48 protein-coding genes (1 of these 48 cut by a window edge) are annotated in these 56,520 nt (G+C 72.4%); 22 read left to right on the top strand and 26 right to left on the bottom strand.

Translation table 11 applies throughout. The annotated features are described in order from the left end of the window. Nucleotides 1-486: the start of a glycosyltransferase family 4 protein gene (locus tag AB0F62_RS17250; RefSeq protein ID WP_361798817.1), read on the bottom strand. It extends 771 nt beyond the left edge of the window; only the first 486 of its 1,257 coding nucleotides appear in the window; its start codon is at nt 484-486; the stop codon falls past the left edge of the window. A 165-nt stretch (nt 487-651) separates the two neighbouring features. On the opposite strand from AB0F62_RS17250, the gene AB0F62_RS17245 reads away from it, so the two are divergent. Next, nucleotides 652-1,098, top strand: a complete 447-nt coding sequence (locus tag AB0F62_RS17245) for an adenylyltransferase/cytidyltransferase family protein (protein WP_361798802.1) — start codon at nt 652-654, stop codon at nt 1,096-1,098. A 29-nt stretch (nt 1,099-1,127) separates the two neighbouring features. Here the strand turns inward: AB0F62_RS17245 and AB0F62_RS17240 are convergent, their stop codons facing one another. Further along, complete coding sequence (locus tag AB0F62_RS17240; RefSeq protein WP_361798799.1) at nt 1,128-2,651, bottom strand: hypothetical protein; 1,524 nt, start codon at nt 2,649-2,651, stop codon at nt 1,128-1,130. Between the two features lie 129 nt (nt 2,652-2,780). Between AB0F62_RS17240 and AB0F62_RS17235 the strand changes: the two genes are divergently transcribed. Together AB0F62_RS17235 and AB0F62_RS17230 are read left to right on the top strand one after the other, a co-directional pair. Further along, a complete protein-coding gene (locus tag AB0F62_RS17235; RefSeq protein ID WP_361798796.1) occupies nt 2,781-3,323 on the top strand; it encodes a WcaF family extracellular polysaccharide biosynthesis acetyltransferase in 543 nt (180 codons plus the stop codon). After that, a complete protein-coding gene (locus AB0F62_RS17230; protein WP_361798793.1) occupies nt 3,320-4,483 on the top strand; it encodes a glycosyltransferase in 1,164 nt (387 codons plus the stop codon). The genes AB0F62_RS17235 and AB0F62_RS17230 overlap by 4 nt, the downstream gene beginning before the upstream one ends. Here AB0F62_RS17230 and AB0F62_RS17225 read toward each other — a convergent pair. From AB0F62_RS17225 to gmd, 6 genes are all read right to left on the bottom strand, one after another. Beyond that, the gene (locus tag AB0F62_RS17225) at nt 4,428-5,267 is read right to left on the bottom strand and encodes a glycosyltransferase family 2 protein (RefSeq protein WP_361798790.1); all 840 of its coding nucleotides are present in this window, start codon (nt 5,265-5,267) and stop codon (nt 4,428-4,430) included. The genes AB0F62_RS17230 and AB0F62_RS17225 overlap by 56 nt on opposite strands. Continuing rightward, complete coding sequence (locus AB0F62_RS17220; protein ID WP_361798787.1) at nt 5,264-5,938, bottom strand: hypothetical protein; 675 nt, start codon at nt 5,936-5,938, stop codon at nt 5,264-5,266. The genes AB0F62_RS17225 and AB0F62_RS17220 overlap by 4 nt, the downstream gene beginning before the upstream one ends. Beyond that, nucleotides 5,935-8,163 carry a LamG-like jellyroll fold domain-containing protein gene (locus AB0F62_RS17215; protein WP_361798784.1) on the bottom strand — a complete coding sequence of 743 codons (2,229 nt, stop codon included), beginning with the start codon at nt 8,161-8,163 and terminating at the stop codon, nt 5,935-5,937. The genes AB0F62_RS17220 and AB0F62_RS17215 overlap by 4 nt, the downstream gene beginning before the upstream one ends. Before the next feature lie 109 nt (nt 8,164-8,272). Then, nucleotides 8,273-11,008 carry a LamG-like jellyroll fold domain-containing protein gene (locus tag AB0F62_RS17210; RefSeq protein ID WP_361798781.1) on the bottom strand — a complete coding sequence of 912 codons (2,736 nt, stop codon included), beginning with the start codon at nt 11,006-11,008 and terminating at the stop codon, nt 8,273-8,275. Between the two features lie 128 nt (nt 11,009-11,136). Further along, nucleotides 11,137-13,845, bottom strand: a complete 2,709-nt coding sequence (locus tag AB0F62_RS17205) for a LamG-like jellyroll fold domain-containing protein (RefSeq protein WP_361798778.1) — start codon at nt 13,843-13,845, stop codon at nt 11,137-11,139. 183 nt (nt 13,846-14,028) lie between these two features. Next, nucleotides 14,029-15,042: a GDP-mannose 4,6-dehydratase gene (gene gmd / locus AB0F62_RS17200; RefSeq protein WP_361798775.1), complete on the bottom strand. Its 1,014-nt coding sequence runs from the start codon at nt 15,040-15,042 to the stop codon at nt 14,029-14,031. 95 nt (nt 15,043-15,137) lie between these two features. On the opposite strand from gmd, the gene AB0F62_RS17195 reads away from it, so the two are divergent. After that, entirely contained in the window at nt 15,138-16,088 is a 951-nt protein-coding gene (locus AB0F62_RS17195) for a GDP-L-fucose synthase (RefSeq protein WP_361798772.1), read from the top strand. Nucleotides 16,089-16,091: 3 nt separating this feature from the next. Here AB0F62_RS17195 and AB0F62_RS17190 read toward each other — a convergent pair whose 3' ends face one another. Further along, the gene (locus AB0F62_RS17190; protein WP_361798769.1) at nt 16,092-17,573 is read right to left on the bottom strand and encodes a sugar transferase; all 1,482 of its coding nucleotides are present in this window, start codon (nt 17,571-17,573) and stop codon (nt 16,092-16,094) included. A gap of 1,297 nt (nt 17,574-18,870) precedes the next feature. On the opposite strand from AB0F62_RS17190, the gene AB0F62_RS17185 reads away from it, so the two are divergent. Beyond that, entirely contained in the window at nt 18,871-19,860 is a 990-nt protein-coding gene (locus AB0F62_RS17185) for a small ribosomal subunit Rsm22 family protein (RefSeq protein WP_361798766.1), read from the top strand. 11 nt (nt 19,861-19,871) lie between these two features. Here AB0F62_RS17185 and AB0F62_RS17180 read toward each other — a convergent pair whose 3' ends face one another. Together AB0F62_RS17180 and ddaH are read right to left on the bottom strand one after the other, a co-directional pair. Continuing rightward, a complete protein-coding gene (locus AB0F62_RS17180; protein WP_361798814.1) occupies nt 19,872-21,401 on the bottom strand; it encodes an NAD(P)/FAD-dependent oxidoreductase in 1,530 nt (509 codons plus the stop codon). 31 nt (nt 21,402-21,432) lie between these two features. Continuing rightward, complete coding sequence (gene ddaH / locus AB0F62_RS17175) at nt 21,433-22,248, bottom strand: dimethylargininase (protein WP_361798763.1); 816 nt, start codon at nt 22,246-22,248, stop codon at nt 21,433-21,435. A 171-nt stretch (nt 22,249-22,419) separates the two neighbouring features. Between ddaH and AB0F62_RS17170 the strand changes: the two genes are divergently transcribed. From AB0F62_RS17170 to AB0F62_RS17155, 4 genes are all read left to right on the top strand, one after another. Continuing rightward, nucleotides 22,420-23,325: a LysR family transcriptional regulator gene (locus tag AB0F62_RS17170; protein ID WP_361798760.1), complete on the top strand. Its 906-nt coding sequence runs from the start codon at nt 22,420-22,422 to the stop codon at nt 23,323-23,325. An 87-nt stretch (nt 23,326-23,412) separates the two neighbouring features. Further along, nucleotides 23,413-23,976, top strand: a complete 564-nt coding sequence (locus AB0F62_RS17165; protein WP_361798757.1) for a cysteine dioxygenase family protein — start codon at nt 23,413-23,415, stop codon at nt 23,974-23,976. 65 nt (nt 23,977-24,041) lie between these two features. Further along, complete coding sequence (locus tag AB0F62_RS17160) at nt 24,042-25,094, top strand: putative sulfate exporter family transporter (RefSeq protein ID WP_361798755.1); 1,053 nt, start codon at nt 24,042-24,044, stop codon at nt 25,092-25,094. Between the two features lie 87 nt (nt 25,095-25,181). Continuing rightward, the gene (locus AB0F62_RS17155) at nt 25,182-26,564 is read left to right on the top strand and encodes a serine hydrolase domain-containing protein (RefSeq protein WP_361798752.1); all 1,383 of its coding nucleotides are present in this window, start codon (nt 25,182-25,184) and stop codon (nt 26,562-26,564) included. A 52-nt stretch (nt 26,565-26,616) separates the two neighbouring features. On the opposite strand, the gene AB0F62_RS17150 is transcribed toward AB0F62_RS17155, so the two are convergent. Then, nucleotides 26,617-27,288, bottom strand: a complete 672-nt coding sequence (locus AB0F62_RS17150) for a biliverdin-producing heme oxygenase (RefSeq protein ID WP_361798749.1) — start codon at nt 27,286-27,288, stop codon at nt 26,617-26,619. A 432-nt stretch (nt 27,289-27,720) separates the two neighbouring features. On the opposite strand from AB0F62_RS17150, the gene AB0F62_RS17145 reads away from it, so the two are divergent. Next, the gene (locus AB0F62_RS17145) at nt 27,721-28,470 is read left to right on the top strand and encodes a bifunctional DNA primase/polymerase (RefSeq protein WP_361798747.1); all 750 of its coding nucleotides are present in this window, start codon (nt 27,721-27,723) and stop codon (nt 28,468-28,470) included. A 39-nt stretch (nt 28,471-28,509) separates the two neighbouring features. Here the strand turns inward: AB0F62_RS17145 and AB0F62_RS17140 are convergent, their stop codons facing one another. From AB0F62_RS17140 to map, 5 genes are all read right to left on the bottom strand, one after another. Beyond that, complete coding sequence (locus AB0F62_RS17140) at nt 28,510-29,400, bottom strand: hypothetical protein (RefSeq protein WP_361798811.1); 891 nt, start codon at nt 29,398-29,400, stop codon at nt 28,510-28,512. Next, nucleotides 29,387-30,358 carry an iron uptake transporter permease EfeU gene (gene efeU / locus AB0F62_RS17135; RefSeq protein WP_361798744.1) on the bottom strand — a complete coding sequence of 324 codons (972 nt, stop codon included), beginning with the start codon at nt 30,356-30,358 and terminating at the stop codon, nt 29,387-29,389. The genes AB0F62_RS17140 and efeU overlap by 14 nt, the downstream gene beginning before the upstream one ends. Nucleotides 30,359-30,374: 16 nt before the next feature. Continuing rightward, entirely contained in the window at nt 30,375-31,628 is a 1,254-nt protein-coding gene (gene efeB, locus AB0F62_RS17130; RefSeq protein ID WP_361798741.1) for an iron uptake transporter deferrochelatase/peroxidase subunit, read from the bottom strand. A 20-nt stretch (nt 31,629-31,648) separates the two neighbouring features. Beyond that, nucleotides 31,649-32,788 carry an iron uptake system protein EfeO gene (efeO, locus tag AB0F62_RS17125; protein WP_361798738.1) on the bottom strand — a complete coding sequence of 380 codons (1,140 nt, stop codon included), beginning with the start codon at nt 32,786-32,788 and terminating at the stop codon, nt 31,649-31,651. A gap of 125 nt (nt 32,789-32,913) precedes the next feature. Continuing rightward, on the bottom strand, nt 32,914-33,762 hold the full coding sequence (gene map, locus AB0F62_RS17120; RefSeq protein WP_361798735.1) for a type I methionyl aminopeptidase: 849 nt from the start codon (nt 33,760-33,762) through the stop codon (nt 32,914-32,916). A gap of 64 nt (nt 33,763-33,826) precedes the next feature. Here map and AB0F62_RS17115 point away from each other — a divergent pair, with 64 nt between their 5' ends. From AB0F62_RS17115 to AB0F62_RS17100, 4 genes are all read left to right on the top strand, one after another. Continuing rightward, nucleotides 33,827-34,063, top strand: a complete 237-nt coding sequence (locus AB0F62_RS17115) for a hypothetical protein (protein ID WP_361798732.1) — start codon at nt 33,827-33,829, stop codon at nt 34,061-34,063. 34 nt (nt 34,064-34,097) lie between these two features. After that, nucleotides 34,098-35,090 carry a CapA family protein gene (locus tag AB0F62_RS17110; protein WP_361798729.1) on the top strand — a complete coding sequence of 331 codons (993 nt, stop codon included), beginning with the start codon at nt 34,098-34,100 and terminating at the stop codon, nt 35,088-35,090. Between the two features lie 120 nt (nt 35,091-35,210). Next, nucleotides 35,211-35,891 (top strand): hypothetical protein, encoded by a 681-nt coding sequence (locus AB0F62_RS17105; protein ID WP_361798726.1) that lies wholly within the window; start codon nt 35,211-35,213, stop codon nt 35,889-35,891. Nucleotides 35,892-36,056: 165 nt separating this feature from the next. Then, entirely contained in the window at nt 36,057-37,754 is a 1,698-nt protein-coding gene (locus AB0F62_RS17100) for a carbohydrate binding domain-containing protein (protein ID WP_361798723.1), read from the top strand. Nucleotides 37,755-37,776: 22 nt separating this feature from the next. Here the strand turns inward: AB0F62_RS17100 and AB0F62_RS17095 are convergent, their stop codons facing one another. From AB0F62_RS17095 to AB0F62_RS17080, 4 genes are all read right to left on the bottom strand, one after another. After that, on the bottom strand, nt 37,777-39,051 hold the full coding sequence (locus tag AB0F62_RS17095; protein WP_361798720.1) for an MFS transporter: 1,275 nt from the start codon (nt 39,049-39,051) through the stop codon (nt 37,777-37,779). A gap of 276 nt (nt 39,052-39,327) precedes the next feature. Beyond that, the gene (locus AB0F62_RS17090; protein WP_361798717.1) at nt 39,328-40,287 is read right to left on the bottom strand and encodes a dihydrodipicolinate synthase family protein; all 960 of its coding nucleotides are present in this window, start codon (nt 40,285-40,287) and stop codon (nt 39,328-39,330) included. A gap of 10 nt (nt 40,288-40,297) precedes the next feature. Next, nucleotides 40,298-40,891 (bottom strand): hypothetical protein, encoded by a 594-nt coding sequence (locus AB0F62_RS17085; protein ID WP_361798714.1) that lies wholly within the window; start codon nt 40,889-40,891, stop codon nt 40,298-40,300. A gap of 66 nt (nt 40,892-40,957) precedes the next feature. Then, complete coding sequence (locus AB0F62_RS17080) at nt 40,958-41,641, bottom strand: FCD domain-containing protein (protein ID WP_361798711.1); 684 nt, start codon at nt 41,639-41,641, stop codon at nt 40,958-40,960. Nucleotides 41,642-41,910: 269 nt separating this feature from the next. Between AB0F62_RS17080 and npdG the strand changes: the two genes are divergently transcribed. Together npdG and AB0F62_RS17070 are read left to right on the top strand one after the other, a co-directional pair. Continuing rightward, nucleotides 41,911-42,627 (top strand): NADPH-dependent F420 reductase, encoded by a 717-nt coding sequence (gene npdG / locus AB0F62_RS17075; RefSeq protein WP_361798708.1) that lies wholly within the window; start codon nt 41,911-41,913, stop codon nt 42,625-42,627. A 62-nt stretch (nt 42,628-42,689) separates the two neighbouring features. After that, nucleotides 42,690-42,884 (top strand): hypothetical protein, encoded by a 195-nt coding sequence (locus tag AB0F62_RS17070; protein ID WP_361798705.1) that lies wholly within the window; start codon nt 42,690-42,692, stop codon nt 42,882-42,884. On the opposite strand, the gene AB0F62_RS17065 is transcribed toward AB0F62_RS17070, so the two are convergent. Continuing rightward, a complete protein-coding gene (locus AB0F62_RS17065) occupies nt 42,874-43,665 on the bottom strand; it encodes a site-2 protease family protein (RefSeq protein ID WP_361798702.1) in 792 nt (263 codons plus the stop codon). The two genes, AB0F62_RS17070 and AB0F62_RS17065, sit on opposite strands and share 11 nt — an antisense overlap. Nucleotides 43,666-44,112: 447 nt before the next feature. Between AB0F62_RS17065 and AB0F62_RS17060 the strand changes: the two genes are divergently transcribed. From AB0F62_RS17060 to AB0F62_RS17050, 3 genes are all read left to right on the top strand, one after another. Further along, nucleotides 44,113-44,628 (top strand): hypothetical protein, encoded by a 516-nt coding sequence (locus AB0F62_RS17060; protein WP_361798699.1) that lies wholly within the window; start codon nt 44,113-44,115, stop codon nt 44,626-44,628. A gap of 606 nt (nt 44,629-45,234) precedes the next feature. Next, on the top strand, nt 45,235-45,747 hold the full coding sequence (locus AB0F62_RS17055) for a hypothetical protein (protein ID WP_361798696.1): 513 nt from the start codon (nt 45,235-45,237) through the stop codon (nt 45,745-45,747). 68 nt (nt 45,748-45,815) lie between these two features. After that, nucleotides 45,816-49,148, top strand: coding sequence for a BTAD domain-containing putative transcriptional regulator (locus AB0F62_RS17050; RefSeq protein WP_361798693.1), 3,333 nt, complete (start codon nt 45,816-45,818; stop codon nt 49,146-49,148). Nucleotides 49,149-49,170: 22 nt separating this feature from the next. On the opposite strand, the gene AB0F62_RS17045 is transcribed toward AB0F62_RS17050, so the two are convergent. Beyond that, entirely contained in the window at nt 49,171-50,070 is a 900-nt protein-coding gene (locus AB0F62_RS17045) for a Ku protein (protein ID WP_361798690.1), read from the bottom strand. Nucleotides 50,071-50,111: 41 nt separating this feature from the next. Between AB0F62_RS17045 and ligD the strand changes: the two genes are divergently transcribed. The 3 genes from ligD to AB0F62_RS17030 all read left to right on the top strand — a co-directional run bounded on the left by ligD (nt 50,112) and on the right by AB0F62_RS17030 (nt 53,582). Beyond that, entirely contained in the window at nt 50,112-51,011 is a 900-nt protein-coding gene (ligD, locus tag AB0F62_RS17040) for a non-homologous end-joining DNA ligase (protein ID WP_361798687.1), read from the top strand. A gap of 13 nt (nt 51,012-51,024) precedes the next feature. Continuing rightward, a complete protein-coding gene (locus tag AB0F62_RS17035) occupies nt 51,025-51,900 on the top strand; it encodes an ATP-dependent DNA ligase (protein ID WP_361798684.1) in 876 nt (291 codons plus the stop codon). Between the two features lie 131 nt (nt 51,901-52,031). Beyond that, on the top strand, nt 52,032-53,582 hold the full coding sequence (locus AB0F62_RS17030; RefSeq protein WP_361798681.1) for a M48 family metallopeptidase: 1,551 nt from the start codon (nt 52,032-52,034) through the stop codon (nt 53,580-53,582). On the opposite strand, the gene AB0F62_RS17025 is transcribed toward AB0F62_RS17030, so the two are convergent. Genes AB0F62_RS17025 through AB0F62_RS17015 form a run of 3 tightly spaced genes read right to left on the bottom strand, consistent with a single transcriptional unit; the run spans nt 53,573 to nt 56,434 of the window. Continuing rightward, nucleotides 53,573-54,625 carry a PHP domain-containing protein gene (locus AB0F62_RS17025; protein ID WP_361798678.1) on the bottom strand — a complete coding sequence of 351 codons (1,053 nt, stop codon included), beginning with the start codon at nt 54,623-54,625 and terminating at the stop codon, nt 53,573-53,575. The genes AB0F62_RS17030 and AB0F62_RS17025 overlap by 10 nt on opposite strands. A 10-nt stretch (nt 54,626-54,635) precedes the next feature. After that, entirely contained in the window at nt 54,636-55,457 is an 822-nt protein-coding gene (locus AB0F62_RS17020) for an ABC transporter permease (protein ID WP_361798675.1), read from the bottom strand. Then, a complete protein-coding gene (locus tag AB0F62_RS17015; protein ID WP_361798672.1) occupies nt 55,454-56,434 on the bottom strand; it encodes an ATP-binding cassette domain-containing protein in 981 nt (326 codons plus the stop codon). The genes AB0F62_RS17020 and AB0F62_RS17015 overlap by 4 nt, the downstream gene beginning before the upstream one ends. Nucleotides 56,435-56,520 lie beyond the last annotated feature (86 nt).

The raw sequence follows: 56,520 nt of genomic DNA, 5'->3' as shown, positions 1-56,520 counted from the left end.
CGCCTCGACGGCCCCGGCGGCGGCCGCCGCCCGGTCACCGCCGCGGATGCCGCTCTGCGCGGCGGCGGCGCCCATCAGATCCTGCACGATCGGTATGTACGGCACCTTGTGCCGGGCGGCGATGCGCGCGCCGATCACGCCGCCGGCCAGGCTCGGCATCTGCGCGACCACGGCGTCCGGCCGGATGCGCGGAGCCGACACCAGCCCGTGGGCCAGGATCGACGCCTCGAACAGGGCGCGCTTCAGGGCCGTCTGGCGCGGCGGCACCGTGTGCCTGCGGCGGTGCACACGCACCCCGGCACGCCGCTCCTCGATCCGCCACACGCCCCGGTACGCCGGATCGAGCCGCCACGACGGGTAGTGCGGCATGCCGGCGAGCACATGGACCTCGGCGCCGCCGCCGTCCGCGGCCGCCCAGTGCTCGGCGATCTGCGTGGCGTACGGGCCGATGCCCGCGTGCTCGGGTGCGTAATTGGTGGAAACCAGCAGCAATGTGCGGCCCTTGAACTCGGGCACGGAAGGACCCCTTCCCCCCAGAAGTGACCAGATGCTCACCTTATCCGTTCACCGGAGAAACACACTGGCTTCACGCTAATGTCTGAGACTCCGCAACTCGCGGAACGGTTGTATTCCTGTGGGGGGATTCGCAACATGGCGCACCGTGTGGGGTACGCACCTGGTGTCTACGACCTTTTCCACGTCGGCCACCTGAACATCCTGCGGCACGCCCGCAGTCAGTGCGACTACCTGGTCGCCGGGGTCGTCTCCGACGAGATGGCCGCTCTGGCCAAGGGCCGCAAGCCGGTCGTCCCACTGGTCGAGCGGCTGGAGATCGTACGCAGCGTGCGCTTCGTCGACGCGGCGTTCGTCGAGACCGTCCCGGACAAGCTGGAGACCTGGGAACAGGTCCGCTTCGACGTCATCTTCAAGGGCGACGACTGGCGCGGCACCGAGAAGGGCGCCAAGCTCGAGCGCGACTTCGCCACCGTCGGGGTCGAGGTCGTCTACTTCCCGTACACGGTCCACACCTCCAGCACGCAGCTGCGCCGCGCGCTCGACGCGCTGACCGCCCCCTCGGCGGAGGCCGCCGGGCGGTAGCGTGCCCTGTTCGCTCCGGCGGGCGCGCGTCAGCGCAGCAGCTTGCGCCCGTCGGAGCGCAGGGTCGTGACGAGGGCGAAGCAGATCAGCGCGACCCCGATGCGGCCGGAGGCCTGGAGGAGCGGGCCGCGCAGGAGGATGAAGGAGTATCCCGCGATGAGCGGGATGACGATCGCCATCACATTGCCCGGGCGCGGGTCCACCGACGTGCGCAGGGCGTAGACGCGGTCGCCGCGGGCGGCGAGATACCCCAGGGCCACGAAGCCGGCGATGACGCCCCCGGCCCCGAAGTCGATCCAGATCTCGGCCCACATGGGGGAGGAGAGGTTGACGTTCTTCATCCCCATCCACTGGCCGATCATGACGCCGGTGTCACGGGGCTTGCCCGGCCAGACCGAGCGCGGCACGAAGAAGAACGTGGAGCCGGCCATCTGACGGCCGTAGAAGTGGCCGGGGCCGGTGTCCGAGAAGGTGATGGTGTTGGCGAACATGCCGATCTGGTCGTAGTCCTTGACGGCCAGCGGCTGGAAGACCGACGTGGTCTCCACGGGCTTGTAGCCGCTGTCGTCGTAGCGGAAGCGGTCGGCGAACGGGAACACCACCAGCGCCCCGATGACCCCGAGGGCCAGGGCCGCCCGGTACATCGCCGGACTCTTCGGGAAGGCCGTGAACAGGAACGAGAACAGTACCGTCAGGAACCAGTAACGCGGGTTGCTGATCGGGTTGTTGACCACGCCGTTGAGCAGCAGCAGTGCGGCCCACGTGGCGATCACCAGCGGCCGGCGGCGGGCCCGCCGCGAGGTCACCAGCCAGCGGGTGAAGATCAGCAGCGCCAGGAGCGCGGGGACGGTGCCGAAGCCGCGCAGGAAGGCGGAGCCGACGTTGGACTCCGCGGAGGCGGCTCCGTCGGCCCTGATCGTGTCGGTGATGGCCTGGCGGCTGCTGAAGAAGACCGCGGGACCGCCCAGTTTGGCGACCAGCAGCGCGCTGCCGACGAACGCGACGGCCGCCAGCAGGAACACCCGCCTGCGGTGGAAGGAGGCGGAGCGGTCCCGCCGCCGCGCCCGGCGGATCGGGCGGTGCCGCGAGAGCAGGGTGCCCACGTCGAAGGCGGCGCAGCCGATGAGCACCAGCGCGACCGCGACCAGCAGGTCGGCCCGGGTGCCGACGACCGGCGTCGGCGTCTGGTCGAGGACGTCCTGGGCGAGCGGCGCCACACCCATCGCCACGTACACGAAGAGCCAGAAGGAGCCCTGGATCAGCTTGCGGTGCGCGGTCAGCGCCATCACCGAGAGCCGGATCCCCGAGTAGCAGGTCAGCACCATCTGCAGCCAGAAGACGGTGTCGCGCACACCCGGACCGGGCTGCACGGCGACCAGCGCGGGCAGGAAGAGCCCCAGTCCCAGGATCAGCGGTACGGCCAGCGCGCGGGAGAGCAGCGCCCGCGGCGAGACCGCCGGGACCTCCACACCCCCCGTCGGCGGACCGGCCGGGCCCCCGGGCCCTCGCGCCGGGATTCCGCGCGGCTGGATTTCGTGTGCCTGAACGGCCATGCAACAGCCCCCCAACGATTCCCCTCGCGCAGTCTATAGATCCTGCCTCCCCGGAAGCGTGTCCACGGATAATCTGTGCGAACGGTGCCGGGGAGGGCACGTGGGGCGGGGGTTCTTGGGGGTGCGTCCGTGACGGCACGCGATCTGTCGGCCTTCACACTGGCCGGGTACGACAAGGGACGGGGCAAGGCCGTCCAGGCGCTGTGGTTCGCGGTGATGAACACCGTGTTCTCCGCCTGGTTCTGCCCTGCCCGGCTGCGGGTGGCCATCCTGCGGGCCTTCGGGGCGACCATCGGCGACGGGGTGCTCATCAGGCACCGCGTACGGGTGCTGTGGCCCTGGAAGCTGACCGTCGGCGACCGCGCGTGGATCGGCGAGGGCGCCTGGCTGCTCAACCTGGAGCCCATCACCATCGGCGCCGATGTCTGCGTCTCGCAGGAGGCGCTGCTGTGCACCGGCAGCCACGACCACCGCGCCGTCGACTTCCGCTACCGCAACGCGCCGATCACCGTGGAGGACGGCGCCTGGGTCGCCGCCCGCGCCATCGTGCTCGCCGGAGTCACCGTCGGCCGCCACGCCGTCGTCGGCGCCGGGACGGTCCTGTCGCGGGACCTGCCCGAGCTCACCCTGCACGCCGCCGACGGCACGCGAACGCTCAAGGAGCCCCAGTGAAGGTGCTGCACGTCGTCACCCTGCACACGCCCACCAACGCCTTCGGCGGTCCGACCCGGGTCGCCCTCAACCTGGCCCGGGGGCTGCGCGGGCGCGGCGTCGACGCCGAACTGGTCACCCTGGGGGACGGTTTCCCGGAGGGAAGGCTGCCCGAGGAGGTGGAGGGCGTGCCCGCGCGGATCTTCCGGGCCCGGCACGTGCTGCCGCGCTTCGAGGTCTCCGGGATCACCTCGCCGTCCCTGCTCGCGGGCGCGCGGAGGCTGGTGCGCTCGGCCGACGTCGTCCACGTGCACCTGATGCGCGACCTCATCACCCTGCCGGTCGCCGTGGCGGCGCTGCAGTGCGGCCGGCCGCTGGTGCTGCAGACCCACGGGATGATCGACCCCAGCGACAAACCACTGGCCAAGGTGCTGGACGCGCTGGCCACCAAGCGGCTGCTGCGCCGGGCGGACGCCGTGCTGCACCTGACCGAGTGGGAGCGCGGCGATCTGGAGGCCGTCGTCGGAGCGGGCGAACTGGCCCGTCCCGTAAGGCTGCCCAACGGCACCGCGCTGCACCAGCCGAGGGTCCGCAGCGGCCCGCCCACGGTGCTCTACCTGGCCCGCTTCCAGACCCGCAAGCGTCCCAAGGTGTTCGCCGAGGCGATCCCCGAGGTGCTGAAGCAGTACCCGGACGCGCGTTTCGTCCTCGCCGGGCCCGACTCCGGCGAGCTGGCGGGCACGCTGGAGACCGTTCGCGCGCTGGGCGTCGAGAACGCGGTCAGGCACATCGGCCCGCTCAGCCACGCCGAGGCGCTGGAGGCGTTCCGCGCCGCCGACGTCTACGTCCTGCCCTCGGTGGACGAACCCTTCGCGATGTCCCTGCTGGAGTCGATGTCGGTCGGCACGCCCGTGGTCGTACGGGAGTCCAACGGCCTTGCCCCCGACATCGAGCGGGCGGGCGCCGGCCGGGTCGTGCGGCGCCCCGAGGACGTCGGGAAGGCGGTCCTGGAACTCCTCGGCGCCGAGGCGAACCAGGCGGCCTCGCAGGCCGCCTGGCGCCTCATCCGGGACGAGCTGTCGCTCGACGCCGTGCTCGACATCCTCCAGGGGGTGTACGAGACGGCTACGAAGGACCGTTCTCCCGCGTCTTCAGCCCGATCTGCCAGCGGTAGAAGCTGAGCGCGAGGGCGTAGTCGAAGCCCGCGCGGCCGTCGAGGAAGCCGCGGCGGGCGACGTAGGTGTAGCCGAAGAAGAGCAGCGGCTTGAACGGCACCTTCTGGAAGAGCCGCCCCTGCCGGGTCTTCAGCCCGCGCACCTGCTCCTTGGCGTCCTGGTGGTGCTCCAGCCACGCCTCCCAGTCCGAGTAGCGGTTGTGCCGCTCGAACCATGTGCGCACCGGGTCCAGGTCGCGGTGCTCGATCCGGCCCCTGAGCCGCCCCACCGGGCCGTCCGCGCGCGGCTGGTAGTGGCCCTCCTGCTCGCCCATGCCGGGTGCGTCCAGGTCGTCGACCTCCGGGTACGACACCCGGGTGCGGTCCAGCAGGGAGCGCTTCACCACGGTGTAGCCGCGCCGCAACGGCCGCCCGGCGAACCAGTACAGCAGCGGGATGTCGTAGGCCGCGGGCAGCACGGGCTGCCGCGCGAAGACCTCGCGGAGCTCGTCGATCAGCTCCGGGGTGGGCACCTCGTCGCCGTCGAGGAAGAGCAGCCAGGGGATGTCCGGGTGGACGTTGTCCAGGCACCACTGCTTCTTCTTGGGGTACTTGCCGTCCCAGGTGTACGGGACGACCTGGGCGCCCAGCGACTCGGCGATGGCACGGGTGTCGTCGGTGCTGTCGGAGTCGACGACGACCACCGCCTCGAAGTGGTCGACGACCGAGCCGACCGTGGTGGCGATGTTCTCCGCCTCGTTCTTGGTCGGGATGGCGACCACGATGGGGAGCCTGCTCACGAGTCCGGTCATCGGCCCACCCTCGCCCAGGCGAAGCAGCCGCGCGAGTCGAAGGTCCTCGTGCCCGTGGTGACGGTGACCTTGTGGGCGGTGCCGGTCTTGGTCCCGGCCGTCCACGTGCAGTCCTTGGTGGGGGTCAGCGCGCGGTAGGTGCCGGGCGTGATGACGCTGCCCGCCTTCGCCTTGGCGCCCACGGAGTAGGAGCCGTCGGCGAAGCCGGTCTCGGCGGCCGTCAGGATGTCCTCCTGGTCGGGGCAGAGGTGGGTGACGGCGCCCTTGGCGCCGCCGATCTGGCCGGTGACGATGCCGCCGATCGCGGCGTCCTTGTCGACCTCGGCGACCCGGGCGATGCGGTCGCAGGTCTCCTGCCCGAGCTGGAGGACGGCCGCCGGGTCGGTGCCCTTGGGCACCCGGCCCGACAGATACGACTTCTCCTTCTTGGTGAAGGAGCCCGTGGCCGGGGTCAGTTCGCCCTTGGGGACCTTGGGCCCGCTGGGGATCGCGTCGGAGGCGGGGTCGGTGGGCCTGGTCGGTTCGGCGGAGACGGCGGCGGTGGGCGCGGGTGTGTCCTGGGCCGCGGTGTCCTTGCCGTCCGAACCGCTGGAGCAGCCGGTGAGCAGCACCGCCGCCGCCGTCACGAGGACGGCGGCGGCGGTGGCGACCCGGCGGGGCCGATGGGTCATCCGTTCTTCCCCAGGTTGTAGTGCTGGGCGATCTGAGCGGCGGAGAGCACGTTCGGGTAGACCGCGGTCTCGTCGATGGAGCCGGCGAAGTAGTTGCTCGTCGGGCGGCTGGTCCAGCCGGACAGGTTGTCGCCGCCGACGTGCCAGTAGCCCACGTAGTCGTTGCCACCGGTGATCAGGAAGTTCGACGCCTGCAGGGAGCCGTCGACGTACAGCCGCATCCCGCTGGAGCCCTGGGTGGCGACGACGTGGTGCCACTCGCCGTCGTTGTAGGCACCGGGGGTGGTGATGGTGCGGTTGCTGCCGCTGCGCACGCCGAAGATCAGCCGGCCGGCGTTGGTCATGTAGACGTGCTTGTCGGTGGTGGCGCTCGCCTCGGTGGTCCGGTCGCCGAAGCCGATGATCTTGCCGCCGGTGGTGGTGGTCGTCTTGAACCAGGTCTCGATGCTGTACGAGGACGGCCGGTTGCGCTTGGCGTCGCTGTACGACCACTGCGTCGTGCCGTTGTAGGTGACGGCGGTGCTGTTCGAGCCCGCGATCGCGCCCGGGCTGACGCCGCGGGTCGGGCCGCCGACGTGGTTGCCGCCGTCGTCGGCCGGGGAGCTGTCGGCGACGAAGGTGTTGGCGGTCTCGTTGTAGCGCCAGTACAGCGAGGCGCCGTCGGCGAGGACCTGGGTCGGGTACGCCTCGGGCACGGTCGCCGCCGTGACCGTCTGGGTGGGCGACTTGACGGTGGTGTTCGTGCCGTCGCTCGCGGTGACCCGGTAGGTGTAGGTGGCGCCGGCCGTCACGTCGGTGTCGGTCCAGGTCAGCTGCGGCCGCACCCACGGCAGCGAGGAGGCCGTCGTGGTGTACACGGGCGTGGCGCCGCCGTTCTTGTACACGCGGTACGTCAGGTTGCTGTCGTCCAGGTCCAGGCTGGTCTGGATGCGCACCTTGACCGAGCCCGGGGTGACGCTGGAGGCGTTGACGTTCGGGGTGGTGGGGACACCGGTGTCCGGACCCGAGGAGAAGCGGGTCAGGCCCTGCTGGGCCACGCCGTTGACGGTGGTGAACTCGCCGCCGACCCACATGTAGTCGGTGCCGCCGGAGGAGGAGACGGACATGACGCGCGGGCCGATGCCCTCGCCCAGGCCGTCGTTGGTGTCGGGGAACCAGCCCAGCTTCGCCGGGTTGTCGACGGCCTGCGCGAGCAGGTGCTTGCGCCGCTGGTTCGGGTACTCGTTCATGGTGCTGCAGTCGTGCGCGTGCGAGCCGCTGTACAGCACGGACTTGTACACCTCGACGGACTGGGTCGCGCCGAGGCAGGTGTCACGCCAGCGCTGGTTGAAGTCGCTGAGGTTGAGCGCGATGCGGCCGTCGAAGACACCGCCGCCGGTGCCCTCGTTGCCGGTGTAGACGCCGGTGGCGTCGGTCGTGATGTCCTTGACGACCGAGGTCGACGGGATGAAGGAGGACCCGTAGCCCTTCACCACGGCGCCGGTCGTCGCGTTGACCACGGCCAGGGCGTGCGAGGCCGTGCCGTTGACGCGGTCGAAGTCGCCGCCGAGGACGACGTTCGCGCCGTCCGGCGTGAGCTCCAGGGCCCGGCCCGGCGCGTCGCCGTTGGCCGTGAAGGCGGTGACGTCGCCCGAGGTGGTGACGGCGGCGAAGTTGTCGCGCGCCTGGCCGTCGACGGAGCCGAAGTCGCCGCCGAGGTAGACGGTGTCGGCGGTGGCGGCAAGCGCCCGCACGGTCGCGTTGACCGCGACGGCGAAGTCCGTCTTCACGGTGCAGGTGGCGATGTCGATCGCGGCGAGGCTGCTGACCGGGGTGCCGTTGACGGCGCCGAAGAAGCCGCCCGCGTACAGGGTCGTCCCGTCCGGCGACACGGCGAGCGCGCGCACGGTCGCCGTGCCGGAGCCGACGGTGAAGGACAGCCGGCAGTCGGTGGGCGCACCGGTGGCGGCGTCGAAGGCGGCGAAGTTGACCGCCTCCCGCTCGTTCGGTCCGCCCGCCGCCTCACCGGACGGACGGACCGACGAGAAGGTGCCGCCGGTGAAGACGGTGCCGTTCGCCTGTGCCATCGCGAAGACGATGCCGTTGGTCTGCCAGGTCGGCAGGCTGTCGGCCGTCATGGCCACCGGCGGTGTCAGCGCCACCGCCGGCTGCGGCGCCATCGCTCCGGCCGCCAAGGAGCCCGCTGCCATGGTCAAGGCAGCGGAAATGGATCTGAGCTTGCGCATGTGCCCCCCAAGGCCCCAATGCCCCCGGGCGTCCCACTTGGCCGCCCGTGCACCGCAGGGTATGGGTTGACATACGACCGATGGACGGTGTTTGAAGAAAATGTGAGCACTAAGGTGCGCCGAATGTCAGAACGAGCTCGGGATGGTTGCTCGCCCCCGCCGCCTCGCTCGACCAGAGCCACAGCGCGTCGGTGCCCGTGCTGGTGAGCGCGAGCGCGTAGGAGCCGCCGAGCGCCCCGGCGAGCGGACCGGCCTGCAGAGCCGCCTCGTAGGTGCTCTGGGCGGCCGAGGCGCCCGTCAGGGTGCCGAGCGGCGTGGCGGAGAGCGCGGGCCGGTTGGTGTACGTCACGCCGGTCTCGGTCCAGCTCCCGGTGACGGGCACGACGCTCTGGCTGTCGGCCGATCCGGCGCTGGGGTCGGAGCTGGTGTGCACGCGCAGCCGTGCGCTCTTGAGCACCGTTCCGGCGGGCGCGGAGGGCAGGGTGAAGCGGAGGTAGGAGAGGTACGCCGAGCTGCCGCGCACGGCGAGCGAGCCGGAGGTGCCGTAGTTGGCCGACGGCGCGCCGGCGTTGACGTACGAGTCCTCGGCCGCCTCGACCGTGACCTCGGTCTCCGAGGGCGTGCCGCCGCCGCCCGTGCCCAGGGAGTGGTGGTCGGCGACCTGGGAGGCGGTCAGTACCGACGGGTAGACCGCCGTCTCGTCCAGTTGCCCGGCGAAGTAGTTGCTGGTGGGGCGGTTGGGCCAGCTGTTGAGGTTGTCGCCGCCGATCCGCCAGAAGCCGGAGAAGTTCTGGCTGGTGGTGGTGGGGTCGGTCCCGACCAGGGTGCCGTCCACGTACAGCCGCATGCCGCCGGTGCCCTGGGTGGCGACGACGTGGTGCCAGCCGCCGTCGTTGTAGGTGCCCGTGGTGGTGATGGTGCGGTTGCCGCCGCTGCGCACCCCGAAGGCCAGGCGTCCGTTGTTGGTCATGTAGATGTGCTTGTCGAAGTTGCTGCTCAGGTTGTCGTCGACGTTGCGGTCGCCGAAGCCGATCAGCTTGCCGCCGGCCGTGGTGGTGGTCCGGAACCAGGTCTCGATGCTGTACGCGGCCGGGCGGGCGTGCCGGGCGTCGCTGTAGGCGTAGTCGTTGGTGCCGTTGAAGCCCAGGGCCGTGCTGCCGGCCACGGCCCCCGGGCTCTGCCGGTACAGCGGCCCGTTGAGATAGACCGCGTTGTCGTTGCCCGGGGAGGCGTCGGCGCCGAACTGGCCGGAGGCCTCGTCGAAGCGCCAGTACAGGTTCGCGCCGTCGGCGAGCACCCGTGCCGGGTACGCCTGGGTGGCCGACGCGGCGGTCACCGACTGGGCCGGGGACAGGGCGCTGGTGTTGGTGCCGTCGCTCGCGGTCACCCGGTACGAGTACGTGGAGCCGGCCGTGACCGAGGTGTCGGTGAAGGCCAGCTGCGGGCGCGACCACGGCAGCGAGGATCCGGTGGTGGTGTGGATCGGCGTGGTGGAGCCGTTGCGGTAGACGCGGTAGGTCAGCGGGCCGTCGTCCAGGTCGAGGCTGGACCGCCAGCGCACGGTGACCTGGCCCGGCCGGATGCTCGCCACGTTCACCTCGGGCACGCTCGGCGCGCCGGTGTCCGGGCCGGAGGCGAAGCGGGTCAGGCCCTGCTGGGCCGCCCCGGCGACGGTGGTGAACTCGCCGCCGACCCAGAGGTAGTCCGTGCCGCCGGAGGAGCCCACGGTCATGACGCGCGGGCCCAGCCCCTCGCCGATGCCGTCGTTGGTGTCCGGGAACCACGGCAGCAGGGACGGGTTGTCGACCGACTGCGCCAGCAGGTGCTTGCGCCGCTGGTTGGGGAAGCCGCCCATGCTGCTGCAGTCGTGCGCGTGCGAGCCGCTGTAGAGGACGGTTCTGTAGACCTCGACCGACTGTGTCGCGCCGAGGCAGTTGTCCCGCCAGCGCTGCCCGAAGTCACTGGTGTTGAGCGCGATCCGGCCGTCGAAGACGCCGCCGCCGGTGCCCTCGTTGGCGGTGAACACCGCCGTGGCGTCCGCGGTCAGGTCCTTGATCACCGAGGTGGCCGGGATGAAGCCCACCGGGTAGGCCCGGGTCAGGGCGCCGGTGGCGGTGTCGACCACGGCCAGGGCGTGCGAGCCGGTGCCGCCGACGGTGTCGAAGTCGCCGCCGAGCACGGCATGGGCGCCGTCCGCGGTCAGCTGGACCGCCCGTCCCGGCTTGTCGGCGCCCGGGTTCCAGGCACGCAGCGCGCCGGCCGTGGACAGCGCGGCGAACCGGGACCGGGACTGCCCCGCCACCGAGGTGAAGTCGCCGCCCACGTAGACGGTGTCGTCGCTGACGTCGATGGCCCGCACCGTCGCCGAGAAGGACGGCCGGAAGGAGGCGCTGGGTGTGCACGTCGCGATGTCGATGGCGGCGAGGCTGCCGACCGCCACGCCGTTGACGGCGTTGAACCACCCGCCCGCGTAGAGCGTCCGCCCGTCCGGGGACACCTCCAGGGCCCGTACGGTCGCGGTGCCCGAGCCGATGGTGAAGGAGAGCCGGCAACTGGTGGGAGCGCCGGTGGCGGCGTTGAACGCGGCGAAGTTGACGGCGGACTGGGTGCTGCCGCCGGATCCGGAGGACCGGATGGTGGAGAAGGTACCGCCCGCGAAGACCGTGCCCCCCTGGTGCGCCATCGCCCACACCACGCCGTTGGTCTGCCAGGTCGGCAGCGGGTCCGCGGTGATGGCCACGGGCGCGGTGAGCGCCCCGGCGGTCGGTGCCGCCACCAACCCCGCGCCGGCCGTCGAGGCCGCCGTCAGAACCAGTGCAGCGGACAGTCTTCCCCAAGTGCGCATGAGCCCCCCAGCCCTCGCCGCCCCCGGCGGTGCGGAAACGAACCGCCTGCCACGGCAGGGTACGCCGTGACAGGCGGCCCGGTGGAGACCCCGGCGGGCACTTTCGGCCGGGGTCTCCGGATTGCCTGTTACGAACCGAAGGTGAGCACCAGCCGCGGCCCGTTCGCGGAGGACGCCGCCTGCCGCGACCACAGCCACATCGCGTCGGTGCCGGTGCTGGTCAGCGCCAGGCTGTACGCGCCGCCCAGCGAGTCCGTGAGCTGGGAGACGTCGAGCGGCACGGTGTACGACGTCGAGATCGTCGTCGCACCGCTCAGCGTGCCCAGCACGGTCGGGGACAGTGCCGGACGGCTGTTGTACGCGACCCCGGTCTCCGTCCACGCGCCCGTGACGGGCACGATGGAGACGGTGTCGTTGCTGCCCGCGGCCGGGTCGCTGCTGGTCATGACCCGCAGCACCGCGCTCTTCAGGGTCTGGCCGGCCGGGGCCGACGGCAGGCTGAAGCGCAGGTAGGACAGGTACGCCGAGCTGCCGCGTACGGCGAGCGAGCCCGAGGTGCCGTAGTTCGCCGACGGGGCACCGGCGTTGACGTAGGAGTCCTCGCCCGGAGTCAGCGTGGTGACGGTGTCGGCCGGGGCGCTCGCCAGCGCGTAGTGGTTGGCGACCTGGGCGGCCGTCAGCGCGGACGGGTACACGGCGGTCTCGTCGATCTGCCCGTTGAAGTAGCCGCTGGCGGGCTGGTCGGGCCAGCCGTTGAGGTTGTCGCCGCCCGCTCGCCAGTAGCCGGTGTAGTTCTCGTTGGAGGTCTGCGGATTGCTGCCGACGAGGGTGCCGTCGACGTACAGCCGCATGCCGCCGGTGCCCTGGGTGGCGACCACGTGGTGCCAGGCGCCGTTGTTGTAGGCGGCGCTGCTGGTGATGGTGTTGGTGGCGCCGGTGTAGACGCCGAAGACCAGCCGGCCGTTGTTGGTCATGTAGACGTGCTTGTCGTACTGGCTGCTGGTGCCGTTGGTCGTGTTGCCGAAGCCGACGATCTTGCCGCCCGAGGTCGTGGTCGTCTTGAACCATGACTCCACGCTGAAGGTGGCCGGGCGCGGGTGGCTGCGGTCGCTGTAGACCCACTGGTCCGAGCCGTTGAAGCCGATCGCCGTGCTGGAACCGCTGACCGCTCCCGGGCTCTGCCGGTACGACGGGCCGCCGACGTAGTCCCCGTTGTCGTCCGAGGGGGAGGCGTCGGCCGCGAAGGTGCCGCCGCTCTCGTCGTAGCGCCAGTACAGGTTGGCCCCGTCGGAGAGCACCGCCGAGGCGTAGCTGTTGCTGCCGCTGGCCACGGTGGCCGTGGCGGTCGACGACAGCGGGCTGGTGTTGCTGCCGTCGCTCGCGGTGACCCGGTAGCTGTGGGTCGAGCCGACGGTCAGCCCGGTGTCGGTGAAGCTGAGCTGCGGGCGCACCCAGGGCAGCGAGCTGCCGGAGGTGGTGTACACGGCGGTGGCCGCGCCGTCCCGGTAGACCTTGTACGTCAGCGCGCTGTCGTCGGTGTCCAGGCTCGCCTGCCAGCTCACCTTGATCTGGCCGGCCGCCAGGCTCGCCGCGCTCGCCTCCGGCGTGGTCGGGTTGCCGGTGTCGGGCCCGTTGGAGAAGCGGGTCAGGCCCTGCTGCGGCGCGCCCTCGACGGTGGTGAACTCACCGCCCACCCACAGGTAGTCCTTGCCGCCCGCGGAAGACACGGACATGACACGCGGGCCGATGCTCTCGCCGAGGCCGTCGTTGGTGTCCGGGAACCAGCCGAGCAGCTTCGGGTCGTCCACCGACTGCGCCAGCAGGTGCTTGCGCCGCTGGTTCGGGAACGCGCCCATGCTGCTGCAGTCGTGCGCGTGCGAACCGCTGTAGAGCACCGTCTGGTAGACGGCGAGCGACTGCGTCGCGCCGAGGCAGGTGTCGCGCCAGCGCTGGTTGAAGTCGCCGAGGTTGAAGGCGGTCCGGCCGTCGAAGACACCGCCGCCGGTGCCCTCGTTGGCGACGTACAGGCCCGTCGCGTCGTCCGTGATGTCCTTGACGACGGAGGTCGCCGGGAAGAAGCCCACCGGGTACGCCTTCGTCAGCGCGCCCGCGCCGGTGTCGACGACGGCCAGGGCGTGCGAGTCGGCCCCGCCGATGGTGTCGAAGTCACCGCCGATCATCACATGGGAACCGTCCCGGGCGGCCTGGACGGCCCGCCCCGGCTGGTCGCCCTGCGGGTCCCAGGCCGTCAGCGATCCCGTGGTGGTCAGGGCCGCGAAATACCGCCGGGACTGCCCCGCGACGGTGGTGAAGTCGCCGCCCATGTAGACGGTGTCCGCCGTCGCGTCCAGCGCCCGTACGGTCGCGGAGATCCCCGGGTGGAAGGAGGCGATCGGCGTGCAGCTCGCGATGTCGATGGCGGCCAGGCTGTTCACCTGGACGCCGTTCACGGAGCTGAAGTACCCGCCCGCGTAGAGGGTGTCGCCATCCGGGGACACGGCCAGCGCGCGCACGGTGGCCGTGCTGCCCGGGCCGATCGTGAACGACAGGTGGCAGTCGGTCGGTGCGCCGGTGGCGGCGTCGAACGCCGCGAAGTTCACCGCCGGCTGCTCGTTGCTGCCCGCCGCGCTGCCGGGCGGGCGGACGGTGGAGAAGGTTCCGCCGGCGAAGACGACCCCCTCCGACTGGGCCATCGCCCAGACGATGCCGTTGGTCTGCCAGGTCGGCAGCTCGTCGGCGGTCATCGCGACCGGCGGGGTGAGTGCGGTCGCGGCCGGTGCCGCGACCGCCCCCACCCCTGCCAGAGCCCCCGCCACCAGTGTCCCGGCAGCGGTCATCGCCCCAAGTCTTCGCATGTGCCCCCCAAGGCCTCACTCGTGCACAAGCGGCCCAATCGCCCGCCTGTGGTCGGCAGCGTAGGGGTATGTGAAGCTCCTCGCGTGAAAGTTTGACGAAATTGTGTTCACTCTTGGCTTGGTTGGATGTTGCCGGGGTTTAACGCACCCCGCTCCGCGGCGAGTTCAGCGGTCGATGCGCACGGTCACACCGGCGAGCTGGTCCTCGACCTGCTTGCGGTCGGCGTCGACCATGATCCGGGCCAGCTCCTCGACCCGCACGGACGGCTTCCAGCCCAGCAGTTCCTCCGCCTTGCTCGCGTCGCCGATCAGGGCGTCCACCTCGCTGGGACGCTCGTACTTGGGGTCGTAGCGGACGTACTCCGCCCAGTCGAGGTCCACATGCGCGAAGGCCGTCTCGACGAACTGCCGCACGGTGGCGGCCTCGCCGGTGGCGACCACGTAGTCGTCCGGCACGTCGCGCTGGAGCATCCGCCACATCGCCTCGACGTACTCGGGGGCGTAGCCCCAGTCGCGGACGGCGTCGAGGTTGCCCAGGTAGAGCCGGTCCTGCAGGCCGGCCTTGATGCGGGCGACGGCACGGGTGATCTTGCGGGTCACGAAGGTCTCGCCGCGGCGCGGGGACTCGTGGTTGAAGAGGATGCCGTTCACCGCGAACATGTCGTACGCCTCGCGGTAGTTGACCGTGGCCCAGTAGCCGTAGACCTTGGCGCAGCCGTACGGGCTGCGGGGGTGGAAGGGCGTCCGCTCGTTCTGCGGCGGTGGGGTGGCGCCGAACATCTCGGAGGACGACGCCTGGTAGATCCGCGTCTCGACCCCGCTGGCCCGCACCGCCTCCAGCAGCCGCATCGAGCCGAGCCCGGTGACGTCCCCGGTGTAGAGCGGGGCGTCGAAGGAGACGCGGACATGGGACTGGGCACCCAGGTTGTAGACCTCGTCGGGCCGCAGGTCGCGCAGGAGGTTCACCAGGGCCACGCCGTCGGAGAGGTCGGCGTGGTGGAGCACGAAGGAGCGGTTCGCCTCCTGCGGCCCCTGGTAGATGTGGTCGATCCGCTCGGTGTTGAAGCTGGACGACCGCCTGACGAGGCCGTGCACGGTGTACCCCTTCTCCAGCAGCAGCTCCGCCAGATAGGAGCCGTCCTGGCCGGTCACACCGGTGATCAGGGCGCTCTTGCCCATGCGATCTCCCCCCTTGGGTCGGTTATGTTTCTTTTGCGTACTGATGTTTGGGTTCACCCCCGGTGGGGTGATCCCTGCTGGCAGAATCCGCTTCCATGAGCGAAGCGAACGCACTCCTGCCCGACCGCGCCCGGATCTTCGTCGCGGGCCACCGCGGGTTGGTCGGATCGGCGGTGACCCGACGGCTGACCGCCGACGGGCACGAGGTGATCACCCGTGGCCGCGACGAACTCGATCTGCGCGACGCGGCGCGCACCGAGGCGTTCCTGAAGGAGCAGCGGCCCGACGCGGTGGTGCTGGCGGCCGCCAAGGTCGGCGGCATCATGGCCAACAGCACGTATCCGGTGCAGTTCCTCGAGGACAACCTGCGCATCCAGCTGAGCGTGATCGCCGGGGCGCACACGGCCGGCGTCGGCCGGCTGCTCTTCCTCGGCTCCTCGTGCATCTACCCGAAGCACGCGCCGCAGCCGATCCACGAGGACGCCCTGCTCACCGGCCCGCTGGAGCCGACCAACGAGGCGTACGCGCTCGCCAAGATCGCCGGCATCGTCCAGGTCCAGTCCTACCGGCGGCAGTACGGCGCCTCGTTCGTCTCCGCGATGCCCACCAACCTCTACGGCCCCGGGGACAACTTCGACCTCGAGACCTCGCACGTACTGCCCGCGCTCATCCGCCGCTTCCACGAGGCGCGGCGCGACAGTGCCCCCGAAGTGGTGCTCTGGGGCTCCGGCAGCCCGCGCCGGGAGTTCCTGCACGTCGACGACCTCGCCGCCGCGTGCGCGGTGCTGCTGCGCACCTACGACGGCGAGGAGCCGGTCAACATCGGCTGCGGCAACGACCTGACGATCCGCGAACTCGCCGAGACCGTACGGGAGGTCACCGGCTACGAGGGCGCCATCGCCTGGGACACGTCCAAGCCCGACGGGACCCCGCGCAAGCTGCTGGACATCTCCCGGCTCTCCGCCCTCGGCTGGAAGCCGGAGATCCCGTTGCGGGACGGGATCTCCGCCACGTACCGCTGGTGGAGAGACGATTCTGCGGTCTGACATTCAGTACGCTCCGCGGCCGTCCACGACGGCCCGGAACGTACGGGCCATCACATCGACGTCGCTGGTGAAGGTCCAGTTGTCGACATAGCGGAGATCGAGCTGAAGCGTTTCGTCCCAGGAGAGGTCCGAGCGCCCGCTGACCTGCCACAGACCCGTCAGGCCGGGCTTCACGGAGAGCCGGCGCAGCTCGACCTCGTCATAGCGGGCGACCTCCTCCGGCAGCGGGGGGCGCGGCCCCACCAGGGACATCTCGCCCCTCAGCACGTTGATCAGCTGCGGCAGCTCGTCCAGTGAGCAGCGGCGCAGGATCCGCCCGACCCGTGTGACGCGCGGGTCGCGGCGCATCTTGAACATCAGGCCGTCGCTCTCGTTCGCGGAGGCCAGTTCGGGCTTACGGGCGTCCGCGTCCGTCACCATCGTGCGGAACTTCCACATGGTGAAGGGTGTGCAGTCCACCCCGTGCCGGATCTGCTGGTAGAAGACCGGGCCCTTGGAGCCGAGCCGGATGGCCGCCGCGATGAGGCCGAACAGCGGGGAGAGCAGCAGCAGTCCGAAGGCGGCACCGGCGCGGTCCAGCACCGACTTCAGGCTCACCTGGACGCCGCGCCGCAGCGGCGGGCTGATGTGCAGCAGGGTGAGCCCCGCGGCGGAGGTGAGCTCCACCCGGCGGACCGCGACATCGGTCAGGCCGGGAAGGACGGCCAGCGGGACCCCCGCGTCGTGCACGGCCCACGACAGCCGGCGCAGCCGCTCGCCGGCCATCCGCGGGCCGGGTGCGACCAGTACGAGGTCGGCGCCGAGCTCCCGGGCGGCGGTCAGGACCGCGCCGGAGTCGGCACTCGGCCGCGCCGGCGCCAGCGACTCCAGCCGGGCGGCGACCGGCGCCCCGCACTCCAGGTTGGCCAGACCGACGGGGACGGCGCCGACGACGACGTACTCGTGGTCGGTGCGCGCGGCCAGGTGGTCGACAACGTAGTCGGCCGCGCTCGGCTCGCCGATCACCAGCACGCGGCGGACGGCGTGCGCCTCGCGCCGGGACGCGAGGAGGTGACGGTAGGTCAGTTTGCGGCAGGCGGTGGTCAGCAGCAGGCCCGGGGTGAGGGCGAGCAGCGCCAGGGACGGCTCGGAGCGCTCGCCCAGCAGCGCGCGGACCACGGCGAGCACGCCGAGCAGGACCATCCAGTCGTAGAGCACGGACAACCCGCTGCGCGACTCGCCCAGCGCGCGCTTCGCGTACCGCCGCCGGGCAATCTGGACGGTCAACCAGGCCGTCGCGGCGGTCGTGGCGCACAGCGCCGGGTGCGGTTGGTGGGTGGCGTCGAAGACGAGCCCGACCGGTAGCGCGACCCCCGCCGCGTCCGTGACGAGCGCGGCCGGCAGATACCAGCGCGACTTGTCGCTCTGCCCGCGCTGGGCCGCCGTGCGGCCGCGCGCGGGGGATGTATCTATCGGGCCTGAATTGGGTATACCGACACGCCGCATGGACCCCCCTGGCACAACGCGACAAATGTGGGCACACCTGCCACTTCCCCAAGCAGCTGTGCGCCGTAGTAACCCGGAACGCTATGCCAAACAGTTGTGCGTTCGCTGCGGTTTACGAAATTTCGGAGGCCAGTTGTCCTGAAGTTCACATACGGCTTGATCTGTCCGCTCAGGTGTCCTGTGGTGTGATACAGGGCCGTTCGTGGATCGCTCCTGACCATATGGGGTTGCGGCCTCCCGGACCGCGCGCTGAGCACGCTCCGGCGGGCGGTTTGTGCGCCCCCTGGCCAGCGTGCGCGAACTCGCGCGGTTTGTATACGGGTTCCGTTGGCCGGAATCACCAATTCCGGGTGGGAGGGGTGGGTGGTGGGGGTGGTGGTGCCGGTGGGTGTTCGGCTGTCCCGCCGTCTCGCTCCCTTCGGTCGCACAGCGGCGGGCTGCGGATGGGGAGGGTGGGGCCGGGCCTTTGTGGCGGTGTGCGGGTGGGTGTTCGGCGGTGTGCGGGGTGAGGGGTGCGGTGGTGCTGCCGGTGTTTCGCTGTCCCGCCGTCTCGCTCCCTTCGGTCGCACAGTGGCGGGCTGCGGATGGGAAGGTGGGGGCGGGGCTCGCGTGGCAGTGTGCCGGTGGGTGCGTGGTCGGGGTTCAGGCGCCGGAGCGGGTGGCCTTTCCGGTGGCGTGGGTCTCGTCGCCGTCCGCGGGTATAGATGGCCGCTTCTACGCCTACTCCCGGTGGTGGGCGCGCCTGCCGTGTCCGGCGACTGCGGCTGATTCGGGGTGCTGTCGAGGGGCGGGCGGGACATCGGGCTCTCTTTCGCCGATATGTTCGGCGGAACAGAGCCCGATCTTTGGGCGGGGGAAGATCGGGCCCGCTTTCGCCGAATATGTCGGCGAAACAGAGCCCGATCTCGCAAAGCCACCCACCGAGCCCGCCGCACCCCGAATCACCCGCAGACGCAGGTCACGGCAGGCGCGCCACCCACGAAGAGTGGGCGTGGCAACCAGCCATCTCTACCCGCGGACGGCTACGAGACCTGCGCCCATGAACAACCGGCCCCGCTCCGGCGCCTGGACCCAGGCCACACGCCACCCGCACAGCGGCGACGGCCCGACGCCCCCACCCTCCCCATCCGCAGCCCGCATTTTTGCGACCGAAGGGAGCGAGACGGCGGGACAGCCGAACACCGGCAGCACCGACCATCCGCACACCCCGCACCCGCACACCCCGCACACCCACCGCCGACCTCCTCCTCCGCAGAGGGGGCCGGTGCGGTCGGGGCGAGCCTTACCCTTGATCCTTGTGTCCTCTCTGCAAGCCGCCCTCGCGGACCTCCTCGACGGGCTCCCGCCCGGCCGTGCCGCACAGGCCGTCGACCGGCTGATCGCCACCTACCGGGGGCGTACGACCAGCAGCACCCCGATCCTCCGCGACCGCTCCGACGTCGCCGCCTACGCCGCCTACCGGATGCCCGCCACCCACGCCGCGGTCGGGGCGGCGCTGGCGGAGTTCCGGGCCCGGGCCGGGGAATGGGTGCCGGCGAGCCACCTGGACGTGGGCGGCGGGACCGGTGCCGCGACCTGGGCGGTCGCCGACGCCTGGGAGGAGGGGACGCACACCAGCACCATCCTGGACTGGTCCGACGCGGCCCTCTCGCTCGGCCGCGAGCTGGCCGCGGGGGCGGAGCACACCGCGGTGCGGGAGGCACGCTGGCAGAAGGCGCCGCTCGGGGTCGGGGCGCGGCTGCCGGAGGCGGACCTGATCACCGTGTCGTATGTCATCGGCGAGCTCACGGAGGCCGACCGCGAGGCGGTCGTCGCCGAGGCCGCCAGGGCCGCACGCGGTGCCGTGCTCGTCGTCGAGCCGGGTACGCCCGACGGCTACGCACGCGTCCTCGCCGCACGCGACCGGCTCGTCGCGGACGGCTTCCACGTCCTCGCCCCGTGCCCGCACGACGGCGCGTGCCCCGTGCAGGGCCCCGACTGGTGCCACTTCGCGGCGCGGGTCGCCCGGACCTCGCTGCACCGCCAGGTGAAGGGGGGATCGCTCCCCTACGAGGACGAGAAGTTCAGCTACGTCGCGGCGGCCCGGTTCCCCGCCGCGGCCGGCGGTTCACCGGACCGCGTGGTCCGGCATCCCCAGATCCGCAAGGGCCAGGTCCTCATCGACCTCTGCACGGTCGAGGACGGGCTGCGCCGGGACATCGTCACCAAGCGGCACGGGCCGCTCTACCGCGCCGCCCGCGACGTCGCCTGGGGCGACGCGTGGCCGCCCGCGGCCGGGCCGGAGTAGGGCGCTCCGCGTCAGGCGCCCAGCACCGCCATGGCCGCGTTGTGGCCGGGGACGCCGCTGACACCGCCGCCGCGCACCGCGCCCGCGCCGCACAGCAGCACGTTCGCGTGCTCGGTGCCGACCCCCCAGGCGCCGCCGCCCGACTCCGCGTACGGGAAGGCGAGGTCGCGGTGGAAGATGTGCCCGCCGGGCAGGCCGACCTCCCGCTCCAGGTCGAGCGGGGACTTCGCCTCGATGCACGGCCGGCCGTCCCCGTCCACCGCCAGGCAGTCCGCCAGCGGCTCCGCCAGCACGGCGTCCAGCTGCGCGAGCGTGGCCTTGAGCAGGGTCTCCTTCGCCTGCGCGGAGTCGTCCGCGAAGAGCCGCGCGGGCGCGTGCAGCCCGAAGAGCGTGAGGGTGTGCATGCCCCGCGCGGCCAGGTCCGGGGCGAGGATCGACGGGTCGGTCAGGGAGTGGCAGTAGATCTCCGAGGGCGGCGCCGAGGGCACCGCGCCACCAGCCGCCTCGCGGTAGGCCCGGTCCAGCTCGGTGTACGACTCGGCGATGTGGAAGGTGCCGGCGAAGGCGTCGCGCGGGTCGACCGAGGTGTCGCGCAGCCGCGGCAGCCGCCGCAGCAGCATGTTGACCTTGAGCTGGGCGCCCTCCGGCTTCTCCGGGGCCGCTTCGCCGAGGAGCCCGGCCAGGGCGTACGGCGACGCGTTGACCAGGACGTGCCCCGCCCCCACGGTGCCGCCCTCGAAGGCCACCTCGGCCCGGGTGCCGTCCGTGTGGATCGCCGTGACCTCGGTGCCCGTCACGATCTCGGCACCGGCCGCCCGCGCCGCGTCCGCCAGGGCGTCGGTGAGGGCGCCCATGCCGCCGACCGGCACGTCCCAGTCGCCCGTGCCGCCGCCGATCACGTGGTAGAGGAAGCAGCGGTTCTGCAGCAGGGAGGGGTCGTGGGCGTGGGTGAAGGTGCCGATCAGGGCGTCGGTCAGCACGACGCCGCGCACCACGTCGTCCTCGAAGGCGGCCTCGACGGTCTCGCCCAGCGGGCGCTCGAACAGCGCCGACCAGGTCTCCGGGTCGTCGACGATCCGCTCCAGCTCGGCCCGGGACGGCAGCGGTCCGGTCAGCGTCGGGAAGACGCGCTCGGCGACCCGCTGCGTCATGCCGTAGAAGCGCTGCCACGCCTCGAAGTCGCGGTCGGAGCCGGTCAGCCGGACGAAGCTCTCACGGGTCGCGGACGGTGACTCGGCGTCGACGAGGAGCCCGCCGTCGCCGTGCGGGGTGTACGAGGAGATGCGGCGGCGCCGGACCGCGAAGCGCAGCCCCAGGTCGTCGACGATCTTCCGGGGTAGCAGGCTCACCAGGTACGAGTACCGGGACAGCCGCGCGTCCAGTCCGGCGAAGGCCCGGGTGGAGACGGCGGCGCCGCCGGTGCCGGGGAGCCGCTCCAGCAGCAGCACGGAGCGGCCCGCGCGGGCCAGGTACGCGGCGGCGACCAGCCCGTTGTGGCCGCCACCGACGATCACGGCGTCGTACGAGGTGCGAAGAGGCAGCTGCTGCGACATGCGCCCTTTCGTATCACGCTCAGTCGCGCAGCTCCATGGTGCAGCACTTCACACTGCCGCCGGCCTTGTGCAGTTCGGACATGTCCACCGGCACCGGCTCGAAGCCGCGCTCGCGCAGCCGGCCCAGCAGCGCGGTGGCGCCGGAGGGGACCAGGACGTGCAGGCCGTCGCTGACGCAGTTGAGCCCGAAGGCCGCGGCGTCCTGGCGGGTGGCGGTCAGCGCGTCGGGGAAGAGCCGGCGGAGCACCGCCCGGCTGCCGGGGGAGAAGGCGTCCGGGTAGTACATGATCTCGTCGCCGGAGAGCACGCACAGCGCGGTGTCGAGGTGGTAGAAGTGCGGGTCGGTGAGTTCCAGGCCGATGACGGGGCGGCCGAAGAACTCCTGGAGCTCGGAGTGCGACAGCGGGCTGCTGCGGAAGCCCTTCCCGGCCAGCAGCCAGCTCGCGGTGACCGCGAAGTCGCCCTCGCCCTCGTTGATGTGGTGCGGATCGTGCACGTCGCCGTAGCCGCGGTTCAGGAACCACTCCCGGTGCGCCGGCGCCTCCGCGGCCCGCTCGGCGTTGGCGAAGCGGGCGCCGAAGACCCGGCCGTCGACCACGGTGGCGCCGTTGGCGGCGAAGACCATGTCCGGCAGGCCCGGCAGCGGCTGCAGGATCTCGACGGTGTGCCCCAGGGAGCGGTAGCGGTCGCGGAGGTCCTCCCACTGCAGCAGGGCGAGCGCGGGGTCGACCGGCTTGGTGGGGTCCATCCAGGGATTGATGGAGTACGTGACGCGGAAGTACGTGGGAGGACACATCAGATACCGGCGGTACGAGGCGGTTCTCGCTGCGCTCAATGAAGGCTCCTCACGGTGCGGTTGAGGCTGCTGAGGGTGTTGTGCCCATGGTGGACCCGCAGCGGACACCGCGCACCGGATTGCGGACGCAAATCACTCTGGGGCGACGGCTGCCAGAAGCGGTGAAGGGCCCCGTGCCGGGTTGTCCAAAGTTTCTCTTATGATTCGATGGTGTTCGACTCAAGGCACATCAAGACCTTCCACACCGTGGTGAAGGCCGGCTCCTACTCGGCCGCGGCCTCGGCGCTCGGCTACACCCAGCCCGCGGTCACCCAGCAGATGAAGGCGCTGGAGCGGTCGGTCGGCACCGCGCTGTTCGTCCGCGTCGGCCGGCGGATGCGGCTGACCGAGGCGGGAGAGGCGCTGTCCCGGCACGCCGAGACGATCCTCGACAGCATGTCCGTGGCCTGGGAGCAGATAGCGGCGGTGACCCGGCTGGAGACCGGGCGGGTGAGGCTGTGCGCCTTTCCCAGTGCCAACGCCACCCTGATCCCCGAAGCGCTGGCGCTGCTCGCGGCCGAGCACCCCGGGATACGGGTGGAGCTGCTCGGGGACGAGCCGCCCGAGTCGCTGGAGCGGGTCACCCGCGGCGAGTGCGACATCACCCTCGCCTTCACCTATCCGGGGCTGCAGGAGTCGGTGCCGGACGACCTGGTGGAGATCCCGCTGCTGGAGGACCAGCTCATGGTCCTGCTGCCGGCCGGGCACCGGCTGGCCCGGTCCCGCTCGGTGAGGCTCGGCGACCTGGCGGACGAGCGGTGGATCGCCGGCTGCCTGCGCTGCCGGGTCAACTTCCTCCACGAGTGCGCCGAGCTGGGATTCGCCCCCGACATCGCCTTCGCCACCGACGACAACCTCGTGGTGCAGTCGCTGGTGGCGGAGGGCCTGGGGGTCGCGATGATGCCCGGTCTGGTGCTGTCCTTCATGCGGCTGGAGCGGGTCGCCGGACGCCCGCTGGACCCGGTCTCGCGCCGCCGGGTCGCGGCGTACGTCCCGCGCGACCATCTGCGGATCCCGGCCGCCGCGCTGGTGCTCGACGCGCTCAGGACTGTGGCCGAGCGGCGCAGTGGCTGCTGACCGGGGTCCCATCCATAAGGAGCGGCGGCAGACGGGTGAAGAAACTGTCAGTGGACGCGCGAGCCGGTATGACCGGACGCTGCCGATATGACCTCCGCGATCGCTCCGGCGCTCTCCGCGCCCACCGCCCGGCTGGCCCGCCTCGTCGACGAGGTGCGTGAGACGGTCGGCCGCGGCCTGCCGCCCGGCCCGACCGCCCGCCTGGTGGAGGAGCGGCTCGCGCCCCACCTCGGCGCCGCCGACCTGCTGGCCGACCGGCACACCGAGGGCGACCCGGACCGCTACCGGCAGCACATCCTGCACGCCGAGGAGGACGGCAGCTTCTCGATCGTCGCCCTGGTCTGGCTGCCGGGGCAGCGGACGTCCATCCACGACCACGTCTCGTGGTGCGTCACGGGCGTGCACCAGGGCCAGGAGCACGAGCGCCGCTACCGGCTGGTGCCCGACGGCGCGGGCTCCCGTCTCGTCCCGACCCAGGACGTCGTCAACGCCCAGGGCGAGGTGTGCGGCTTCGCGCCGCCCGGCGACATCCACCAGGTGTGGAACGGCGGCTCCGGCAAGGCCATCTCGCTCCACATCTACGGGGCCGACATATCCCGCCTGGGCTCCAGCGTGCGGCGCGTCTACCGGCTGCCGGTCGGCGAACGGTGAACCTCCGCACCCCGACGCGCACCCCTGTGCCGGCCCCCCGCGGGGCGGCACAGGCCGTCCGCCCCGTGGCGGCCCGCTCCGGAGGCGGTGCGAGCCGCCGCACGGCTGCCGCGACCGTTCTTCCCGGCCTGCTGGTCGCCGCCGTCGGCGCGGCTCTGGCGACGGTCCTACACGTGCTGCTGCCGGCCGTGCCCGTGCCCACCACCGCCGTCGTCCTCGGCATCGCCGCCGCCAACCTGCCGGGCGTGCGCTCGGCCCTGCGCGGCCGGGCCAGGCCGGGACTCACCTTCGCCGGGAAACGGCTGATGCGCATCGGCATCGTCATCCTGGGGCTGCAGCTGAGCCTCGACGACGTGCTCGGGCTCGGCTGGGCCACGGCGGGCATGGTGGTCTGCGTCGTGGCCGCCACCTTCTGGGGCACCGTCTGGCTCGGCCGCCGCATGGGGCTCCGCGGCGACCAGCCCCTGCTCATCGCGACCGGCTACTCCATCTGCGGTGCCTCCGCCATCGGCGCGGTGAGCCAGGTGACCGGCAGCGAGGAGGAGGACGTCGCCGCGTCCGTCGCCCTGGTCACGCTCTGCGGCACCCTCGCCATAGGGGTGCTGCCGCTGCTGCACCACCCGCTGGGCCTGGACGATGTCCAGTTCGGGCGCTGGGCGGGCGCCGGCGTGCACGACGTCGGACAGGTCGTCGCCACGGCCCAGACCGCGGGTCCCGCGGCGCTCGGCGAGGCCGTGCTCGTCAAGCTGATGCGCGTCGCGCTCCTGGCGCCCCTGGTGGCCGCGGTCGGCTACTCGTTCCGCAGGCGGCGGGCGGCAGCGAAGACGGCGGGGCCGGGCGGCGCCGCGGCCGGTCCGCGGACCCCGCTGCTGCCCCTGTTCGTCGTCGGCTTCCTCGTCATGATCGCGGTACGCAGCACCGGAATCCTGCCCGCCGGGGTACTCGACGGCGCGCAGGAGGCGCAGCAACTGCTGCTGGCGATGGCCATGGTGGGACTGGGCAGCATGGTGAACCTGCCCACGCTGGCGCGCACCGGCCCCCGGGTGGCCGCGGTCGGCCTGATCTCCTGGACGCTCATCGCCACCGTCTCCTACGCCGGCGTGCTCCTCACCACGTGACGTCGGCACCGCCGCCCCGCCCCCGCCCCCGGTACCCCACCGGGGGCGACCTCCAAGAGGCGGCCGCGCGGCCTCTAGGGTGAGCGCATGCCGACACCGCAACCCGAGCCGCTCGACGCCCTGCTCCCCGAGACCCGCCGGGCCCTGCTGCACCGCGTCGCGGTCGCGCAGTCCGAGAGCCGTACCCCCTCCCTGGTGGGAGCCGTCGTCCGGGACGGGCGCACGGTGTGGACCGGGGCGCGCTCCTGCGTGGACGGACACGCGCCGGACGGGGACACCCAGTACCGGATCGGATCGATCACGAAGACCTTCGTGGCCGTCCTGGTGATGCGGCTGCGCGACGCGGGACGCCTCGGCCTCGACGATCCGGTGGAGAAGCACATCGGCGGCACCCCGGCCGACGGGGTGACCGTACGCCAGCTGCTCGCGCACACCTCCGGGCTGGCCGCCGAGACCCCTGGCCCCTGGTGGGAGCGCACCCCCGGCGTGCTCCGCCCGGAACCCGCCGACCTCCTCGGCGAGGCGCCGCGGCTGCACCCCGCGGGCGAACGCCACCACTACTCCAATCCGGGGTACGCCCTGCTCGGTGCCCTCGTCGAGGCGCTCAACGACGGCACGTCCTGGGACGAGGTGCTGACCTCCGAGGTCCTCGAGCCGCTGGGGATGACCCGTACGACGCGCCGCCCGCGGGCCCCGCACGCCGGCGGCTGGGCCGTCCATCCCTACGCCGAGCTGATGATGGCCGAGGCCGTACAGGACACCGGGCGGATGTCACCCGCGGGCGAGCTGTGGTCGACCGCCGACGACCTGTGCCGCTGGGCGGCCTTCCTCGCCGCGGGCGACGAGCGCGTCCTTTCGCCCGCCACACTGGAGGAGATGCGGCGTCCGGCCGCGCCGGGCGGCGACCACGGCCTCGGCGTGCAGCTGACGAAGGTCGCGGGCGGGCGGCTGCTGGTGGGGCACGGCGGCTCGATGCCGGGATTCGTGGCCGGGCTCTGGTGCGATGTCGCCGAGGGCCTCGGCGCGGTCGTCCTGGCCAACTCCACCACCGGCGCCCCGACCACGACGATCGCCGCCGACCTGCTGCGCGTCGTCGCCGAGCGGGAACCCCGCCTGCCCGAGCCCTGGCGGCCCGTCTCCGACCCCGACCCGGAGCTGCTCGCCCTCACCGGCCCCTGGTACTGGGGCACCGCACCGCATGTGCTGCGTCTGCGCGCCGGCCGCGACCTGGAGCTGACCGCCCTGTCCGGGACCGCGCGCGGCGCCCGCTTCCGGGCGGAGCCGGACGGCACGTGGACGGGGCTGGACGGCTACTACGACGGCGAGACCCTGCGCGCGGTCCGCGCCGCCGACGGCGCCGTCAGCCATCTCGACCTCGGGTCCTTCGTGTTCACGCGCACGCCGTACGACCCGGGGGCGCCGGTGCCCGGTGGTGTCGATTCGGCCGGGTGGGGGTCACCGCTCGGGTAGTGGCGGGAGTGCGCCGGCGCGGCGGCCGCCGGACGGCGGGCCCGCCGTCCGGTCAGGCGGTGAGCGGGAACTCGCGGCCCAGCGCAGCGAAGAGCGCCGAGTTGTGGGCGAAGGCCCGCCGGCACTCCTCCACGACGCGCTGCTTCTCCAGTTCGTCGACCGGCAGGGCGTCCAGCAGGCCGCGGTACTCCCGCTTGAAGGCCGCGGGGTTGCCGATCGCGTCGAAGACGTAGAAGCGCACCCCGTCGCCCTTGCGGGCGAAGCCCCAGGTCCTCTCCGCGATGCCGCGGATGACCTGGCCGCCGGAGAGGTCGCCGAGGTAGCGGGTGTAGTGGTGGGCGACATAGCCCGCCGGCCAGTCGCGGGCGGTCTCGCCGATGCGCCCGGCGTAGGCGAGCGTCTCGGGCAACGCGTCGGCGCGGTCCCGCCAGCCGGGGGCGAGGAGGTGGTCCAGGTCGCGCTCGAGGGCGGCGACCCGCATCAGCTCGGGCCTCAGGAAGGGGCCGGCCACGGGGTCCCCGGCCAGGTCTCCGGCGGCGTTCTCCAGAGCCCGGTAGACGAACCACAGCTGCTCGGTGTAGCGCGCGTACGCGCCGATTCCGAGGCGGCCGCCGAGCAGGTCGCCGATGAACGTGGAGTTCTCCGCCTCGGTGTGCCGGTCGCGGCTCGCGCCGCGGATGACGGCCGAGAAGGGTGCGGTGGCGGAGCGGGGGGCTGGCGTCAAGGGAACCTCCTGCGTCGGGCCTGCAGGAATCGTGGCGACTTAGGTATGCCTAAGTCAATAGGTTGCCGACGCTCTGTCGGAAAGCCAGGTTAGCGCGGAACCGGACGCGGCGCGGTCGGTGCGTCGGATCGCGGGTGACGGTGGTCACGGAGGGGCGGTCGCCGGCGGGCGGCGCGGCGTGCGCCGTGACCAGCGGCGCAAGGGAAAATGCGAGTGATCTCCGAAAAATCCCTCATCGCAGGTTAGGGCTGTACATCCCGATATTCGGCCTCGAAGAGACCGTTCCCGGGGTCCCTCTCCGGAGGTACCCCGAGTACGGCCGGAATGCGGACGAGGAGCAGGATGGTTTCAACCATCCGTGGATTCCGCATACGTCCTTTCCCTCGTTACGTAGGGTGGAGCAGGGGTTCACGGGGCGAGGAAAGGGGCTCGATGGTCACCAAGGGCAGGTTGTCCGACTGGCTGCGCCGCAAAGCGGGGGAGCGTGGGGCCCGCGGAGTGGACGGGGCCGCGGTTCGCGCGGCCGCGGGCGGCCGGAACGGGGACGATCTGCGCCGGGACGAGCTCCTGCTGGAAGCCGCGGCCGCGGGCCTGCCGCTGGCGCCCGCAGCCCATCCGTCGCCCGTCTCCGGCTACCGCTGTTCCTGTGACCGGATCGGCTGCCCGACCCCGGGCACCCACCCGGTCTCCTTCGCCTGGCAGACCCAGGCGACCACGGACCCCGAACAGGTCAGGCGCTGGCTGCGCACCCATCCGCTGGCCAACTTCATCACCGCCACCGGCATCGCCCACGACGTTCTGGACGTACCCGCCGAGGCGGGCCGGATCGCCCTGGAGCGGCTGGCCGCCGAGGGCGCCGAGGCCGGGCCGGTCGCCGTCTCCGAGGGGCGGATGCTCTTCTTCACGGCGACCCGCGCCGCCGCCGACGAGGACGAGTGGTGGCCCTGTGAGCTGGACTGCCACCCCGAGACCCTCGACGAGCACCCCGGGCTGCGCTGGCACTGCCGCGCCAGCTACGTGCTGCTGCCGCCGTCCCGCCTGCCGTCCGGTGCCACCGTCGGGTGGGTCGACGGCCACGGTCCCGACCGGGCCCTGCCCGACCCGCTGCCGCTGCTCGGCGCACTGACCGACGCCTGCGCCCAGGTCGAGCCCGAGCCGGAGACGGCCGGCTGGCTGCACTGAGCCCCGGGGCGGCGCGCGGGCCGGGTGCCCGCCGGCCGGCTACTCCCCGCGCGCGGCGACCAGGCCCACGGTCCGGCTGAGGAAGACGACCTGGCCGCCACCGTCCTTCTTCGCCGGGACGAGCACGGCCTGGCGGGCCACCCGGCCGAGGGTCACCGACTTCTTCGCGGTGCCGGTCATCAGCGCCTTCGTATAGGCGTCGAGCCGGGGGGTGACGCCCGGCCGCAGCATGGTGATCTTCGCGGTGTGGTGCGAGGCGAAGAAGACCAGGGCGCCGCCGTCCGCGGTGCGCAGCCCGAGCGGGGCGAAGTCCCCCTTCGCGGCGGGCTGGTCGGCGTACTGGGTGGCCGACTCGGTCGTACGGGCGTTCTTCGCCCGGCTGGTGATCAGCTGCGAGGTGTTCGAGCCCGGGGCGAACAGGGCCGCGTCCTCGGCGTCCGCCTTGCCCAGGTAGCCGGTGTAGGCGGTGCTCAACTCGCCCGGATCCACCACCAGTCCCGACGCGTCGGCGGCCACCGGCTCCACATGGCCCTCCGCGTCCCGGGTGAACTCCGGTACGGCGGACGCCCGGACGGCGGTGACATACGGCACCCGCCAGGCCTCGCCGGCGCCGTCCCGCTCGAAGACCATCAGCCACCGGTTCGGGCCGCCGGCCGCTCCGCCCACCCGCGGCGCGACGTCGGCCACGAACCACTTGGGCCAGCCGATCTGGCGGGGTATCAGGAAGCGGCGGTCGGTGAGGGCCAGCGCCTTGAAGTCCGGGTTGCCGCCGGGCTCGACGGCGCGTCGCGCACGCAGACCGGCCCCGTCGGCCGCGCCGAGAGGGCCGGTCTCGACGGTGCCGATCAGCTTCGCGTCGAGCTTCTCGTTCGCCTCGTTGTTGACCTCGACGAAACGGTCCAGGGCCTTCGCGGCCTCAGCCTTCGTCACCGACGGGACGAGCGCCCGCTCCCCGTGCACCGTCACGCATCCCGTCAGCGGCGCCGCCGTCAGAGTCAGCAGGGCGAGCGCTGGCAGGAATCGCGGCCTGCGGGTCATCGGACGTCGGCTCCTTCGGGGCTGCGGCGGACGGCTTCACGGCCTGCGCGGCAACCCTACCGGGGCGGAGGAAGAGGAACATCGTCGGTGCGAGATACAGCGTCCAGACCGTGACCTGCAGCCAGGTCGGGTTCGGCTGGAAGTTGAACACGCCCTTGAGCAGCGTTCCGTACCAGGAGTCCGGCGGGATCGTCGCGCTGACGTCGAAGGCCCGCGTGTCCAGTCCCGGCAGCCAGCCGGCCTCCTGCAGATCGTGGAAGCCGTACGCGAGCACGCCCGCGGCGACCACGACCAGCATGGCGCCGGTCCAGGTGAAGAACCTGGCGAGATTGATGCGCAGCGCGCCCCGGTAGAACAGCCAGCCCAGCACCACCGAGGTCAGCAGGCCCAGCACCGCGCCCACCAGCGGGCGCACCCCGTCGTCGGTGGCCTGTACGGCGGTCCAGATGAACAGCGAGGTCTCCAGCCCCTCACGCCCCACGGCGAGGAAGGAGGTGACGACCAGCGCGCCGGTGCCCATGGCGATCGCGGCGTCCAGCCTGCCGTGCAGCTCGGCCTTCAGGTGCCGCGCGGTGCGCCGCATCCAGAAGACCATCCAGGTCACCAGTCCGACCGCGATGACCGACAGCGAACCGCCCAGCGCCTCCTGCGCCTCGAAGGTGAGCGTGGAGGAGCCGAACTGCAGCGCGGCGCCGAAGGCCATGCTCACCAGGACCGCGGTGCCGACGCCCAGCCAGACCGGCGGCAGCCGGTCCTTGCGGTCGGTCTTCACCAGGTACGCGACCAGGATGCAGACGACCAGACTGGCCTCCAGGCCCTCACGGAGTCCGATCAGGTAGTTGGCGAACACCGCCGGTCACTTCCTCTCAGTCGTTCTGGAAGAGCTCGCGGCCCCACCAGTCGTCCGCGCCGCGGACGCCCGGCGGTACGGCGTACACGGCCGAACCCACGTGCTGGATGTACTCGTTGAGCGAGTCGAGCTTCGCCAGCTGCGTCTGGAGCGGGATGAAGCCGTCCCGGACGTCGCGCTGGTAGGCGATGAAGAACAGTCCCGCGTCCAGACGGCCCAGGCCGTCGGTGCCGTCCGTGAAGGAGTAGCCGCGGCGCAGGATCGTCACACCGCTGTTGTCCGGGTGCGCGAGGCGGACGTGGGCGTCCGGGAGCATGGCCTTGAAGTCCGGCGCGTCGTGCTCGCGCTGCCTCCCGAGCGGGGCGCCCTCGCCCTTCGTGCGCCCGAAGATCTGCTCCTGCTCCTGCAACGAGGTGCGGTCCCAGGTCTCGATGTGCATCCGGATGCGCCGGGCGACCAGATACGAGCCGCCGGCCATCCAGGACGGGCCGTCCTTCGCGGACACCCACACGTGCTTGTCCTGCGTGGCCTTGTCGGAGCCGGCGACGTTGTGCGTGCCGTCCTTGAAGCCCATCAGGTTGCGCGGTGTCTGCTCCTCGGGGGTGGTCGAGGACGTCTTGCCGAAACCGAGCTGCGACCAGCGCATCGCGACCTTGCCGAAGCCGATCCGGGCCAGGTTGCGGATCGCGTGCACCGCCACCTGCGGATCGTCCGTGCAAGCCTGGACGCACAGGTCGCCGCCGCTGCGGTTCGGGTCGAGGGCGTCGCCGGAGAACTTCGGCAGGTCCACCAGCGCCTCGGGGCGGCGCGCCTTCAGGCCGAAGCGGTCCGCGCCGTCCCTCGTGGTGAACAGCGACGGGCCGAAGCCGATCGTGAGGGTGAGCCGCGAGGCCTGCAGGCCCAGCGCCTCGCCGGTGTCGTCGGGCGGGGCCTCGGCGAGGCCGCCGACCGCGCCCTCGCCGACCGGCCGGCCCTGCGTCATCTTGCGGGCGGCGTCGGTCCATTCCTTCAGGAGCGCGATCAACTCCTCGCGATCCTCGGTCTTGACGTCGAAGGACGCGAAGTGCAGCCGGTCCTGGACCGGGGTCGTGATGCCGGCCTGGTGCTCCCCGTGGAAGCCGATCGCACTGCTCGCGGCACCCGCGGGCCGTACGTCGTCCCCGGAGCGGACGGCGGCCACGGCGCCGCCGGCCGCGGCAGCGGCGACGGCGACGCCCGCGCCGGTCCAGCCGAGGACCCTGCGACGCGATGTGACGGTCTCGTCGGACATGGTCCGATACCCCCCTCGGGTTACTTGGCGACGGCCGCGGCGAGCTTCGACAGGGGCTCGGCGAGCGCGTTGACGCCGTCCGAGAGCTCCTTGCGCTGGTCCTTGCCGACCGTGTCGTAGGAGACGAAGCCCTCGCCCTTGCGGTACTTGTCCAGCAGCGCCTTCAGGGCGGGGAACTGCTTGTCCAGTTCCGCGGTGAGCTCGGGGTCGTTCTCCGCGGCAACCGGCTTCAGCAGCTCGTACGCCTTCAGCGCGCCCTCGACGTTGGCGTTGAAGTCCGACAGGTCGGTGTGGGAGTAGCGGTCCTCCTCACCGGTGACCTTGCCGGTGGCGACCTCGTCCAGCAGCTCCTTGGCGCCGTTGGCCATGCTGGTGGCGGTGATGTCGGCGGTGCCGACCCGGGTCTGCCAGTCCTTCAGGTCCGCGACCAGCCGGTCGGCGAGCTCCTTGTCGCGGTCGGTGAGCTTCTTGTCCTTCCACAGGGAGCGCTCGAGGCGGTGCCAGCCCGTCCAGTCCTTCTCGACGTCCTGACCCTCCTCCAGGCCGTCCTCGCGGACGTCGACCTTCGGGTCGATGTCACCGAAGGACTCGGCGACGGGCTCGGTCCGCTCCCAGCCGATGCGGGAGGTGGCGAACTCGGCCTTGGCGGCCTCGATGTCGCCCTTCTTGACGGCCTCGGCGAACGTGGTGACCGCGGGGAGGGTCAGGTCGGCCTGTTCCTGGGCGTACTTGCGGTAGGCGGCGACGGCGGCGTCCAGGCGGGGGTCGCTCTTGACGGCGCCCTTGCCGGTGACGGTGATCTTCTGGCGGATGCCGTCGCCCTGCATGCCGGGCTTGCAGGCGATCTCGTAGGAGCCGGCCTTGATCTCGGCGGTGATGGTGGCCTTGGTGCCGGGGCCGATGTTCTCCCGCTCGGTCACGATCTTGTCGCTGGGCGTGTAGACGTAGACCTCGGTGACCTTCGAGCCCTTGTTCTCGACGGCCAGCTGCACGTGCCCGGCCGGGAAACTGGTCTTGGAGACCTCGCACTTGGTGTCCGTCGCGGTCACCGTGATGGCGTCGGAAGCCTTGCCGTCCGCCTTCTCCGCGCAACCGGTGACGGCGGTGACGGCGACCACTATGCCGGCGGCGGCTACTGCGGACCTGCGGACGGCGGACATGCGATCTCCTGGCGGCTCAGGGACAAGACGGCTTAGGCAAGCCTTTCCTGTGAAAGGCTTGCCTAACCTATCCGAGGCTCACTGTGCCTTCCGCTCCTTTTTGCAAAGGAAAGGCAATGGAAGGGTCAAGGCAGCGTCAGTACCTCGGCGCCTGTGTCCGTCACCACAAGGGTGTGCTCGAATTGCGCGGTGCGCTTGCGGTCCTTGGTGACGACCGTCCAGCCGTCGTCCCAGATCTCGTACTCGTGGGTGCCCAGGGTCAGCATCGGCTCGATGGTGAAGGTCATCCCCGGCTTCATGACCGTGGTCGCGCGCGGGTCGTCGTAATGCGGGACGATCAGGCCGGAGTGGAAGGCGGTATTGATGCCGTGGCCCGTGAAGTCGCGCACGACGCCGTAATTGAATCGTTTGGCATAGGACTCGATGACCCGGCCGATCACATTGATCTGCCGTCCCGGCTTCACCGCTTTGATGGCGCGATTCAGGGATTCCCGGGTGCGTTCCACCAACAGCCTTGATTCCTCCGCGACTTCGCCGACGAAGTAGGTCGCGTTGGTGTCGCCGTGCACCCCGTGGATGTACGCCGTGACATCGAGGTTGACGATGTCGCCGTCGCGCAGTTCGGTGGAGTCGGGGATGCCGTGGCAGATGACCTCGTTGATGGAGGAGCACAGCGACTTGGGGAAGCCGCGGTACCCGAGGTCCGAGGGGTAGGCCTGGTGGTCGCACATGTACTCGTGGGCGATCCGGTCCAGCTCGTCGGTGGCGACCCCGGGAGCGATCGCCTTCGCCGCCTCCTCCATGGCCTGCGCCGCGATCCGCGAGGCGATCCGCATCTTCTCGATCGTCTCCGCCGACTGCACCTCCGGGCCGTCGTACGGCCGCGGGGCCGGCCTGCCCACGTACTCCGGACGCGGGATCGAGGCGGGCACGGGGCGGGTGGGGGAGAGTTTGCCGGGAACCAGGACTGACATGTCAGCGAGTGTATCGGCGGCCGGTCGGGCAGCATGGCGGCAGGACGTCGTACGAGGAGGCACGATGGCGCTGTTCAGGCGGGTCCGCAAGCCCGCGGGGAAGCCCGGCGAGTGGTTCTACTGCATCGAGCACCACAAGGTCGAGGAGGGCCCCGAGTGCCCCGCGAAGGACCGGATGGGGCCGTACCCGAGCCGCGCGGACGCGGAGCGGGCGATGGAGACGGCCGCCGAGCGGAACCTGCAGTGGGAGAACGATCCACGCTGGAAGGACGGCGGCTCCCGGGAGGGCGAGGAGAGCTGACCCGGGCCGGGGTCGCCGGGTGCACGATGGAAGGGTGAAGCTCGGGCTGGCCGGCGACACCATGCTCGGCCGGATGGTCGCCGCGCGGCTGGCCGAGGCCCCTCCGGAGACGCTGTTCTCCGAGGAGGTCGTGGCCGTCGCGCGGGAGGCGGACCTCTTCGTCCTCAACCTGGAGTGCGCGATCTCCGACCGCGGCGAGCCCTGGCCCGACCCCTTCAAGCCCTTCTTCTTCCGCGCCCCGCCCGTCGCGGTGCGGGCCCTCCGGCACCTCGGCGTGGACTGCGTCAACCTGGCCAACAACCACGCGCTGGACTACGGCCGGGAGGCGCTCCTGGACACCCTGGAGCACCTGGCCGGTGCCGGGATCGCCGTGGTCGGGGCGGGGCCGGACGAGACGGCGGCGCGCGCCCCGGCCGTGCTCGGCGGCTCGGACCCCGGCTCCGGCGGGCTCGGTGTCATCGGCGTCACCGACCATCCGTCCGACTACGCCGCGGGGCCGGACCGCCCGGGGGTCGCGTACGCCGACCTGCGCGAGGGCGTGCCCGGCTGGCTCACGGACGCCGTGGCGCACCTGCGCGAGCGGACCGCGGCGGTGCTCGTCACCCCCCATTGGGGCCCCAACATGACCACCAGTCCGGCCCGCTACATCCGCGCCGCCGCCGCGGCGCTGCGCACGGCGGGCGCGTCGCTCGTGGCGGGCACCTCCGCCCACGTCTTCCACGGCGCGGCGGACGGAGTGCTCTACGACCTCGGCGACTTCGTGGACGACTACGCGACCGATCCGCGACTGCGCAACGACCGGGGCCTGCTCTTCCTCGTGACCTTCGACGCCGCCGGCCACCGCCCCGTCCGGGTGGAGGCGGTGCCGATCGCCCTCGACCACTGCTTCACCCGGCTGGCCGACGCCGGCGAACGGGCCTGGATCGCCCGGCGGTTCCGGCGGGCCTGCGCGGGGTTCGGACACCCGGTCACCGAGGAGGGCGGACGGCTGGTGGTGCGCTGGGGCGGCGAGGCTACTCGCCCGTAGCACAGAAACCCCTTTCGTGTCCGAAATTCCGAACCGATTGAGGTCCAGACCAACGTCGCTCCGTTTCTGAGGACATGTGGACCGGATCCGATCGACGGCCGGTCGGAGGAAAGGGGCCCCATGTCCAGGAAACGCACGATGAGCACCAAGCAGAAGATCGCGCTCGCGACCGGCGCCGCCACCCTGGCCGGCGGCTTCGCCGTGGTGACCATGAGCATGGGTCACGCGTCGGTGGTGTGCGACGGGCTCGACCAGGCGCTGCGCAACAACCAGGACTTCATCGCGGCGCAGAAGGCCAACCCGGACGCCCAGTCGGCGGCGCGCATCGCCAATCGCGAGGCGGTCATCCGGCAGATCAACGTGCAGCGGGAGGCCTCCGGGTGCGGGGCCGCCCAGGCTGCGCCGGCCGCACCCGCCGCACCCGCCGCTCCCGCCGGGCAGGGGCAGAACCAGGGCCAGAACCAGGGACAGGGGCAGAACCAGGGCCAGAACCAGGGACAGGGGCAGAACCAGAACCAGGGCCAGGCCGCGCCGCCGGCCGGCGGGGCCACCGGTCAGGTCGTCTGCCCGGGCTCGACGGTCACCCTCTCCGGGGAAGGCGGCGCGCCGGCCGCCTCCAGCAACCAGTTCCCGCTGGGGACCAAGCTCAAGGTGACCAACCTGGACAACAACAAGTCGACCACGGTGTCGGTGACCTCGACCTCCGGGAGTTGTGCCCTGCTGAACAACGCCGCTTTCGAGCAGGTCCGCGAGCCCGGCAAGTTCCTGATCAGGAAGGCGCGCATCGAACGCGTCGGCTGACCGGGAGCCCGTGGCCGGTCCGGACCACCGCCGAACCAGGAAGCGGCGGTGGTCCGGACCTCTTGACGAGAGCACGACACTCCGCTTCAATCCGCGTGACAGGTCCAGACCAACGGTCCAGACCACTCGCACAGCGCAGCCCCCCGCCCCCCACAGGGAGGTCACGTGCTCTTCCGTCGTCATGTCCCCCGTACCGGTTCCCGCAGATCCCGCATCCTCGCCGGCCTCACCGCCGCCTTCCTCGCTGCCGCGGGCAGCCTGATCGCCCTGCCCGGCACCGCGCAGGCCGCCAACCTCGTGAGCAATCCCGGTTTCGAGAGCGGCAGCCTCTCCGGCTGGTCCTGCTCCGGCGGATCGGTCGTCGGCAGTCCCGTGCACAGCGGCAGCAAGGCGCTCGCCGGCGCCGTCAGCAGCAGCGACACCGCCCAGTGCACCCAGACCGTCTCCGTGCAGCCCAACACCGCCTATTCGCTCACCGGTTGGGTGCGCGGCGCGTACGTCTACCTCGGCGTCACCGGTGGCGCGTCCACCTGGACCCCGTCCGCGTCCTCGTACACCCAGCTGACCGTCCCCTTCACCACCGGCGCCTCGCAGACCAGCGTCCAGATCTACGTGCACGGCTGGTACGCGCAGGGCACCTACAACGCCGACGACATCAGCCTCGACGGCCCCGGCGGCGGGGGCGGCGGCGACACGCAGGCGCCCACCGCGCCCGGCGGCCTGACCTCCACCGGCAAGACCTCCTCCAGCGTCTCGCTGTCCTGGAACGCCGCCACCGACAACACCGGCGTCACCAGCTACGACGTCTACCGCGGCAGCACCCTGGCCACCACCGTGACCGGCACTTCCGCCACCGTCACCGGCCTTGCCGCGAGCACCGCCTACACCTTCACCGTCAAGGCGCGCGACGCCGCGGGCAACGCCTCCGCCGCCTCCAACGCCGTGACCGTCACCACCAACGCGGGCGGCGGCGGGGGCACCGGCTTCAAGCAGGCCGCGCCCTACCTCTACCTCGGCTGGGGCGACCCGCCGAGCCCGTCCACGGTGATGAGCGCCACCGGCATCAAGTGGTTCACCATGGCCTTCATCCTCTCCTCCGGCGGCTGCAACCCCGCCTGGGACGGCTCCCGGCCGCTGACCGGCGGCACCGACCAGTCCACCATCAACGCGATCCGCGCCGCGGGCGGCGACATCGTCCCGTCCATCGGCGGCTGGAGCGGCAACAAGCTCGGGCCCAACTGCTCCACCCCGGAGGCGCTCGCGGGTGCCTACCAGAAGGTGATCGACGCCTACGGCCTCAAGGCGATCGACGTCGACATCGAGAACACCGACGAGTTCGAGAGCGAGGTCGTCCAGGACCGCGTCCTGAACGCCCTCAAGATCGTCAAGCAGAACAACCCCGGCATCCGCACCATCATCACCTTCGGCACCTCGACGACCGGCCCGAGCTACTGGGGCAACCGCCTCATCGAGCGGGCCAACGCGCTCGGCGCCAACATCGACGTCTTCACGATCATGCCGTTCGACTTCGGCGGCGGCGCCGACATGTACGGCAACACCGTGAACGCCGCCGAGGGCCTCAAGGCCAAGCTGAAGTCCGTCTTCGGATGGGACGACGCCACCGCCTACGCCCACCTCGGCATCTCCGGCATGAACGGGCTGAGCGACCAGCAGGAGAACACCACCCCGGCCATCTGGACCCAGATCCGGGACTGGGCCAACTCCCACCACATCGCCCGGCTCGCCTACTGGTCCGTCAACCGGGACCGCCCGTGCCCCGGCGGCGGCGTGACCAGCAACTGCTCCGGCATCAACCAGAGCACCTGGCAGTTCACCTCGATCACCGCGGGCTTCACCGGCTGATCGGACCCCCGCCCCCCACGGGTCAGGCGGCGGAGGACACCGCGTCCTCCGCCGCCTTGCGCATGCTCACGGCGTGCTCGTTGGTCCGGGCGTCGTACGCCATCAGCGTCGGCAGGCAGGCGGCGAGCGCCCCGACCGCCGCCACGCAGGCCAGGCCGCCGGTCCACACCGAGGTCCGCAGGCCGAGCAGCGACGCCGCGCCACCGGCCCGCACCTGCCCGAGTTGCGGCCCGACCGTGAAGGAGAGCAACTCGATGCCGGCCAGCCGGCCGCGCAGGGAGTCCGGGATGGTCTGGTTCCACATCGTCGCGCGGAACACCCCGCTGACCATGTCGAACGCCCCGGCCAGCGCCAGGAAGAGCAGCACCAGCCACACATTGCCGGTCCATCCGGCCGCCGCCATGCACCCCCCGAAGCCCGCCGCGGCCAGGACGATGGCCCGGCCGTGCCGATGCACCCGGGAGGACCAGCCGCCGGTCAGGCTCATGACCAGCGCCCCGGCGGGCAGAGCGGCGTACATCAGGCCCAGCGACCAGGGGGCGCCCAGGTCGTCCGCCATGAACGGGAACACGGCGATCGGGAACGCCAGTCCCGTCGCCGCGATGTCCACCGCGTAGGTGCCCAGCAGCTCCTTGCGGCCCCAGGCATAGCGCGCGCCCTCCGCGATCGAGCGCAGCGACGGCCGCCGGGCGTCGTGCGACGGCGGCGAGGGCCGCAGGCCCAGTCCGAGGACGAGTGAGACGGCGTAGGTCAGGGCGTCGATGGCATACGCCCAGCCCAGGCCGGCATAGGCGACCAGCACTCCGGCCAGGGACGGCGCCGCGATCGCGCCGATCTGCCAGCGCAGCGCGTTGAGCGACGCCGCCGCCGTCAGCTGGTCGTGCGGCACGATCCGCTGTACGAGGGCTTCCAGCGCGGGCCGTTGCAGCCCGCCCAGCGCGCCGGTCAGCGCACCGACCACGTACAGCGGCCAGATCATCGGCTCCGGCAGCAGGGTGTTGGCCAGCAGGAGCGCCGACAGCACACCGAGCGCGGCCTCCGTCCACAGGATCAGCTTGCGGCGGTCCAGGGCGTCCGCGAGGGCGCCGCCGTACAGGCCGCAGACGATCAGCGGCACCAACTCCACCGCGCCGAGGGCGCCGACGGCCAGGGTCGAACCGGTCAGCGTCTTGATCTGGACCGGGACGGCCACGAAGGTCAGGAAGCTGCCGAAGTTGGTGATGAGGCCGGCGGACCACATCAGGCGGAAATCCCGCGAGGTCCGCCATGGTGCGAGGTCGGGGAGGAGTCTGGGCACGAGGTCGTATGCTCCGTGCACGGGCTTTCCGGCGCAACCGGGTTTCCGGTCCACGCCCTGGTCCACGTATCGCGCCCCGCGCCCCACAACCGCGCGGGGCCCGCGTCGTTCGAAGGCCCGCGGCGCTCCGCGCGTGCGCGCGCCGGCGACCGCATGGCCGGGCTCACATCCGAGTGCCGCCCACGCCGCGGCCCCGGGATCACCAACGCGCCGGCGAACGGCGACCGGACACCGGGGCCCGACGCACCGCGCGGACGCGGTGGGCGGGCATCGGCGTCAGGGCATCAGCCCGGCCGCCGCCAGGCGTTGCCGGATCACCGCGACCGCGGTGTCGTCCAGCGGGACCTGCGGCGGGGCCGTGGCCGCGCAGCGGATGACGCCGCGCAGCCGCAGCGCCGCCTTGAAGGCGCCCAGCGCGGAGGAACTCGGGCCCATCGGCGTCGAGTCGGCCCCGGCGTCGACGATGCCGTAGAGCGCCGCGAGCCGGTCCTGCTCCGCGGCGGCCTCGGGCCACCGCCCCGCCATCGCGTGCTCGTGGAGCCGTACGTAGCCGTGCGGGTCCACGTTGCCGAGACCGGGGACGACCCCGTGCGCGCCCGCCAGAAGGGCGCCGTCCACCGCGAGTTCGGAGCCGGTGAGCAGGGAGAAGGAGGCGTCCAGACCGCGGCGGCGGAGCTCGGTGAGCAGCCTGCGCATGGGGCCGTCGGCGCCGCTGCTGTCCTTGAGGCCGGCCAGGGTGCCCTCCTCCGCGAGGACCCGCACGGTCGCCGCGGGCAGCTTGGTGTGCACCGCCGAGGGGATGTCGTACGCGAACAGCGGCAGCCCGCCCGCCGCGTCCCGGATCCGGCGGAAGTGGTCGGCGATCTCCACCGGATGCGTGGCCGCGTAGAAGGGCGCGGTCGCCACGAGGGCATCGGCGCCCGCCGTGACGGCGGCCCGCGCGTGCTCCAGGACGCGCGGGGTGGTCATGTCGACGACCCCGGCCAGTACCGGCACCCGCCCTCCGACGGCCTCCACGACCGCCGTCAGCACGGTGCGCCGCTGCGCGTCGGTGAGGAACGCGGTCTCGCCGCTGGACCCCAGCGCGAAGACCCCGTGCACCCCCGCCGACAGCACATGCCCGACCAGGGCGCGCAGGCCCTCGGTGTCGACGTCCCCCGTCTCCGTGAGCGGCGTGCACAGGGGTGGTACGACCCCGCGCAGTGGGCGGAGCGGATCGGTCCCGGTTCCGTTCATGGAGCGCTTCCTACCAGCTCGCCGGCGGCGGCGACACCAACTGCTCGGCGAGCCGCGAGAGTCGGGGCAACCGGTCCCGCAACCGCACCCGGCGCCCCGCCGCCGCGCTGACCAGATGCTGCAGCACGTCCATGCCGACCTCGGACGGCTCCGGCGGCACGGTGAGGGCGTCGTGCGCCAGCCCCCGCAGATCCGGGTCCCCCGCGTCCATCGCCAGGACGGTCGCGCCGCAGCGCCGCGCGTCCTCGACCCGCTCCAGCAGCCCGGCCTCCGCCCGCTCGGGCGTGACCACCAGCACCGTCTCGCCCCTGCGCGCCGCCTCCAGACGGGCCGTCCCGATCGCCAGATGCGGGGGTGCTCCCGGCGGTACGCGATGGCGCACCAGCGTCGGCGACAGCTCCGGCAGACCGCTCCAGGCGGCCTCGTCGTCCAGATGGGCCGCCATGTGCCACGGCTCGTAGCCGCCGCTGCCGACCAGCAGCAGCCCGCCCGCGGGGCCCCGGCGGACGGCCCCGCGCAGGGAGCCGGCGAACGACCGGGTCAGCTCCGGCCACTCGCTTCCGGCCAGCAGTTCGCGGACGACCTCGACCCGTACGGCATCCATGCCCGCATCCTCGCGGACCGCGGTCGCCGCCCGGTCCCGCTTCGCGGCCTGCTCACCCGATCGGGGTCAGTCCGAGCCGTCCGCGGGCAGCGCCCTGGACACCCGCTCCCGTACGTCCGTGAAGTGCCGCCGCATGGCGGCCCTGGCCGCGCCCGCGTCCCCGGTGCGCAGCGCGCCGACGACGGCGCGGTGGTTGGCGACGACGCGCTCGACGGGGTCGTCCGCCGGCACGAGGGCGGCGCCGACCTCGTGGTAGGCGCTGTGGAACAGGTCGATCAGCTCCAGCACCAGCGCGTTGCCGCAGGAGGCGTAGAGCAGCGCGTGGAAGGCGCGGTCGGCGTCGGGGTCGTGGGCCATCCTGCCGGCCAGCGCGTCGAGTTCGTCCAGCCGCCGTGCCGGTATCGTCCCGGCCACCTCGCCTATCAGGCCGACCTCGAGCAGTTCGCGCACCGCGACCAGGTCGGCCAGGGCCCGTACCCGGGAGCGGAGGTGGAAGGTGAGGGAGGGCATCAGCACCCGCAGCGGGGCCTCGCCGACGAACGTGCCCGTACCGTGCCGGATCTCGACGATGCCGAGCGCCTGCAACGCCCGTACCGCCTCGCGGACGCTGTTGCGGCTCGCGCCGAGCAGGTTCATCAACTGCGGCTCGGTCGGCAGGGTGGCGCCGGGGGCGAGCCGCCGCTCGTGGATCAGCTCGATGATGCGGTCCTGGAGCCTCGGGCCGCGGCTCCTGCCGGCGGTTCTGGTCACGGGTGGCCGCCCTTCCCTGTGCTGTCGTGCACTCTTGACGTTCCGTCAGCTCTGGTGTGCGCCGTCCGCACGGGACAAGGGACGTCCAGCGTCCGCCCCCGGCCGCGCAACGGGAGGCAACACCGATGTCATACCTCACATCCGTCGCCCTCCGAGCCGATACCGGTGCGTACGGGGGCGGTCGCGGATCGCCGGTGTGCCGTGCGACGAGGGGCGCGTCACAGCGTCACCGGGGGCCCGGCACCGTGCCCACCTGGCAGGATCGCGGTATGACTGTTGACAGTGGGAACGAGACCCCCGCCCCCAAGGCCCCGGCGAAGGATCCCTGGGAGCTGCCCGATGTGTCCGGCCTCGTCGTCGGCGTCCTCGGCGGCACCGGCCCGCAGGGACGCGGCCTGGCGTACCGGCTCGCGAAGGCCGGCCAGCAGGTGATCATCGGTTCGCGTGCCGCGGACCGCGCCCAGGCCACGGCCGAGCAGCTGGGGCTCGGTGTGCGAGGCGCCGACAACGCCGAGACCGCCCGCCGCAGCGACGTCGTCATCGTCGCCGTCCCCTGGGAGGGCCACGCCAAGACGCTGGAGTCGCTGCGCGGGGAACTCGCGGGCAAGCTCGTCGTGGACTGCGTGAACCCGCTGGGCTTCGACAAGCAGGGCGCCTACGCCCTCAAGCCCGAGGAGGGCAGCGCCGCCGAGCAGGCCGCCGCCCTGCTGCCGGAGTCCCGGGTCACCGCCGCCTTCCACCACCTGTCCGCGGTGACGCTGGAGGACCCGGAGATCGACTCGATCGACACCGACGTCCTCGTCCTCGGTGAGAGCCGCGCCGACACCGACCTGGTCCAGGCGCTCGCCGCCCGCATCACCGGCGTCCGCGGCGTCTTCGCCGGCCGGCTGCGGAACGCGCACCAGGTGGAGGCGCTGGTGGCCAACCTGATCTCGGTGAACCGCCGCTACAAGGCACACGCCGGTCTGCGCCTGACCGACGTCTAGGCCCGCGGGGGCATGGGGGACAATGGGCGGGTTCGCGACCGACCCGACAGGAGCCGCCCCCCATGCCCCGCCTCGCCCTCTACGCGCTCGTCCTGTGCGTCCTCGCCGTGGCCGCCGCTGTCGTGTCCTTCGTGCAGGGCAGCTGGCTCGGCGTCTTCTGGATCCTGATCGCGGGCCTCACCAGCAACATGTGGTGGTACTACCTGCGCAAGGCGAAGGCCGAGCGGGAGTCCGCCGAGCAGCGGATCACTGGCTGAACGGGTCGCCCTTCCAGAACTGGAAGTAGGCGTAGCCCAGGCTCGACAGCCAGTCGGGGATCCCGAAGACCGCCATCACCGAGTCGACGAAGCCGAAGAACGCGGCGTTGACCTCGGGGATCCACAGCACACCGAAGACGGCCAGCAGCCCGAACTGCCCGAACGGCTCCAGCTGGCGCCGCGTCCGGTACGACAGCCAGGGCTCGATCACGCCGTAGCCGTCCAGGCCCGGCACCGGCAGCAGGTTCAGGATCGCCGCCGTGACCTGCAGCATCGCCAGGAACGCCAGCGCCGAGGCGAAGGGGGCGTGGGCCTGGTCCAGAGAGATGACGCCGAAGGCGAAGGGCAGCATCAGGGCGATCGCGAACGCCACGTTGGTCAGCGGGCCCGCGGCCGAGATGAGGCTGTGCTTCCACCGGCCCCGGATCCTGCCCCGCTCGATGAAGACGGCGCCGCCGGGCAGGCCGATGCCGCCCAGGATCACGAAGATCACCGGCAGCACGATGCTCAGCAGCGCGTGTGTGTACTTCAGCGGGTTCAGGGTCAGATAGCCCTTGGCGCCGATCGAGATGTCGCCGCCGTGCAGCGCGGTACGGGCGTGCGCGTACTCGTGCAGGCACAGGGAGACGATCCAGCCGGAGACGACGAACAGGAACACGGCGAAGCCGGTGCTGTTGGAGAAGTCCGCCCACACCGCCCAGCCGGACACGGCCATGATCGCGGCCAGGCCCAGGAAGATCGGGCTGATCTGCCGTTCACTGCGGGTTGCTGCGGTGGTCATCGTGCGGGCTCCTGCGGAGGGGGTGACGGCATCGGTCGTGGTGCCGGCCGCCCGATCATGCCATTCGGCCGCCGCCGGGAACACCCACGGCGGGTTAACGCCCTGCCGACTCCGGACGTTCCTGCGGGCCGCCGGCGGGCCGCCGGCGGGGCGGCGGGCTGGCTGGCTGGTGGGCGGGCTGGCCGGCGGGCGGGCGGGCTGGCTGGCCGGCTGGTGGTTTGGCGGTCCGATGGCCGGACGTTCCCGCGGTTCCCGGTGCCCTGGGGGCCCGGCGGCCCGGTGGCCCGGCGGCCCGGTGGCCCGGTGGCCCGGTGGCTTGGCGGCCCGGTGCCCCGGCGCCCGTCCAGGTCGCGTCCGCGTTGCGAAATGTCATCGATTGCGCAGGCCCTCTCATCGCCCGGGCCGTGCGGGCGCATGCTGGGTCGCACCGGGGTGAGGGGGGGAGCGATGGGACGGAAACGGCGCGTCGTCCTGGCGGTGCTCGGCGCCGCAGGGCTGGGCCTGCTGTCCGGATGCGTGGCAGCGACCACCGGAGTCATGGGGATCACCGTGACCGGGGACGGGAAGCCGCTGGGGGTGATGCTCGTCTGCGACGGCCGGGTCGAACGCGTCACGCTCCACGACGCCGACAAGGAGATAAGCAAGAGGGTCCATCTGGCCGCCTGGAGCCGCGGGAAGCCAGTGGGCGGATTCTCCGTCTGGTCGCTGGAGAGCGGCGGCAAGGGCTGGAGTGTCCACAAGCCTATGGCGGACCTGGAACCGGGGCGCACCTACACCCTGTACGGGTGGACCGGTGACCCCGACTCGACGACCGACGGCGTGGACTTCACGCTCGCGCAACTGGCGCAGCTGCGGCCCGGACAGGTCCGCTACTACAAGGGTGAGGGTGCCGGCGCCGACCGGAACGGCTATGCGACCGTGTCGACGGGGGAGTTTCGCTCCGAGGCGTGCCGGGAGGAGTGACGGGGGCTCGTCTTGCGGTCGGTGTTTGTGTGCGGGTGCGTTGTGGTTGCGGTGGGGTTTTTCCCCGCCCGCCCGCCCTCCCCCAACCTTCGGCCGGGGGTACCCCCATCCGGCGCGGTCAGGTGCCGCCTCGCGCGTGTGTGGGTGGGCCGGGTGCGGGGCCTCCGGGGCTGGCCATTCTGGACGCATATTTACGTGCGTGGCGGGCACTTTCTTTTGTCGTCCCGGGTGCCGCACACAAATACGCCCAGTGTCCAGAACGCCCACCCTCCCCCAGCCTTCGGCCGGGGGTGCCCCCAACTCCCCCGCCCCCTCCGTTTCGTTGCGCGCCTGATCCCCGGAGGGGGCACAAGGCGGTCCGGGGTTGCCCCGGTTGCCTAGCGGGCCCCCAACGGGTCGGGCGTGCCATGGGGGCACCTCGTAGCGGGGGATGGAGGGGGTGCGGCATCGGGGGTGGTGCAGGCCGCCTGATCATGCCGTCCAGGTCGCGTCCGCGTTGCGAAATGTCATCGATTGCGCAGGGCCGGCCTCACGGGACCGCGGTGCGGGCACGCTCAAGTCGTCCGGGGGCAGGGGGCCCGCGGTCGGGGTCAGGGCGGGGGAGTCATGACGCGGAAAGGTTTCGCCGTGCCGATGCTGCTCGGCATCGCCGTGCTCGGCACGCTGACCGGGTGCAGCCCGCCGCGCGCGGGGTACACGGGCATCACCGTGGACGAGGACGGCAGGCCGCTGGGGGTGATGATCGTCTGCGAAGGTCACATCGACGGGGCCACACTGTACGACTCCGACCATCCGAACGCCCCGGACCACCTCGGCAGGTGGAGCCGGGGGAAGCCCGCCAAGGGGTTCACGACGTGGTCGCTGGAGACCGGCGGCAGGGGCTGGAACCCCGAGGTGCCCACGGCCACACTCGAACCGCACCGCACCTACGACCTGTACGGATGGACCGAGGACAGCTCCTGGTCGGCGGCCAGTGTGGAGTTCACCGCGGCGCAGGTCGAGCGCCTCGTACCCGGTCTGGTCCGCTACTACAAGGGCGACGGGGCCGGCACCGATCGGAACGGCTACGCGACCGTGCCGATGGAGAAGTTCCGCTCCGAGGCGTGCCGGCAGGAGTGACGGCGGCCCCACCGCCAGGCTCGGCAACCCGGGGGCGGACGCACCGGCGCCTCGGACAGAATGGGGGCGTGCGCTACGGCATTCTCGGGACGACGCAGGTTCACCGCGACGACGGCACAGCCGTACCGCTGGCCGGTACGCGGCTGAGGTCGCTGCTCGCCGCACTGGCGCTGCGCCCCGGGCGGGTGCGGACCACCGAGGCGCTGATCGACGAGGTGTGGGAGGGCGAGCCGCCCGCCGACGCCACCGGCGCCCTGCAGGCGCTGGTGGCGCGGTTGCGGCGGACGATCGGGCACGAGGCCGTCGGCTCGGTGGACGGCGGCTACCGCCTCGCGGCCGAGCCGGACGCCGTGGACCTCCACCGCTTCGAGCGGCTCGTCGAGGACGGCGGGCGGGCGCTCGCGGACGGTGACGCCGCCAAGGCGGCCGAGGCCCTGGACACCGCGCTTTCGCTGTGGCGCGGCCCGGTGCTGGCCGATCTCCCGGACCGCGCGTCCGTCGCGCCCCGCTACGACGCGCTGCGGCTGGACGCCAGGCGGCTGCGGATCACCGCCGAGGTGGCGCTGGGTCGCGCCGAGCAGGTGCTGCCGGAGGCCGTGGAACTGGCCGTGGCGCATCCGCTCAACGAGGCCGTGCAGGTGCTGCGGCTGCGCGCGCTGCGCGGGGCGGGCCGGGGCGCGGACGCGCTGGCGGCGTACGAGGAGGTGCGGCGCGAGCTCGCGGAGACGCTGGGCACCGACCCCGGCCCGGAGCTGCGCGCGATCCACGCCGAACTGCTCAACCCGGCGGAACCGGCTGCCGCCCCCGTCCGGGCCGTCGCGGCGCCGCAGCGGCTCGGCAACGCGCGCGCCCGGCTGACCAGCTTCGTCGGACGCGAGGCCGATCTGTCCGCGATCGCCTCGGACCTGGCCGTCGCCCGGCTCGTCACCATCACCGGTCCCGGCGGCACCGGCAAGACCCGGCTGTCGCAGGAGGCAGGCGATCTGGTCGCCGGCCGCTGGCCGGACGGCGTCTGGTTCGCCGAGCTGGCGCCCGTCGAGGACCCGCGCACCGTGGGTGTCGCCGTGGTGAACGCGCTGGGACTGCGCGAGACGCAGCTGCACGCGTCCTCGGCGACCGAGGCGGCGCTGTCCGCCGAGGCCAAGGCCGCCGCCAAGGACCCGCTGCTGCAGCTCACCGAGTACTGCGCGGAGCGCCGCATGCTGCTGGTGCTGGACAACTGCGAGCACGTGATCGGCGCCGCCGCCGAGCTCGCCGAGCGGCTGCTGGAGCACTGCCCGGGCGTGGTGGTGCTGGCCACCAGCCGCGAACCGCTGGGCGTGCCCGGTGAGCTGATCCGTCCGCTGGACCCGCTGCCGCGGAGCCCCGCCCTGCGGCTGCTCGCCGACCGCGGTGCGGCGGCCCGCCCCGGTTTCACCCCGGACGAGGACCCCGAGGCCTGCGCCGAGCTGTGCCGCAGGCTCGACGGGCTGCCGCTCGCCATCGAACTGGCCGCGGCCCGGCTCCGGATGATGACGCCCCGGCAGCTCGCGGACCGGCTCGACGACCGCTTCCGCATCCTGACCGCGGGCAGCCGCACCGTGCTGCCCCGCCAGCAGACGCTGCGCGCGGTGGTCGACTGGAGCTGGGGCCTGCTCAGCGAGGCCGAGCGGATCGTGCTGCGCCGCTTCGCCGTGTTCGCCGGCGGCTGGGACCTGGCCGCCGCCGAGGCGGTGTGCGGCGAGGACGGGGGCGCCGTGGACGCCCGCGACGTCGCCTCCGTCCTGGCCTCGCTCGTCGACAGGTCGCTGGTCGTCGCCGACCTGGCCGAGGACGGCGCGCGCTACCGCATGCTGGAGACCATCGGCGAGTACGCGGCCGAACGCCTGGACGAGGCCGGCGAGCGCGACACCGTGGGGCGCCGCCACACCGCGTACTTCCGCGAGTACGTCCGCACCGCCGACCCGGAGCTGCGCGGACCGGGCCAACTGCACTGCCTGGAACGGCTGGAGACCGAGCACGAGAATCTGCGGGCCGCGATCCGCCGGGCGGTGGACACCGGGGACGAGCAGGAGGCGCTCTGCCTGGTGCTGGCCTGCAGCTGGTTCTGGGAGATGCGCAACTACCGCAGTGAGATCGGCCACTGGCCCGCCGTGGTGGCCGCGATGAGCCCGGTGGAGGCCTTCGCCGAGCCGCTGCGGCTCCCGCCGCTGGACCGCGGGCCGCTGGAGGACCCGCTGCCGATGACGCCGCTGCAACTCGCCGAGGCGCGGCGCTGGGTGCGCACCTCCGAGGTGTTCGCGTACATGGGCGAGCACGACGTGTGGAACGACCCGCGGCTGGTCGGGCTGGGCGAGGCGATCATCGAGGCCTACCCGCCGGAGCTGCCGCAGTCCAGCCTCCGGCCCGGGCTGTTCCGCGTGCTCGGCGCGATGCTGACGGGTCGCTTCGACCGCATGCCCGAGCTGATGGACGACACCGTGGAGAGCTGCCGGCTGCACGGCCGGGTGTGGGAGCTGGCGTTCGCGCTGCAGTTCCGCGCCAAGGTGATGAACGACGTGCAGGACCGGCTCGCCGCCTCCATGGCCGACATCCGCGAGGCCCGTGAGCTGTTCGGCAGCGTCGGCGACGACTGGGGCATGGCCGAGGCGCTGGCGGCGGAGGCCGAGGCGACCGCCAACGCCGGCGACTGGGTCCGCGCCGCGCAGAGCTGCCGCGAGGCCATCGAACTCGCCCGCAAGCTCGGCGCGTACCAGCACGTGCCGATCATGATGGTCCGCCTCGGCGACGCCCTCGCCAACGCCGGCGACCTCGTGGAGGGGGAGCGGCTGATCCGCGAGGGGGTGGCGGAGGCCGAGACCTTCCGGCCGGTGGGCGACGACGCGGGCTACTACGGCAAGGTGCTCCTCATCGCCCTGCTCGCCCGGCGCGGCGAACTGGACGAGGCCTTCACACTGCTCGACGCCCTGCAGGCCGCTCCGCCGCGCGGGATGCCCTCGTTCATCGTCGGACTGCTGGCCGCCATCCGCGGCTGGCTCACCGGCATGGCCGGCGACCCGTACGGCGGGTTGCCCCATCTCGCCGAGTCCGTCGCCTACATGGAGGGGCACCCGCTCAGCCCGGTCATCGGGCCGCGTCTGGGTGTGCTCCTCTTCCCGCCGGGTGTCGCGCTCTTCACCGGGATCGCGGGTCTGCGGGAAGGCGACGACGTCCGCGGCCCCGCGCGGCGCGCCGCGGTGGTGCTGGGTGCGCACGACGCGCTGCGGCAGACCGCCTGCACCCCGTGGGAGCGGATGAGCCTGGACGAGGACGCGGTGCGGCTGCGCGGGTACCTGGGCGAGGAGGAGTTCGCTGCGGCCTACCGCGAGGGCGAGGGGCTCGTCTTCGCCGAGGCGGTCGAGTTGCTGCGCGAGCCCGTCTGACGTCCCTCCCCCTCCGACGTCCTCAGCCGGCCTTCTTGCGGGGCGCCGCCTTCTTCGCCGTGGTCTTCTTGGCCGCCGTCTTCTTCGCGGGGGTCTTCTTGGCGGCCGTCTTCTTCGCCGGGGCCTTGCCGGAGGCGGTCTTCTTCACGCCGGCCTTCTCCCCGCCACGGGCGTCGATGCTGGCCTGGAGCGCGGCCATCAGGTCCACCACGTTGTCGGGGGCCGCGGTGACCTCGGCCATCTCGGGGACGGGCTCGCCCTCCAGCCGGGCGGCGACCAGCTCGTCCAGCGCGTGCTGGTACTCGTCGTGCATCGACTCCAGGTCGAAGTCCTCGGAAAGGGTGTCCATCAGGCTCTGCGCCATCTTCAGCTCCTGCGGCCGCACCGTGACCTTCTCCGGCGGCGCCAGCCCCTCCACGGCGCGGACCTCGTCGGGCCAGTACATGGTGTGCAGGACCAGTACGTCCCGGTGGACGCGGAGCAGCGCCAGCGATTCGCGGGTACGCAGCGCGATCTTGGTGACCGCGGCCTTCCCGCTGCTGCTGAGGGCCTCGCGCAGCAGGACGTAGGGCTTGGCGGCGGCGGTCTCGGCCCCGACGTAGTAGGCCCGGGACAGGGACAGCGGGTCGATCTCGTCGGCGTCGACGAAGGCGAGCACGTCGATCAGCTTCTTGCTGGGCAGGGGGAGGTCGGCCAGGTCCTCGTCGGTGAGCACCACCGTGCGGCCCGTCTCGTCCTCGTACCCCTTGGCGATCTCCGCGTAGGGGACCTCCTTGCCCTCCTTCTCGCAGAAGCGCTTCATGCGGACGCGGCCGCCGTCCTCGGCGTGCACCTGGTGCAGGGAGACGCCGTGTTCCTCGGTGGCCGCGTAGAGCTTGACGGGAATGGAGACCAGCCCGAAGCTGATCGCACCTTTCCACATGGATCGCATACTTTTGTCCCTTTCCGGGGACTTTCCAGACTATGCCCGCCCCGTCAGCCTCGCCCGACCGGCAGACGGTCGAGGTGGACGGCCGCCGCGTGGTCCTCACCCACCTGGACAAGGTCGTCTTCCCCGCCACCGGCCACACCAAGGCACGGCTGCTGCAGTACTACGCCCGTATCGCCCCGGTCATGGTGCCGCACGCCGCCGGGCGTCTCGCCTCCTTCGTCCGGGCCCCCGAGGGGCCGCACGGCCAGAGCTGGTTCGCCAAACGCCCGCCCGGCGGGACGCCCGACTGGGTGAGCACCGCCGGGGACGCCGACGAGCCGCACATCGTCGTCGACTCCACCCCGGTCCTGGTCACCATGGCCAACCTCGGCGCCTGGGAGGTCCACGTCCCGCAGTGGACCGTGGCGGACGGACGCGACGCCCACGACCGGCTCGTCCTGGACCTCGATCCCGGCGAGGGCGCCGACCTCGTCCTGTGCTGCCGGGTCGCCGAACGCCTGCGGCAGATGATGGAGGACGACGGGCTCACCGCCTTCCCCGTCACCTCCGGCAGCAAGGGCCTCCACCTCTACGCGCCGCTGCGGCCCACTCCCGAGGCCGCCGCCACCGGCTACGCCAAGGCGCTGGCCGCCCGCATGCGCGACGAGCACCCCGGCCTCGTCCTCTTCTCGATGACCCGCAGTCTCCGCGCCGGGAAGATCTTCATCGACTGGTCCCAGAACGCCTCCGCGAAGACCACCGCCTGCCCCTACACCCTGCGGCTGCGCGACCGCCCCGGCGTCGCGGCGCCCGTCACCTGGGACGAGGTCGCCTCCTGCCGGAAGGCGGAGGACCTCGCCTTCACCCCGGAGGAGGTCCTGGAGCGCGCCGCCGAACACGGCGATCCGCTCGCCGCCCTGGACGACGACGCCGTACGCGGCAGCCTGCCGTGACGGACGCGCCCTCATGACCGATCCCCTCGCGCTCCCCGTCCGCGTCGCCCTGGCCCGCCGCGTCGACACCGTCCCCGCGGCCGACGCGCTCCCCGGCGGGTGCGCGTACGAGCCCAAGTTCGACGGGCACCGCATGGTCGTGCTGACCGACCCGGTGCGTCTGCAGACCCGCTCCGGCCGCATCGTGACCGCCACCTTCCCCGAGATCGCGGAGGCCGCCGGGGCGCTGCCGCCGGGAGTCGTCCTCGACGGCGAGGTCGTCATCTGGCGGGACGGCCGCATCGACTTCGGCGCCCTCCAGCGCCGCGCCCTGCGCGGTTCCCGCCGCGGACCCGTCCTCCCCGCCAACTACGCCGCCTTCGACCTGCTCGCCGCCGCCGGCACCGACCTGCGCGGCCGCCCCTACGACGAGCGCCGGGCCGCCCTCGTCGCCCTGCTGGCGCCGCTCGGGCCGCCGCTGCAGGCCGTACCCATGACCACCGAACGGGACGAGGCCGTCCACTGGTACGCCTCGCTCGCCCCGGCCGGCATCGAAGGGCTGGTCGTCAAGGGCCGCGCCCAGCGCTACCGCCCCGACCGCCGCGACTGGCTCAAACTCCGCCACGCCGTCCCGCAGGACGCCGAAGCGCTGGGTTTCACCGGCACCCCCCGCGCCCCGCGTGCCCTGGTGCTCGACCTCGGCGACGGCCCCTTCGTCTCCGCGCCGCTGGACGCCCCCCGCCGCGCCGACCTCGCCGCCCTCCTCGGCACCCCACCGCCCTCGGCCACCGCCGCCCTCGACGACGGCACCCCCTACCGCCTGCTCCCTGCACCCCTGCCCGTCGAGATCCTCCAGGGCGAGGGCCGTCACGCCCTCACCACGGTGCTCCGCCTCCGCCCCGACGCGTGACCGCGAGTCGGACCTCACCGGACTGCCCCGGAAAGGCCGTTGAGCAGTGGCCGGCGCGGGAATACCATGACGCGTCGCCGCTCGGCCCGTCGCGCGCGACTTCCCCCGGTTTCCAGGAGACCCCTTCCGGCATGCGCGCGTTCCTCCAGGCCCTCCGGCTGCTTGTGCTGCTGCTCGGCTTCTACGTCATGGTCGTCGGCCTGCTCGCGTCGATCGTCGTCGCGGACGTCGTCCTCACCGGCGTCGCGCTGCGACAGGGCTACGTGACCTTCCTGTTCCTGGGCATCAGCGTCGCCTTCGCCTCACCGCTGGTGTCGGGCCTGGTCGCCTCCGTCCGCGGCGTCAACCGCCACCGGCCCGCCGGGGTGCGGGTGACCGCGGACGAACAACCGGAGCTGTGGGCGCGTGTGCGCCGGGTGGCCGAGGCCATGGAGACGACGGCGCCCGTCGAACTCTGGCTCGTGGCGGAGCCGATGGCGGCCGTCTGGCAGAGCTCCTGGGTGCTCGGGCTGGTCCCCGGGCGCCGGCGGATGGTGCTGGGCATCCCGTACCTGACCGGGCTGACGGAACGGCAGATCGACGCGGTCATCGCCCACGAACTCGGCCATTTCGCGCGGCGCGACACCCTCCTGGCGGGGCTGGCCGCCCGCAACCGCGCAGGCCTGATGAGGGTCCTGGAACGGTACGCCGAGGACGGCAACGGCATCGGCCACGCGATCGGCTCACTGTTCGCCGGCTACGCCCGCTTCTGCCTGCGGACGACGCAGGCCCAGGCACGCCTCGGGGAACTCGCCGCGGACCGCGCCGCCGCACGGATCGCCGGACGGGACACCACTGCCGCCGCCCTGCGGCGGATCCCGCTGCTCGACGCCGCGCACACCCGCTACGTCCGGGAGTACGCCGGCATCGGCACCGCGCTCGGCCTGCTCCCTCCGGCCGAGGAGGTGCACCCCGGCTTCGCCGCGTTCCTGGCCGGCGCCACCTGGCGGGAGGAGGAGCGGCGGCTGATCGCCGATCCGCCCCGGGAGCGGACCTCGCCCTACGACTCGCACCCCCCGATGCGCGAGCGGGTCGCGGCGATCGAGGCGCTGCCCGCGGACACCGCCGGGACGTTCCCCGCAGAGCCGTCACCGGCGGGCACCGGACTGCTGGAGGATCCCGTGGGAACCGGCGCCCGCACAGTGACGGCGCTCCCCGGGAGCGCAGAGCTGCGGCAGCTGCCCTGGCGGGACCTGGCCGCCGAGGTGGGGAGGGCGGAACTCGCCGCCGAGACGACGCCGGTGCTCCGGGCCGCCCGCGCGGTCCTGCGCACCACCGCGGACCTCGGGATGCTGCTGGACGCCCTCGACGCGGGGCGCTGGCCGGAGGTCGTCGACTGCATGCCGCGCCCCGGCCACGGGGGACACATGCTCCTCGACGACTCCCTGCGGGCGCGCGCCCGCGCCGATGCCGCGGACGGGCTGTACTCCCTGGTGCTGATGTCCCTGGTCGAGGACGGCCGGGCGCGCTGGGAACTGGACTGGGAACGCGGCAGGCACCTGGAGTTCGGAGAGGGCGTCCACGCCGCCCTGGACCGTGCCGTGGACGCCGCGATGTCCCCGCAGGACGGAGCCGGACCGGACAGCTCGGGCCTCCGGGAACTCCTCGGGCTGCCCGCGGACCGGGCACCGGCTCAGCCCTGAGACGCCGCCGGCACCTCGCGGGTGCGGGTCCAGCGGAGCAGGGTGTCCGCGTCCCAGGTGTTGACCACCCGCTCCGGGGGGACGCCGCACTCCTCGGCGCGGGCGCAGCCGAAGATCTGCCAGTCCAGCTGGCCGGGGGCGTGGGCGTCGCTGTCGATGCTGAAGAGAACCCCGGCCTCCACGGCCTTGCGCAGCAGCCGCCGCGGCGGGTCCAGCCGGTCCGGGCGGCTGTTGATCTCCACCGCCACCCCGAAGCGTTCGCACGCCGCGAAGACCAGGTCCGCGTCGAACTCCGACTCCGGGCGGAGCTTGCCCGCCACCAGGCGTCCCGTGCAGTGCCCGAGCACGTCCACCAGCGGATTGCTGATCGCGGAGATCATGCGCCGGGTCATCTCGTCCGGCCCCATCCGCAGCTTGGAGTGGACGGACGCGACGACGACGTCCAGCCGGTCCAGCAGCTCCGCGTTCTGGTCGAGTGCCCCGTCCGCGAGGATGTCGCACTCGATGCCGGTGAGCAGCCGGAAGGAGTCCGGCAGGCGTTCGCCGAGTTCGGCCACCACCGCCAGTTGGGCGCGCAGCCGCTCCGCGGTCAGCCCGCGGGCCACGGTCAGCCTGGGGGAGTGGTCGGTGAGCGCCGCCCACGCGTGGCCGAGCTCCGAGGCGGTGCGGGCCATGGTCTCGATCGGGCTGCCCCCGTCGGACCAGTCGGAGTGCAGATGGCAGTCGCCGCGCAGTGCGGCCCGCATCCGCTGCCCGGCGCCGCCCTCGGGCCGCGGGACCGCGTCCGCGGTGCCCTCGGCCAGCCGGGTGAGGTAGGCGGGCCGCTCGCCCGCCAGTGCCTCCCGGACGGCGGCGGCGGTCTTCGGGCCGAGCCCCCTGACCTCCTCCAGACCGCCCGGCCGCTCCGCGCGCCGCCGGAGTTCGTCCGGCGGCATCGCGGCGACCGCGGCGGAGGCGCCGCGGAAGGCACGGACCCGGTAGGTCGGGGCGCCGTCCCGTTCCAGCAGGAAGGCGATCCGGTCCAGCGCCTCGACGGGGTCCATGCCTCCAGGATCAGGTCTTGTTGCGGAACCTCGCCACCGCCAGCGGCGCCGTGATCACCGTGATGCCCACGGCCCACATCACCGTCATCATCACCGAGTGCGCGACGGCACCGCCGTTGATGAGGTTGCGCGAGGCGTCGGCGAGGTTGGACAGCGGGTTGTAGCGGGTGAAGCCCTCCAGCCAACCCGGCATGGTCGTGGGCTTGGCGAAGATCGAGCTCCCGAACTGCAGCGGCAGGACGACGATCATGGCGAGTCCCTGGACGGACTGGGGGGTCCGGGCGACCAGACCCAGGAGGATGAAGACCCACATCAGCGAGGCCCCGAAGGCCAGCGACAGCACCACCGCGCAGAGCAGTCCGAAGACGCCGTTGTCCAGGCGCAGGCCCAGGATGAGGCCCATCGCGAAGAGGATCACCGTGGCGACCAGCGACCGCCCGATCTCGACGACGATCTTCGCGATCAGCACGGAGGACCGGGCGATCGGCATGGTCCGGAAGCGGTCCATCACCCCGGTCTTGAAGTCCGAGTTGACGCCCGTGCCGACGGCCATCGCGATGTTCATGCCCATCATCGCCATCAGGCCGGGCACGATGTAGTTGACGTACTTCTCCTGGCTGCCCTCGAGCGCGCCGCCGAAGACGTACACGAAGAGCAGCGTGAAGACGATCGGCATCAGCAGCGCGTCGAACATCGACTCCGGGTCCTGCCGGATCTGCAGGACGTTGCGCCGCACGAGGGCGCCGATGTGGCGCAGGTTGGCGCGCAGCCCGATCCGCGGATCGGCGGTCGCGGCCTTGGTGCTCCCCGCGGGGACGGTGACGGCGGTCATGCCGCGAGCTCCTCTCGGTCCCGGGTGCCGCTGCCGCGCGTGACGGCCAGGAACACCTCGTCCAGGCTGGGCAGATGGGTGTCGATGCCGGCGATCGCGAAGCCGTGCGCGCCGAGCGCGGCCACGACCTCCGTCAGTTGTCCGTCGCTGAGGATCGGCACGTTGAGCACCCCGCCCGCGTGGTCCGGTACCGCCCGCGTCCCCGTGCCGAGGGCCGTCGCCATCGCGTCCAGCGTGCCCGGGTCCACCGGCCGCACCTGCAGCGTCCGGCCGCCGACCTTCGCCTTCAGCTCCTCGACCCGGCCGCCGGCGATCACCCGGCCCCGGTCGATGACCGTCAGCTCGTGCGCGAGCTTCTCGGCCTCCTCCATGTACTGCGTGGTCAGCAGCACGGTCGAGCCGTCCGTGACCATGTTCTGCACCTCTTCCCACACCTCGTTGCGGGTGCGGGGGTCGAGACCGGTCGTCGGCTCGTCCAGGTACAGCACCGCGGGGCGTCCGATCATGGACGCCGCCAGGTCCAGGCGGCGGCGCATACCGCCCGAGTACTGCTTGGCGGGCTTGCGGGCGGCGTCCGTCAGCGAGAACCGCTCCAGCAGTTCGTCCGCCCGGCCGCGGGCGGCCCGCCGGGACAGGTCCAGCAGCCGGCCGATCATGTAGAGGTTCTCGCGGCCCGACAGGGACTCGTCGACCGACGCGTACTGCCCGGTCAGTCCGATCACCCGGCGCAGCTGCCGGGGCTGCGCCATCACGTCGTAGCCCGCCACCGTCGCCGTGCCGGCGTCCGGCCGGATCAGCGTGGACAGGATCCGCACCAGCGTCGTCTTCCCGGCGCCGTTCGGCCCCAGCACGCCGAGTACGGTCCCCTGCCGCACGTCGAGGTCCACCCCGTCGAGGGCCTTCGTCTCCCCGTAGCGCTTCACGAGCCCCCGCACCCTGACGGCGGTCTCCGCGCTCTTGGCATCCCGTTGTGTCATGACCTCACCTTCGCGGGGCCCACCGACACGGCGCCGACATATCGCCGACAGCCTCACCGACACGTCGCCGACAGCCCCATCGACAG

This window comes from Streptomyces sp. NPDC026673 (assembly GCF_040638135.1).
In the GTDB taxonomy this organism is placed as follows: Bacteria; Actinomycetota; Actinomycetes; order Streptomycetales; family Streptomycetaceae; genus Actinacidiphila.
This window is presented reverse-complemented; position numbering and strand designations above follow the sequence as displayed.

Excerpts from the sequence above, each read along its gene's own strand:
- AB0F62_RS17240 (WP_361798799.1), bottom strand. The coding sequence starts at position 2,651 with ATGGCCGTTCAGGCACACGAAATCCAGCCGCGCGGAATCCCGGCGCGA.
- AB0F62_RS17035 (WP_361798684.1), top strand. The coding sequence starts at position 51,025 with ATGACCGATCCCCTCGCGCTCCCCGTCCGCGTCGCCCTGGCCCGCCGC.
- AB0F62_RS17205 (WP_361798778.1), bottom strand. The coding sequence starts at position 13,845 with ATGACCGCTGCCGGGACACTGGTGGCGGGGGCTCTGGCAGGGGTGGGG.
- AB0F62_RS17220 (WP_361798787.1), bottom strand. The coding sequence starts at position 5,938 with ATGACCCATCGGCCCCGCCGGGTCGCCACCGCCGCCGCCGTCCTCGTG.
- AB0F62_RS17020 (WP_361798675.1), bottom strand. The coding sequence starts at position 55,457 with ATGACCGCCGTCACCGTCCCCGCGGGGAGCACCAAGGCCGCGACCGCC.
- npdG (WP_361798708.1), top strand. The coding sequence starts at position 41,911 with ATGACTGTTGACAGTGGGAACGAGACCCCCGCCCCCAAGGCCCCGGCG.
- AB0F62_RS17245 (WP_361798802.1), top strand. The coding sequence starts at position 652 with ATGGCGCACCGTGTGGGGTACGCACCTGGTGTCTACGACCTTTTCCAC.
- efeO (WP_361798738.1), bottom strand. The coding sequence starts at position 32,788 with ATGTCCGCCGTCCGCAGGTCCGCAGTAGCCGCCGCCGGCATAGTGGTC.
- AB0F62_RS17155 (WP_361798752.1), top strand. The coding sequence starts at position 25,182 with ATGCCGACACCGCAACCCGAGCCGCTCGACGCCCTGCTCCCCGAGACC.
- AB0F62_RS17105 (WP_361798726.1), top strand. The coding sequence starts at position 35,211 with ATGTCCAGGAAACGCACGATGAGCACCAAGCAGAAGATCGCGCTCGCG.
- AB0F62_RS17030 (WP_361798681.1), top strand. The coding sequence starts at position 52,032 with ATGCGCGCGTTCCTCCAGGCCCTCCGGCTGCTTGTGCTGCTGCTCGGC.
- AB0F62_RS17070 (WP_361798705.1), top strand. The coding sequence starts at position 42,690 with ATGCCCCGCCTCGCCCTCTACGCGCTCGTCCTGTGCGTCCTCGCCGTG.
- AB0F62_RS17215 (WP_361798784.1), bottom strand. The coding sequence starts at position 8,163 with ATGCGCAAGCTCAGATCCATTTCCGCTGCCTTGACCATGGCAGCGGGC.
- AB0F62_RS17065 (WP_361798702.1), bottom strand. The coding sequence starts at position 43,665 with ATGACCACCGCAGCAACCCGCAGTGAACGGCAGATCAGCCCGATCTTC.
- AB0F62_RS17210 (WP_361798781.1), bottom strand. The coding sequence starts at position 11,008 with ATGCGCACTTGGGGAAGACTGTCCGCTGCACTGGTTCTGACGGCGGCC.
- AB0F62_RS17060 (WP_361798699.1), top strand. The coding sequence starts at position 44,113 with ATGGGACGGAAACGGCGCGTCGTCCTGGCGGTGCTCGGCGCCGCAGGG.
- AB0F62_RS17045 (WP_361798690.1), bottom strand. The coding sequence starts at position 50,070 with ATGTGGAAAGGTGCGATCAGCTTCGGGCTGGTCTCCATTCCCGTCAAG.
- efeB (WP_361798741.1), bottom strand. The coding sequence starts at position 31,628 with ATGTCCGACGAGACCGTCACATCGCGTCGCAGGGTCCTCGGCTGGACC.
- AB0F62_RS17025 (WP_361798678.1), bottom strand. The coding sequence starts at position 54,625 with ATGGACCCCGTCGAGGCGCTGGACCGGATCGCCTTCCTGCTGGAACGG.
- AB0F62_RS17195 (WP_361798772.1), top strand. The coding sequence starts at position 15,138 with ATGAGCGAAGCGAACGCACTCCTGCCCGACCGCGCCCGGATCTTCGTC.
- map (WP_361798735.1), bottom strand. The coding sequence starts at position 33,762 with ATGTCAGTCCTGGTTCCCGGCAAACTCTCCCCCACCCGCCCCGTGCCC.
- gmd (WP_361798775.1), bottom strand. The coding sequence starts at position 15,042 with ATGGGCAAGAGCGCCCTGATCACCGGTGTGACCGGCCAGGACGGCTCC.
- AB0F62_RS17225 (WP_361798790.1), bottom strand. The coding sequence starts at position 5,267 with ATGACCGGACTCGTGAGCAGGCTCCCCATCGTGGTCGCCATCCCGACC.
- AB0F62_RS17090 (WP_361798717.1), bottom strand. The coding sequence starts at position 40,287 with ATGAACGGAACCGGGACCGATCCGCTCCGCCCACTGCGCGGGGTCGTA.
- AB0F62_RS17015 (WP_361798672.1), bottom strand. The coding sequence starts at position 56,434 with ATGACACAACGGGATGCCAAGAGCGCGGAGACCGCCGTCAGGGTGCGG.
- AB0F62_RS17145 (WP_361798747.1), top strand. The coding sequence starts at position 27,721 with ATGGTCACCAAGGGCAGGTTGTCCGACTGGCTGCGCCGCAAAGCGGGG.
- ligD (WP_361798687.1), top strand. The coding sequence starts at position 50,112 with ATGCCCGCCCCGTCAGCCTCGCCCGACCGGCAGACGGTCGAGGTGGAC.
- AB0F62_RS17190 (WP_361798769.1), bottom strand. The coding sequence starts at position 17,573 with ATGCGGCGTGTCGGTATACCCAATTCAGGCCCGATAGATACATCCCCC.
- AB0F62_RS17055 (WP_361798696.1), top strand. The coding sequence starts at position 45,235 with ATGACGCGGAAAGGTTTCGCCGTGCCGATGCTGCTCGGCATCGCCGTG.
- AB0F62_RS17165 (WP_361798757.1), top strand. The coding sequence starts at position 23,413 with ATGACCTCCGCGATCGCTCCGGCGCTCTCCGCGCCCACCGCCCGGCTG.
- AB0F62_RS17085 (WP_361798714.1), bottom strand. The coding sequence starts at position 40,891 with ATGGATGCCGTACGGGTCGAGGTCGTCCGCGAACTGCTGGCCGGAAGC.
- AB0F62_RS17115 (WP_361798732.1), top strand. The coding sequence starts at position 33,827 with ATGGCGCTGTTCAGGCGGGTCCGCAAGCCCGCGGGGAAGCCCGGCGAG.